This is a genomic window from Nostoc sp. NMS8 (genome assembly GCF_017115045.1).
Classification (GTDB): domain Bacteria; phylum Cyanobacteriota; class Cyanobacteriia; order Cyanobacteriales; family Nostocaceae; genus Nostoc.
This window is the reverse complement of record NZ_JABXKK010000046.1, coordinates 57,672-98,506: the sequence shown is the minus strand read 5'-3', so window position 1 is coordinate 98,506 and position 40,835 is coordinate 57,672. Positions and strand designations below refer to the sequence as shown.

The following is a 40,835-nucleotide window of genomic DNA, read 5'->3' as shown; positions in this document are numbered from 1 at the left end:
ATCAAAACCTACGCTCTTATGGCGTTATTGCTGCTTAATTTTGTCCGAAGTATTGCACAATTAACTTCACTGATTTTCACAAAAGCATTTCCACTAATAACGTTATTGGCAAAGGGCCTATCTAATGGGATGCGATGGCTGCGGCGGGCAAAGCCATCGCAGTACTATCAAGTCATCTCATAAAAAACTGATACTTTTACTGCTAAATAGTGAAAATTAATTGCGACAGATACAAGCGCAATAGTAAATTGAGCAAGACTTTTAAAAAAATTATGATTATTGGGTTAACAAACCAGAAGGGGGGCGCTGGTAAAACTACTGTATCTGGTCATCTGGCGTATTGGTTAAGCCAACGCGGAACAGTGATGATTGTGGATGCAGATGCACAGCAGAGTAGTACTAACTGGATGAAAGACCTGCAACTGCCGTGTAAAACAATGATAGACCCGGATGATTTATTTGATGAACTGCCGACTTTAGCAGAACAATATGATGCTGTAGTTGTAGACGGGCCAGGTAGCCTAAGTGAAACAACCAAGGCAATTTTATCTAGATGTGACCTAGCCCTAGTACCCTGTAAACCAGCAAGTCTAGATATGCACAGTACATCAAAAATGGTAAGAATTTTGCGGCAGGCAAGAGAACTGCGAGGTGGTATGCCCCATGTTGGTTTATTTTTAAATCACGCAAAAAAAGGAACTGTATTACTCAAAGATGCCCAAAGAGCATTATCAGAAAAAAACACAGGGTTTCCTTTACTAAAAACAATGGTGTATGACTTACAGGTAATTGCTGATGCACCAGGGCAAGGCACGACGGTTTGGGGACTACCAGGAGCAACAGCTAAACGCGCCGCCAAAGATTTTGAGGCACTTTTTACCGAAGCCTTGGGAGTAACCAATGGCAAGAGATAGAAGAATGGTAGAAGAGTTTATCTTTAGGGATGATGCTAACCAGACTAAGGCGACTATGCCCCTAAGTTTGATTGTGCTGCCTAAAGCAGAACTGCGGTACTACATCGACCCAGAAGAGGTAGACAAAATTGTTGCTACTGCCAGAAAAAACGGCATTCTAGAACCACTTTTAGTCCGTCTTATCCCTTTAAACAGGTTGGGGTTTTTCATTGCTTTTTAGATTTTGCAGTCTGAAGGCACTACCAAATATAAAACTCATTAAAAATTTTCATAGAGCAATTATCAAAAAAAACACCGCACCAGAGCCACCACAACAAAATACTATTTAGGCGTATTCTAGAAATACCCCCTCTTTAACACACGGATAAAACAACGGCTAATGCTTGATTATTTGACGGCGGGTATTGCATTTTGGATGACTTTGTTTGGAGTACAAGAGTCGTTGTTAAAATTTCGCCTGGGTTATCTCGGTCGTTACTGGTTTCTTGCGATTAGCGCTAGCCTACTCCTGAGCTTTTTGCTCTCTGCTCCGATTATTATCACCCTAATCATTAAATTTGCAGTAGATCCATTCACTTGGACAGGTAATGTTATTCTTTGTGCGTAGCTTGCCGCCTTCGGCATCGCTGCGGTAATCTTTGGTGTGATTCTCAGTCTGGCGCAATGGCTGATACTTCGTCAAACCGAGATGACACCAAGAGTTTTTGCACTGATCAATACACGACCCCTTGCAGATATCTTAAAGCGATCGCCCATCTTTAAGTTAGTAGTTATTGGTTGCTCCTTTCTTACATATTGGGACAAGTTGGCATATCATCTCCAACGAGTAGCCTTGCAAGACTGGGCAATGCCTCACCGTAAGTTGGGTGAATGTGAACCGATTGTTCGAGTACCTGCCACGTTGCTTTAGCTTCCATCAGCGACAAAAAGACATGCACCAGTTCAGCCGTTTCGTACCCAACCAGCGTTGCTCCTAAAATCAAATTCGTCTCGGTGTCGATGACCATGCGGTAGAAACCCAGATCGTGCCCCCACTCAATGCTACGGGCAATGTGAGCCATTGGCAGGGTGACTTCGCTCGCAGTAATGCCCTGTTTGTGAGCCTGCTCTAACGTCATACCCACTCGACCCACTTGTGGCTCAGTGTAGACGGCATAGCCTAATACCCGATCGTTGCGTGTCCGGTGTTCGCCACACAGAATGGCTTTCAAGCGACGATAGTCTTCCCAAGAAACATGGGTAAAAGCAGGCTGTTTGGCAGCGTCTCCGATCGCATAAATCCCAGCGCAAGTCGTCTGAAATTGCTCGTCGATTTTAATAAAACCCTGTGCATCTAATTCAACGCTTGTCACCGCAGAATTTAATGCCTGAGTATTTGGTTTGCGCCCAGTCGCAATCAGCAATGCTTCTCCATCTAGTACTTCACCATTGTTCAGCGTTAGGGTAAACACACCGTTAGTGTAAGCAACCTGCTGAACCGTCACATTGAAATGCAGTCCAATTCCGTCTTGCTCAAAAGCATCAGCAAGCACAGCACTGACATCGGATTCTTCTTGAGCCAGCAAGCGATCGCCCCGCACAATCAATTCGGATTGGCTCCCTAAACGTGCCATTCCCTGCCCTAACTCCAGAGCAATATAGCCACCACCGACCACGAGCAACCGAGGCGGAATCTGCTGCAAATCAAAGAAATTTCGGTTGGTCAGATAAGGCGTTACAGCTAAACCGGGAAAGTCAGGAAGAGTAGAGGATGTCCCTGTATTGATAACAATGAGCGGAGCCTGCACAGTCACACCTCCTCCACTCACAGCTCGCTCTCCGGTGAAAGCAGCTTCAGCGCAGATGACTCTAACCCCTGCACTGTCTAGTCGCCGTTTGACACCCTGGTTAAACTGGCTGCGAATACTACGCACACGCTCCATCACCGCAGAAAAATCGACCTCGACCTGCGCGTGTATGCCTAGCTTCGCGGCTTGTCGAGCGCGACCTGCGGCATGGGCAGAGGCTAGAAAGGCTTTAGAAGGTGTACAACCATAGTTTATGCAACTGCCTCCCAATGCATCGCGCTCAAATAGAACGACGTTTCGACCTGATGATGCAAAGTCAGCTGCAAGTGGAATTCCGCCCTGACCACTTCCAATCACAATCACATCTGCTGTTTCCATTGTTACCTCTGTTGATAGTTGGTCATCATACTTTGTCAAGTCCGACTTCTTATCTTTTTTTATAAATGCCCTGCACCTTAAGTTCAATACTATAATCCTGATCTTCACTGGAAAAAACTTTTCTCTCATGAGAGTTTATATGTAATTATTTATTCCCTCACTGCGAAATAGTCAAAACCTTGATTTTTCGTTTTGAAGAAGCATAGTATCAAATATTACTTTTGTTTGAGAGAAAGAATCAATTTTCAGCTTGCTAAAAAATGAAAAGTACACGAGTAGAGCAAAGAAAGCTCCGCAGCTTGGTATGAGAATCATTCTTTGTCTAGTGTTTTAACAACTACTTAAAAGAACCACACGGAGAATAATTTTTTAATGCTGAATTCTGGCGACTAACGAGTGTATCCTATTTTGATAAGTTCCCAATTGATGTTCCCAATTAATGACTGCTAACTTACCTAGAAAAATTCCTGCTCTGGGACTATTTATATTGCTTAATAGTATAGTTTACAAACCATTAAAAGCACAGGTTCCAGCACGTCCTTCTACAATCCCTCAAGTTATCCCTAGAGATATCCAACCACCTTCGGCTGCCCCTCTGCCAACGCCACAACCACAGCAATTACCTCTACCTCAACAAATACTTGCACCCTCTAACTTAAGTCCTAATCTTGAAGAACAGTTTCCTGACACAACTAAAGAAACTTTCACTGTGAAACGATTTGAAGTTCTTGGTGGCACAGTTTTTAGTCAACAAGAGTTAGATAAAGTTCTTAAAGAATTCATCAATCGCCCAATTACACTCGATGATTTGTATCAGGCACGACAGAAAATTACTGACCTATATATTGACAAAGACTACATTTCATGTGGTGCCTATATTCCACCTCAAAAAATCTGGTCTGGTATCGTTAAAATTCAAATAGTTGAAACTAAGCTCAGGGATATTGAAATCGAAGGTACACGACGCTTAAACAAGAGTTATATACGTAGTCGTATAGCAGCAGGAAATAACGGGCCTCTCAATCAAAAGCGTTTGCTAAAGTCATTGCAGCTGCTAAAACTCAATCCTTTGATTCAAAACTTATCTGCTAATTTACAACCGGGGAATATTCCTGGGCAGATTAAGCTAGTTGTAGAAGTTGTTGAGGCGAGAACTTTTAATGCCCAAATGATTCTTGACAATACACGATCGCCTAGCATTGGAAGTTTCCAACGCCGAATACAAGTAAATGAAGCTAACTTACTGGGACTGGGAGATAATTTAAGCCTCGGTTACAGCAATACTGATGCTAGCAACTTTTTTTATGGCAGTTACACACTGCCCCTCAATTCCAAAAACGGAACCCTCTCTTTTAACTATGGAACTGGTAACAGCGGTGTTATCGAACATCCTTTCGATACCTTAAATATCAAATCTGCTTCCCGATATTATGAACTAACATTCCGCCAACCAATATTTCAATCCCCTACTGAAGAATTGACTTTGGGTTTAACTGCCTCTCGACGAGAAAGCGAAGCCAATTATGCTCCACTAGGAGAACAAATTCCTTTTCCTCAATTAGGATCTAACGACCAAGGAAAGACCAGAGTATCCGCATTACGATTTTTTCAAGAATGGATTACTCGTGGCAGTACTCAAGTCCTTGCAGTGCGATCGCAATTTAACTTGGGGCTAGATGTATTTAATGCCACAGTTAGTCAAGATGCTCCTGATAGTCGTTTTTTTTCTTGGCAAGGGCAAGCTCAGTGGTTACGATTACTAGCTCCTGACACCTTACTATTATTTGGTTTCAATACTCAATTAGCGACTAGATCCCTTTTACCTCTAGAACAGTTTAGTCTGGGCGGAATTGAAAGTGTACGTGGCTATCGTCAAGATTTACTGCTGGCTGATAATGGTATTTTTGCTTCGGCTGAGGTACAAGTTCCTATACTTCGCATATCTAAGATAAATGGAATATTGCAACTTATTCCATTTACTGATTTGGGTGTGGTCTGGAATAATTCAGGAAGCACAATTGCTAACACAAACAGCCCTAATATTCTCGCTTCCATTGGACTGGGATTGCGATGGTCGCAGAATGCTAACTTTAGCGCTCGTCTTGACTACGGCATTCCTGTTGTATCTGTTGACCAGCCAAATCAAACATGGCAGGAAAATGGACTGTATTTTTATTTGCAATACAGTAATTTTTAAGCTTAATCTGCCCACATACCTTAAGTTATCTAGAATTAATCTTGGCTAAAGTCACGATTTTTAATCAAACCTATTGATTTACTTCTCCATCTGGAATAAAACACAACAGTAACCTTCATATAGGACTCCGATTTGATTTCTGAAAACATACTGAGACTGAAAAGCCTGTTTTATAAGAGTTTTATCTGAAATCTTGTTCAAAAATCAGATATGAGTCCTATAGCTATTTTAAAGACCTTAAAAGGTTACATCTTGATTTAGTTGAATGCATAAATATAAATATTCATAAAGAAATAAATTTAGATTCTATTAGCGCACTCCAGTTACTACCATTTCAAAATTACTAGGAGGTACCATAAGAATTCCACGTCGAATAGGCTTAATAGGACAGGTCGTAATTAATCTTAATTTCAAACGTGACAGTATAGTTGCCAATACAAGTTTAATCTCAAGCTGCGCTAAAGCTGCGCCAACACATCGGCGATTGCCGCCACCAAAAGGCAAGTATTCGTAAGGAGAAAATTGACGCTCCAAAAAGCGTTCGGGATTAAAGCGTTTGGGTTCTGGATATACTTCTTTTCTTTGATGAGCTAAGTAAATTGAAACATTCACAATTGTTTGAGGTTCAAGCTGATAACCTTCAATCTCCATAGGCTTTTGTACAACCCGTGTAAAGGCATTTAAGGCAATTGGATAAAGACGCAATGTTTCAGAGCAAACTGCGCTGAGATAAGGTAGCCGAGAAATTTCGCTCTTATCTTTAGTAAAGGTGAAACAGTTAAGTTCAGATAAAAGGCTTTTTTGAACCTCTGGCAAGTAGTGACTCCAATATAATGCCCAAGAAATAGCAGATGCAGTAGTTTCGTATCCAGCGAATATTAATGTTAATAAAGAATCACGAAGCTCAATGTCTGTCATTGATTTACCAAACTCGTCCTGTGCCTCCATAAGCATACTCAGAATGTCTTTAGAGGGAGAATTAGTTTGTCTTGTCCGTTCAGCAATCAGAGTATACATCACTTGATCTAACTGCTCTATTTGATGCATTAAATTTGCCTGTGGACTCCAGATTCCCCAATCGTTTTGAAATCTAGAGAACAATAGCATAAAGATAGAACTCAAAGGATTATCAAAAATTTCAAACAGCGAGTTAAGCATCTGTCGCAGTTTATTGTAATATTTACCCGTTTGCAATCCAAACACAACATTAAGGATGACACGCAAAGAAATTTCCTTCATGACTGAGTGAACTACAAAAAACTTTCCGGTAGCTAACTGGCTTATTACTTCTTCAGTAATTTCACAAATAACCTGACTATACAGGCGCATTCGTTCTGTGTGAAAAGGAGGCAACAACATTCGTCTTTGATGTCGATGGCGTTCATTGTCAAGAAAAATAATAGAATTTTCTCCTAATAATAGTTTCACAAAATCACTATTTTGAATAGAACTAAGATCCTCTGGAGAGGATGTAAAAATTTTTTGAATGGCTTCTGGACTGCTAAAGTAAATAAGAGCAGGAAGCTCATTTCCTCTAAGTCTAAAAACACTACCGTAGTCCTCAGACCAAGCATCTAAAGTTTCTAATGGGCGAAGTAAAAACTGAATGCTCTGTAATAAAGGTGAGGTTTTTGGGCCATCAGGTAGATACATAAATTTATATTTTTAATTACTAAAATAAATATTATCATATAATTAGTAGCTTTATATGCTAGCTTTTCATCATTGTGTTTAATAGATTTTAAACTTGATTATGAATATTTTTTCTATCCGCGCCTTAATGGTATCTATTTTGATATCTAATCCTTTTTGTTTACCTATTTCTTGTGTTTTCGCCCAAATAATTCCAGACAAAACATTACCTTTTCCTTCGCTTGTTACCCCTCAAGGAACAAACAATATAATCGAAGGAGGAAGTCAGGCAGGAAGCAATTTATACCACAGTTTTGACCAGTTTTCTGTTCTTACTGGAGACACTGCTTTTTTCAATAATCCTATAAATATTAAAAACATTATTACTCGTGTAACAGGTGGTTCAACCTCGAAAATTGATGGATTAATTAAGGCTAATGGTAGTGCAAATTTATTCTTTCTTAATCCCAACGGGATTTTATTTGGTCACAATGCACATCTAATTATTGGTGGTTCTTTCATAGCAAGTACTGCCAACAGCATCAATTTTCCTAATAACATTCAATTTAGCGCTAAAACTCCTGAGAACACTCCCCTATTAAGCGTGAATGTTCCTATAGGGTTAGAGTATGGTGGTAATTCATCAGGATCAATTAATGTACAGGGTAGTGGACACAGCCAGATTATATATGGGAATCAGGTAGCTGCTTCAATTACCTTATTAGGAGCAGGAGAAAGTCAAAATGGTCTGCGTTCACAACCTAGTAAAACTTTAGCTCTAATAGGAGGTGATGTTTTATTTGATGGTGGGCTAGTAACTGCTCCTTCTGGGCAAGTTGAGATAGGTGCTGTTGACGCTGGTATAGTTAATTTCACTTTTAATAATTCAGGCTTAAGTTTAGATTATAAAGAAATAAATAACTTTAAAAACATTAGTTTTATTAAGCAATCTTTGTTGGACGCTAGTGGTTTTATGCCAGGATATATTTCTGTACAAGGTAAAAATATAAATTTTACAGATGGCTCATTAGCTTTGATTGCAAATCAGGGAGTTTTTAATTCGGGAGCTATACGTATAACGGCAACTGATACTTTAGATTTAACAGGAATAACATCTTTTAATATACAACCTTTTCTCAGTGCGACAAGAATTAATCGAGGTATTATCACTTCAACTAATTCTGGCAGAGGAGCGGATATTATCATTTCAGCATCAAAAATGATTGCTCAAGAATCAGAAATAGTTACTCCTTTAAGTTTTGGTAATGGTGATAGTGGAAATTTAACTATAGATGCTTCAGAAAAAATAGTAATCCGTAGTGTAGCAGTTAACGAAAGTTCTGGAGTTGCTTCTGTTTTGGGGACTATAACTTACGGTTCTGGTAACGCAGGTGATGTAACATTGTCGACCAAAGAATTATTAATTGAAGATGGAGGAACCTTAGAATCTTTGACTCTTGGTGATGGTAGAGGAGGTAGAGTAACTGTAAGTACTTCTGAGCTTTTAAAAATTTCAGGTGGTCATGCTAATTTCGTATTGCTAGCTTTCGGAACACCACCTATTCCTACTTTTTCGGCCAGCAATATAACCTCTCTGTCTGTTTCTGCTGGCAATGCTGGTGATCTAAGTATTAATACAAAACAGCTGATTGTTGAAAACGGAGGTGTAATTGCAGCATCGGGACTAAAAACTGGTAATTCTGGTACTGTAAATATTAATGCCCTTGAATCTGTTAATATTAATGGTTCAAGTTCAGTTAATCCTTCTTTGAACCCTAGCAGAATAAGCTCTTCTGTAGGTACTAACGACCCTTTTGTAAGCTATATATACAATCTCAAGCAACCATCTGATGCTTTATCTGGAAATATTTTTATCAAAACAGGAAACTTAAGTTTAGAAAATGATGCTCAAATTGGAGTTAGGAATGATAGTACAAAAGATGCTGGGATAGTAAGAATTATTGCAAATTCTATTAATTTATATAATAAAGCGGGGGTAACTGCTTCAACTAAAAATGGTCAAGGTGGTAACATCAATTTGCAAACTAAAGTTTTGAATTTATCTGACAACACTTTTATTTCTGCAAGCGCAGGTGGCGATGGTAATGGAGGCAACATTACTACCAATGCAGATATTATAAATGTTTTGGCAAACAGTCGGATCACAGCTGATGCTTATAAGGGACGTGGTGGTAACATTCAGATTAATTCTCAAGGATTTTTTGCTTCTCGTGACAGCCAATTTACAGCCAGTTCCGAGTTAGGAATTAATGGCAATGTCCAATTTAACATTTTAAACGATAATATTGTACCTCCTAAAGCAGTAGCAGAAACAATTCAATTACCTCCTGAGATTACTTCAACTTGCCAAGGAAATTCCCGCAACGCAGCTAGTAAGTTTGTAATTATTGGAACTGGTAATCTCCCACGTAGTTATAAAACCCAAGTATCTAACAATAGTGGATGGCACGCTAATTCTGCTGCTATAGCCCCAACTTCTAACAATTTAGACAAACAAAGCTTACTAAATAATGAAATTAAACCAATTGTAGAAGCACAATCAGTGTTGATAGAACCATCAGGAGAAGTCAATTTATTAGCGTCTAGCAATCAGGTTGGTGCTGTTGCTTCACAGTTGCCTAAAAATGCTTGCTTTGCTACAAGTTCTACATCCAAATTATTTCCATAAACCAGAGCGATAAGTGAAAATTACTAGACGTAGATATTTATTTTACGGTATTGCAGGTTTCCTTATGGCGGTCGGCAAACCATCCCGAATCATGGCTCAAAGTGTCAACAAAATCACACAAAAAGCGGAATTTTTGACTGAAAAAGGACATGAGCTATTAAATCAAGGTCAGTATTTGGAGGCGCTGGAGGCATGGAAAGAAGCAACTAAAATTTATCGTCAACTCCACTTAGATGAAAACGTTGCTGGAAATTTAATCAACCAGAATCTTGCTCTACAAGGGTTAGGCTTGTATCTTAATGCTTGCGATCTGCTTTTATCAGCTTTAAAAATAGATACTTGGAGCTATTTTCCAACACTTAATGCGCCTGATAAATCTAGCAAAAAAGCACTTTATACTGCAATCTATCAAGTTAAACCAACCCCAGTAAATTTGTTAGGATTACAAAACTTGGGAGATATTTTACGTTTACTGGGTAAGTTAGGTGAATCAGAAATAGTTTTAAAAGAAACTTTGTCAATGGCTCAAAAGATGACACTCAATGCAGATATTAGTTCAATTCTTCTCTCTTTGGGAGATACTAAACAGTCTATGTATGAACGTTCGAGCGTAGAGTATAGGTGGATAGGAGAACTATTGTTCCAAAAAGACACTGTTACTGAAATTCACCAAAATGCGTTAATATCGCTTGACTATTACCAACAGATAAATAACACAACAAACGCTCCAATATCTATAAAACTACAAGCTCAACTACACAGTTTAACTTTATTATTAGATTTTGATAAATGGCTGAAAAAGGAATTATTATCAGGTAATAGCAGATTAACGACTACTAAAACTAATATTCATCGACAGATTCAGCCTTTAATCGACTTAATTATCAAAAACTCTTCTTTATTTAATGAATTACCTGTTAGCCAATCTGCTTATGCCAAACTCAACTTTGCTGACAGTTTAAATAAAACTTCAAATAAACAGTTACAGTCTCTAGCTATAAATTACACAAAATCTGCATTGCAAACTGCTGAAAGCATTAATAATCAACTTCTACAATCATTCTGTTGGGGGATTCTAGGCAAATTAAATCCCGATGAATCACATGTGTGCTTTAAGCAAGCTCTATTGTTTGCTCAATCAATTCGGGCATCGGATATCGTCTATGAATGGCAGCAGCAATTAGCTGATTTATACAGCCAACAAGGAAAATCTAAAGAAGCTTCCTATTTTTACGAGGCAGCTATTAATAGCTTAATCCAAGTTCGTGCTAACCTTTTAGGTAGTAATCCAGATAGTCAGTTCTTTTTCTACGAAAAAGTAGAGCCTCTTTACCGGAATTATATAAGATTATTAGCAGCAGATCCTTCGCAAAATTTAGAAAAAATAATTCAAGTAAACGCACATCTGCAACTAGAACAGTTAAAAAACTTTCTTCAATGTGGCAGACTCAATCTTATACCTTTGAATAATCTTCAGGAGTTGCCTAGCAGCACTGCAATAATCCACATTATTGATTTAGATAGCACTATAGAAGTAATTGTTCAATCCCCTGACCGCTCTCTTCACCACAATTCTGTTGATGCTAAACTAATTAAAAATCATCTCAATAATTTATTAGATATTGTCCAGTCTTTCAAATTCTACTCTGATAATAAAAGTGAAATTATCTTACATTCTCAAAGGCTTTACGACCTACTAATTAAACCTCTTAAAACATATTTTTATTCATCAGGAACACTTGTATTTGCTTTAGATACATCTTTTCAAAGTCTCCCAATGGACTTACTTCATGATGGAAAAGAGTTTTTAACACAGCAATACAGTTTTGCACAAACTGTAGGTTATAAAATTCAACCACCTAAATCCTTATCTAAAAATCAGCCAACAGCTTTAATCGCTGGTTTGAGCAAGAAATCTCCTAGTTTTAATGACGAAAATGCTCCAAAAGGTTTGAAACCTCTGCCTGGAGTAGCAGTAGAAGTGGCAGATATTAAAACACAGATTATTGACTCAAAAGTGTTGTTAGATGAAAAATTCACCAGTTTGCAGTTTCATAAAGAGCTAAGTAAAAATAATTTTCCAATCATTCACATTAGTACTCATGGACAATTTAGTTCTAATGCTGAAAAGACTGTCATTTTGGCATACGATAAAGTCATTAATATTTTAGATTTTAATAATTTTATAAAAGCTCAAGCTCAGTTTAATGAAAATCCAATTGAGTTATTAGTCTTGAGTGCTTGTCAAACAGCGAAAGGAAATAAAAGATCAGCATTGGGGATGGCTGGCGTGGCAGCCCAAGCAGGCGCACAAAGTATAATCTCTAGCTTATGGTTAGTAGATGAAAGTTCCACTGCTATACTTATGCAAGAGTTCTACAAAGGCTTGAAAAATGGGTTGACTAAAGCAGAGGCACTACGTCAAGCAAAATTGAGTTTATCATCCAATCCTAAATACGAACACCCCTATTTTTGGTCAGGCTTTGTGCTAGTTGGCGGATGGTTATAAAGTTCTACTATTTTTAAACCTTCCTGTACATGAGCTAGTTCATCTAAGTTATTAGTGTTTTTTGCCAGTTGTGCTGCTTTACTATATTCACGAAGTGCCTCCTTTGGTAGCCATGCTTCTAGATACCGATCTGCCAATAATCGGTAGATAGTAGGGTTTTGACTTCCTGCTCTTACTCTTGCTTTCAATGACTCAATCGTTTCATTCAAAAGATTTCTCGACATAAATACACCATCTAAATCCCATATCGCAGCTTCATCTGGAGGTAAATTTAACTCATTAATTTTCTTCACCTTTGCTGCGAAAGCATCTTGTTCTTCTTGTCTCAAAACACTAACTACTGACGTTTCAGAGGAACTAATGGGAGTATCACCTACATTAGCAAGTACAGTAAATTTATAAGTATTAAAAAATTGTAATTCTTTTTCTTCTTTTGGATAGGGTAGTGCAGTAATACTTTTATCTACTGTCTTCTCCCAGTAAAACTCATAACCGCTAACAACTACTGTGTAACTAGTAGCTTGAGGTACAGCATACCAAGAAATTACAGGTCTGGTACTCAACATTGAACTGCCATAGGGACTAATCAGCATCGGCACATTTGTTGGACCTTTAATGCCGTCACATTCAGTTGGGTTCAACCCCGTACATAGCCTTACTCTGTCGTGCGGTAGCCTACATTTATCTTCAACATCGAAAATGCTACTTTGTTTAAAATCTAGAAATTCTCCGTTCAAGTAACATAAAGTATTAACTGTTCGTCCATTCATTGGAGTAATGCGATCTCCTGAACACAATAAGCTATTTACTCGCCAGCGAAGATCACTCACGCTAGTAACTCGACCAATAACCTTACACCTACGTTTTGCTTCTGGCTTTACCTGACCCCACGCATTGCTCCAACCTAAAAGAAGTATCGTTGATGCAACTACTAAAATTTGGCAGATGTAGACTTTTCTCCCAATTTTGCTCTTTTGCCTGTGTGTACTCAGCATCAAAAGTTTTATATAGTTATATGCAAGTTAATAGCATACAAGAATTAGAGAGATAAAAAAAGTGCTTATGATTGTAAATTGTAATAATAATTTGTTACTTTTGAGAGGCTATTAAATTCAAGAAGCTTAATCTTGAATTAAATTAGGAGCTTTTTGTCTAATTCTTTCTATTATTTCGGCTCGCCAGATGAAAACTTCTGGTTCTCTAGATTCAGTTAGCAAACAGGCTTCCCAGGAAAGCCAAGAGTTATCAAAATCACCTAAAATTCCCTGCACTTTTGCTAACAAACAGTGGGTAGATGTTCTTTGAATATCTAATTCTTTTGCTTTCTCTAAATATCGCTTTGCCTCGCTATATTTCTTCTGCTCAAATTTTGCCCAACCTAAATTTTTATACAAAACTGCTTGCCATCTGGAATTTGTAGTTTTTTGTAGTCCTTCTTGGGCGAGAGAAATTGCTGTATTATAATCTCCTTGTAGAATTTTTACTCTAGATAAATTATTGATAGCAATTATCGCTTGTCTATTAATTTTTATGGCTAACTGGTATTGTTGCTCCGCTAAATCATATTTCATTCGTTCATCGTAGTAAGTTCCCAATCCATAATGTCCTTCCCAATTATCAGAGTTTAACTTAAAAGCCTTTTCATAGCTATCAATTACACATGGAGAATCATGTAATTGTTTACACACGACACCTAAATTATTATATGATTCTACATTTGTGTCATTATATTTAATTGATAATTCATAGTATCTTTTAGCTAATTCTAGACTCTTCGTACTGCGAAGTCCTTTTTCAAAATAAAATTTGGAAATTGTGTATCTGGCTTGAGAATTAATTTTTATAGCTGAGTCAAAAAACTCTTGGGCGATCTGAAAATTATTTGCTGCCTCAGCTTTCTCCCCCTGAGACACTAAATATTTAGCTCTTAGTGGTAATAATACTTTGAAAGTCCCAAAGACTGTCAAAATCATAAATACAATTACTGCACTGATTCTGAACGTTTTAGACCTCGTTAATCTATAAATTTTACTTTGCTGAGGAAGTAATTTTAATCGTTGCAGGATAACTTCAGTACTTTGCGGACGTTGCCCTGGTAAAGGAGCCGTCAACTCATCAATAAAATCACCAAAAGGTTTGTCAATTTGCGGTGCTTTGTTTCTCCATATTAATCTTCCTGTCTGTTTATCCGTAGGTAAATCGATTAGTTGAATTGCAGTAAGTAGATGGACAAAAGTACGACCCAAAGCATAAAAATCTGATTGCGGTACTGCCTGTCCATCAGTTTGTTCTGGCGGAGAGTAACGAGGTGTGCCAACAGATGTAATTTCATATTTTCCTCCTCTAGACGTGCTGTCTCCTCCACTTCCGCTTATTTTAGCTAAATAAGTACTAGTTACTCGCCGTGCTACACCAAAATCAACTAACGCTAATTGACCACTTGACTGGAGAATTATATTAGAAGGTTTAATATCTCTATGAAAAAAATTAGCACGGTGTACTGCGGCAATAATTTCAACTAATTCTTTTAGCCATTCTAATGCTTGAGATTGCAAAATACGCCCATTAGATTCTATCCATTGCTCTAAATTCTGTCCCTCGATTTTATCCATAACCAAGCAATGTAAGGTTAAAGAAGTATTGACAGGAACAAAAGTGAAAAAGTCATCTAAGGTACTTTTGGGAATATTTGGATGATGGATTAGTCGTAAACTAAGAGATTCCCGCTCGATTAATTCAACCAGTTTCGGCGAGTTCAATTTCAGAACTTTCATAACTCGCTGCTTGCGGACGGGATTCCATTGAGTACCAGCGTCCTCCACTTCAAAAACTTCAGTATAGCTGAATGGATTTTCATTCACCGGTCTTAATGGCTTAATCAAGCGGATGCGGTTATTAATTAGCAGCGAAGTACCACAAAAAAGACATTCTTCAATGTCTTTAGGATTTTGACGTTGCTCGCATAGGGGATTTATACAGTAACTCACATTCGCAGGAGGATAGCCAGATATAAACTACCTACCCCAAATCTAGTCTTTCTTCCCATCAACGATAATGTAAGTGAAGATTTAAAATTTTGAGTAGTCATTTTCGATAAATCAAGTATATTTTATAACTTCAAAATAAAGAATAACTAGGAAAGTTGTTAATATTTGTGTATCGATGGTAGTTTAACAGCAGCATTTAAAGTAATCAAATTGATAACTGTTACTGTGATCTAGTGACGGCAGTAGTTTTATTAACTACTTTTTCAAGATGTACGTAAGTAATGATTCTACTCTATCTTTCGTCCCCTTTGCATAATTGGTGACTTGAGTTATTATTTGTTTGGAGCAAACAGCTATTAAGTAGAGAAATCAAGTATCACTGAGTTATATTGGAAACTATAATTGGCGGTTGCACTGGTAAAAAGCGTATGGGGTTGGTCGCTCGAACAACAGAATGAGTATAACTATGGATTCTAATGCTGTCCAAATACTAAAATCACCAGTCTATTCTCCCCTTGCTTCAAAGAAACAAGAGCTTTTAGGGCAAAAACACTCTTCTGTGACAGTAAATTTTGATGAAACTTTAGTAATAGTCAATGATTTAGTGCTTGCCAAAAGAGGTAGATACTTATCTCAACCAGAGATACTTATTATGAAGGGAGCGTGGCATAACCGTGAGTTTGTAGAGATAGCAGAAAATTCAGCTTACAGTGTCAATTACTTACAACGAGGCGTAGCTACTCGGTTATGGGATATACTCACAAAAACAATTGGAAATGGCAAGCGAGTTACTAAAAAGAATGTACGGAATTTTTTAGAGCAACTTGCACAAGAGTATTATCCTCAATCTGCTTTTACTAGTGAAGAAAAAAGCTTTCCTGTCAAAAATTGGATACAAATTATAGGAAGTAAGCCTCCTGACATCTCAAGTTTTTATGGACGCGCAGGAGAACTATCTTGCTTAAAAGAATTAATAATAAAGCAACGCTGCGTATCGTTAGTAGGGGTAGCAGGCATTGGTAAGACTGCATTAGCTGCAAAGCTAATACAAGAGATTAGTGTAGAATCAAAACCAAAATTTGATTGCATAATTTGGAAATCAGTTGCCCATGCACCACTGTTTCAAGACTTTATAGCCGAGCTAATAGAGCTAATCCAACCTTTAGAGCCTAAGCTAGACTCACCTAAATTTACTCAAGCAATGGTTTCAGCACTGATCAAGCAGATGCAATCGTGCCGATGTCTTTTGGTATTGGATGAATCTGATTCCTTGCTTGAAACAACTAATTTAGAGCAACACTTAGAGTACAAACTATTTTTTCGCAGATTAATAGAGGAAATGGATCAAAGCTGCTTGCTCTTAACTAATCGAGTCTTTCCTGATGAATTTGAGGATCTTATAATAGCAGGACGTCCTATTCAATATCTAAAAATAAAAGGTTTAGAGACTAATCCTGCAATGCAACTTCTTTTTGATCAAGGATTGGATGACGAAGAGAAATGCAACGAATTAATTAAAATTTACTACGGTAATCCTTTAGAGCTAAAGACGGTAGTTACCAGAATTCACCACTTTTTTGGAGGAAGTGTTCAAAAGTTTTTTGAAAATAGAACTACGCTTTTTAGTAGCCAATTTCAGGCAATGCTTGATAAAGCCTTTGGTTACTTATTAAGTAAAATTCAACAAGAAATTATGATTTATATAGCAGAAGAGTTAACTTTAAACTCAAAACCTGTTAAGTTTACTAGTTTATTAAATGGCTTGAATCAAAAAGAATCAATATCGTTATCAATATCAGATTTAATTACAGCATTAGAAGGGTTGGAAAAGCAGTTTTTAATTGAAACTATTAAAGATTCTGCTTCTGAAGAAAGTAGTTTTACTCTTCAACCTATAGTCAAAAAATATATTAGAAAAAATATACCAGGACTGGTGCATACATCTAATGCTTCACCAGAATTAGCGCTCACATTTTAATAGAGGTAGCTATGATTGCAGGCAAACTAGAAATCACAATTAAAATCAATGAACTGCCACAATCTAAGGACATAGAGTGCGGTTGGCAGCATTTTGACTTAGACTGCGACAGACAAATCATTTCAGCCACAGTTAAAGTAAAGATTTGGAAGAAACTGACCGATGCTGCAAGTAATTATTCTCAATGGGTAGGAGCAATTGTAGGTAAACTTGGACAGCAAGCAGAACAGGGTTTCGTGTTAAAGAAATCCAATATACAAGTTTTCGAGCGCAAGCCCAAGGCAGAAACGACCTCTGCATTAGGTGCTACTTCTTGAAAAAGCGATTACCCAATCAGGGTAAGCTGGAATAAACGCTGGTAAATATGGAGGAGTCAAAAAAAAAATCAGAATCTCGCTAGATACGGAAAGACCATAAGTTGTGTAAAATCAAGCTGAATAGTTACGTAAAGAAGATAGAGGTGAAGAATTTACAACAATACCCGTATTTAACGCACAAAGCGCCACTAGGGAGTCGCGCTTTGTACGAATCTTAAATTTCATATAACCTCAGAGCGGGGTTGATCTCGAAGGAACAAAATAAGTGGTTGTTAAAGTTTGGCGACTAAGATTACCACAAAAATTGTCCGACTGAGTTAAATCCGCGCTGCTTTCCCTATTATACAGGGGTTGTCACCAGATCGTCGAATTTTTGGTGGCGGATTTTTGGCTGTTAAAATTCTTTAAGTAGTGAAATGTTAAATTTAGTTAAGAAAAAACTCCGAATTTTGTAGCTAAAAGATGTAGCAGCGCGAATAACAGTTATCAATTACCAGTTATCAATTGGAATTTACAGTCCTTGATAACTGTCAACTGTTGACTGTTAACTGATGCAGCCCCCTCTGAGCTTGTCAACCAAGTTATCAGGGGAAAATATCGTGATAAATAGAGAACGCTCCAAGAGCGCAGTAGTAGAGCGCATGGGGTCGAGTGCAGCTTTCGCACGGCAACTTTGTGCTGTAGCGTCGGGCAATTTTAGGAATATCCAGGCTAGAGCAAGGGTTTCGCAGCTTGAAAGAGTTCTCCCCAAGAAATTCCTTGGAGAGAACCGATGAATGCCTCTCCAACTGAATATCCAAACAATCTCACGGCAGCGGAATACCATGAGTTGTTAGCTGGTAGCGCCATTCATCCGGCGTTGATTAAGCGCAACTTTTTCCATGTAGAGGGAGAATCAGTTTATGATTTCCTGTTCATATCTGATAAAATCCCACGTAAGAATGCGGGTCGGGTAACAGATGGATACATAAAAATGTATCAGCACCTATTACTAGGTGGGACGTGGATTCAGTCACTTGACCCATTCAAGAACTGGCAACCAATGGAGTGGGGGCGGATTAAGCCGAACTTCCCTCGCATTGATTGGGAAAAAGGCAAGCCAGTTAAGTACGAATCACCCCCCAAAACCCCCAACCGCGTTACCTACTTTGATGTCGCTAACCCCATCCAGGACTTAGTTGCAAAGCGTTATTTAATTAAGCGCTATCATTCACTTTTAGCATTGCGCTTACTGGATCAACTTAATCCACTAATATTTTGGGAGTGGGTGAAACAGCATCCAGAGATTCCGATTATCTTATGCGAGGGTGAGAAGAAAGCCGCTTGCTTGCTAAGTCTGGGATTTGTAGCGATCGCACTGCCTGGAATTTGGAACGGGCGCGTGGGCAAACAGGATTTTGATGAACGATTGCATCCTGACTTAGTACCGATGGCTCAGGCGGGGCGCAAGTTCATTATTTTATTCGACTACGAAACTTCTTCTAAAACCAGATGGTCAGTTTACCAAGCCACTGTTCGCACTGCAAAAGCAATCGAATCGGCAGGTTCTGAATGTGAAGTTGCGCTGTTACCAGGCCCAGAGAAAGGTGTTGATGATTTTGTTGTGGCGCGGGGCGAAGATGCTAACGCTTTACTGACCGCAATCATCGATGATGCTAAATCACTTGCTGATTACAAGCGCTCGTATCGGGCTAAGAAATGGGGACTTAGCAAATACAAACCAGATGTCACTGTTAATGTCAAGTATCTCTCTGAGGCTTTGTGCATTCCTGAACTTGAAGAAAAATGCAATTTGCCTGAGCTTTATGATCTTGAAAAGGAACAACTTTTCACGCCATCTATAAAAGGACATCAAACAAAGAAGAAGTCTACGGATTCTGGCGGAGTTGATTCAGACAAATCGAAGAAATCCCCTAGCTTCAATTTCCCAAAATCAGGACTAGTCGTACTGTGGAGCGACATGGGTACTGGCAAAACTGAACTTATGCGCTGGTGGCGTGACCAAAATCCTAACGCACGGTTCCTCAACAATGGACATCGGGTTAACTTGTTGAAAAATCTTGCCGAACGTTTGCGGACGGCGATGTATTCCGACTTGGGTTACACAGGTTTAGCCCAGGCCCAAGCCCTTAGTATTACTATTGACAGCTTGCATAAACTCAATACCCAGTCTCTCACCTACGGTTGCATATTTATAGATGAAGCCTGCCAATACCTTACCCACCTGCTGCACAGTAATACTTGCAAACAACATCGCGCCGCCATTTTGGAGGTACTGGAATATATAGTATACAACGCGCCACTGGTCGTCATCGCTGATGCACACATGGATGATTTAACGGTAAACTTCTTTCTTGCAATGCGACCAAAAGAGGAAGTTCCGTACATTATCAAAAACGAGTGGCGAAACGGTTCACGCACAATTTATTGGTACGAGGGGGATAATGAGAGCGCCATAGTCGCCCAAATCTCGGCAGCGCTGATGCTTGGAGAAAAAGTTATGGTTGCCAGCGACAGTAAGCGTTTCATCAAAAAACTCGACAAATCCTTTACTATCAAATACGAAAAGGCAGGAGAAGGGGTGCATGGTAAAGGGGAAGGGGTAAAGGAAGAATTAACAGATTCCTCCTCCCTTTCCCCCTTACCCCTTACCCCTTGCCCAGTCCGTAGGGCTTCATGGCGTATCTGGTCGGTTCACTCTGACAATTCTGGCAGTGATGAGAATGTTGCTTTCATCAAAGATATCACCAACGCCGTCAAAAACTTTGATGCCTTGTTCACCTCTCCCAGTCTCGGTACTGGTGTCGATATTTCCCAGTATCATTTTGATTTAGTGTTTGGTGTGTTTCACGGCGTTTCCCAAACTGCTACTGAATGCGCCCAACAATTGTACCGTTATCGTCCAAAAGTCCCGTTTCATATTTGGGTGGCCCCGCGTCCTCCCTTTGGTTACAAGGATACAAACGCCTCCAAGATTAAAGAGCGCTTGCTCCAAACCAATGAAATGACCGCTTTTCTGTTGCGGATTGACAGAGAAACGGGTAAGCGGGGCGCAGAGAAAGAGTGGGCGCTTGAGGCTTACTGCCAAATTATGGCTAACCGCCACTATTCTCTGAATAATCTGCGTGATGATTTGCGTGAGCTCCTCACCGAAATGGGCAATACATTTATATATGTGGGCAGTGATTCAGATCCTCAATCTCTTGAAAGTCTTAAAGCAGCAGCACAAGCTTTGGATCGTGCCCACAATTCGGCTGTTGCCAAGGCGAACAATATTACTTTGAGTGAGTACCGTGCCCGTCAGAGCAAAGATTACCTTGACCCTAGCGAAATTTTTGAATGTGAAAAGTTTCGCATTTCTGATTCTTACGGCATCGAAGTAACCGAATCACTCGTAGAAATGGATAAAGGTGGCCGCTTAATTAGAGCAATTGCTGGACTTGAGGCAATTTTAGCCCCGCCCGAAGAATCGTTTACTGACCCCAAAACTGGGCAAAGTTATCCTACCCCACCAACAATTGTCACCCAAAAAGACCGCACCGAGCGCGACAATCTACCTTTGTGCATCGACTGGGGCAATTACTCGGCACGGTGGCTGGCTAGATTTAACCTGGGACTGCATCAGATTCTTAAGCGCCTAGTGAAAGGTGATGAAGTTACCGCCTCGGATACTCAATTAGTTAATATGACAGCGATCGCTATACATTGTGCTGCTCACGTCAAAGCAATTCTTGGGTTTACTATCCCGCCTGACTGTAAGCCTATTTGGTTGCTGGCCACAATAGTAGAGCAGCTGGGGCTAAAGTTAACCTTCCGCAAACAGGGTAAGCGCGGTGAACAGGTTAAACTTTTCTCTTTATCTAAAAAGGAATTGGAATTTGCTCAAGAGGTAATTGCTCATCGTGTGGCAAAACGCGCCTATTACGCTGCCCAAACCCCTGCTGTGTATAGCGTAAACCCTCTTCATCCGCCCGTATCCGCCCCCCCCCTTAATGCTATAGGGAACCCCCATGAAGGAGGGGAGGATACTACCGAAATTGAACCGCCTCCGACCGATCGCACTACTTTACTTCATTGCGTGGAAATACTTCGATCTGGTATTTCTCGTGGAGTGGACGCGATTAAAGGCATTCTCAAGCGATGGACTGGGGATTTGCGCTGGGAGACGGTGCTGGAACTTGAAGCGATCGCGGCAAATGAACTGCGACTTGTCGAAGCTCAAGTTCCTGAATTTTACAGCTTGCTAAGTGAAGAGGTATTGCCGATGGAGGGATAAAGCCTACGCCGCAAATGAGCTACGTAACCTAAAGCAATCTGTGCCTCATTTTTATCAATGGCTTTCGGAAGATGTGTTGCAGATGGAATTGTAAATGACTTTTTGGGAAAATCGTTATAGACCTTAACTGGCATTATTCCTGTCTAGATCAACTAACATATATTTCCTGATCTATCACTACGTTGATAACTTCGTGTTATCCGCATTTTGCATGTCTTGATTGTTGCTGCTCATCGATGGCGGTGATAACATCGACAACGCCGCGATCGCACCCCGGACTTGGGATGGTTCCACCTCCAGATAATTTTGCAGTTGCTCTAAGCTGCGATGTCCACTGATTTCTTGGATGACTCTCAGAGGAATTCGGGCATTGCTCATTAATGTCAGGGCAGTTCTGCGGCAACTGTGTGTGCTTGCTCCTTCGATGTCCGCACGTTCGCAAGCTTGTCGGAAGATTAGGCTTGCATATTCTGAGTGCAAGTGACCGCGCCCCCATCTACCAGGAAACAAAAAACCGTCACGGGAGTTTGTCGGTTTGTAAGTAGCTAAGAAGTTCCTTAGTTCTGACAAAATTGGAATGCTGCGGGTAGCTAACTTTCCCTTTGTATTCCCTTTACGGATGATCAGCTCTGCTCTGATCCGTCCCTTACTGTTATAAACATCTTTAATTTTTAGGGTAACTGCTTCATTGACGCGGCAACCCGTGTACAGCATCACGCCTATTAGGGTTCTGTCTCGTTCTGTGGTTAACCCCGAAGTGAATAGACGCTGAATTTCTTCTGGCGACAAAACCTTTGCCTTTCCGTGACGGTCAATTTTCACCCCAGATGCTACCCCCGATAGTTAATCATCCTATCAGCGAACTGAACAAATAGGTTTAAGTTTTGGAGTGATGTACATGCCCCTTTGGGGTCTTTAACCCGTATAATTATTGCTTTTTTACTCAGTACTCAGCACTGTTTCGGTGAACTACAAGAAATGGAATTGAGCGATTATGCAAATGAGCAGTATAAGTATTTTCAGCAATTAGCGTCATCACTGAGAATATTTAATACTAAATTTCTGGCGAAGATGGTTGATGCTGGAATTGCTACGGGGTGATGTCTATATTTATTTGCAATCGCCAATGGTAGCTGTCGGCAGTAGCATCTCTTCATAAAAGGCATCGGATGAAGAATGCGCTGACACATTTGGCGATGATAGCATCAAGGTAATTCATCATGATGAATTACACGATTTAATAAGCGTGGACAGTCCAAGTTTACCTAGATGATATGCGAACATGAGCAATACAGGGCGTACAAAAAAACTAGCATCTTTCAACTGTGACCAAAGGATTTGGGAGCAGTTTATCGACCGATGCAAATCGAAAGGGACGACCGCAACAGCCACGCTGCTCGAATTTATCGAACTCTACTTAGACGATTCTCAAGATAAGGTTGATGCAATCAGTAATAATTTAGACAAACGCTTAGATTGTCAAATTAAGGCAAGTGTTGAGAAATACTTAGCTCTTGGTAACAAGAGTAACACCGCTCCTCCGAATGAAACGATATTAGCTATTTGCGAAAGACTTGATAAGCTGGAGTCACAAATTTCAAGTGAATCTAATAGCAACGAAACCACAGCAATTGATAATCTCACCAATTTAGAACAAAAAATTGAAAAGATGACAGCCCGAATGACAGAGTTGGCTGAGGCGATCATTAAAATTCAAGACTATCTCAACAGCCAACAAAAGCGGGGACAAAAATCGTACTACAGTAATTCATCCTTCCAAGGGCATACTCCCCGAATGCAACCGTTAACTGAAGAAGGTTTAGCCAAGAGGCTTGGTGTAAGTGAGGAAACTGTACGCAAGGAGCGAATTAAACTTCCCCCACCGCTTTTTGTCGCATGGTGTAAGGGCAAAGATAGAGCAGGTTTAGGGTGGGAATTTAACGAAAATACGGGATTATATCAGCCAGCAAGTTAGTATAAGGTGCGACCACCTGGGTGCTGAATTCTTACTTAAAATATTGCTTTTTATTTTGGTATTTCTCTTTAGCGTCAGCTTTTGTTGAGGCTTTTTATTGTTGAGAGAGAGGGTGCCATTGGTTGCTCAACAATATTTAGGATAATCAATCGTTTCTTACGATTGCCCTATCTCTAACTCTGCTGCCGGAATAGCCATAGATATTAAAAGTGTAAGGGGAGCAGTAGTCTGGTTGGATACGATAGCTCAAGCGCTGTTTAGAAGTTAGGCACGGGTTTGATTAAGTACATCAGTTAGGATTGCCGTCACTGGAGTTAGGGAGCAGATTAATCTCTTAGCATCCCAATGTTTTTTCAATGTATATTGACAAGTATTTTTGGTGTGTGGTTAATGAAGTACCAGGGATTTGCAGAGATTATGCTCGTGTTAGTAGTTTGAAAAAATTTGCTTACTACTAATAAAACCCTCACTTTCTTAGGAGGGTTGTAGTAGAGCTACAAGTGAGAAGAGAGCAATCAGTTAGAGGTTCTGCACTGAGCAATAATTTCCATAGCTCTTCTTTGATGTTCAGGGATGGAGTTGAGGGCAGATATAAGTAATTCCCGCAGAATTTCAGACTGATTTCTTCCAACCACCTGTGAATAGAGCTTCAAATCACTCACATATTTTGGTTCTACGCGAAGTGTGACACTGGCAGAATTATGTTTATTTGACTTGGAACGCATAATTTGACTCCCCTTATAATATGCTCCTACAAGTATGGGTGTAATCGCATAACCTGAGAATAAAGTAATATTGTAATCATATCATAAAAACATTATAGAAGTCAGAATATTCAGCTTAAAAATCGAGAAATTAGCATAATATGTCAAAAGCGAGAGACAAGTTATCTATGAAAAATTCCAAAAAGAAAAAAGCTTCTCTACCAGTTTATCTAGATGAGTTTGAACGTGAAAGGTTAGAGAAAATCGCCTCTGATTGGGGTACAAGTTTATCAACCACAATCAAAAGGCTGATTAGAGAGAGAGAAATTAATTATTGAGTAATGTCATCAATAAAAAACTGAATAAAGTCGGATGATAATATTTGAATTTTGTCTTACATTCTGTGAAAAAAGTTCACATAAAAGCTTGTTAAGTTTGGCTCAAGCTTTATTTTATGTGATAGTATGATGCAGTTACTAACAGTAGAAACAAAAGTAATAATTCAGCACCCAGAAGTCAGAATATATAAGAACTTTATTGAAACTAGGATATTTATCAAGTCTTTATTTGATTTTTTAAGTATTCTGACTTCTGACTTCTGACTCCTGAATTATTACAAGCAAAATAAATATGGTGAATATTTATGTCAAACAAATTCTGCTTTAGTGTTGCAACTTGGCACTGCTATTTTTTGGCAATCGTTAATATTGAGTAGCGCTCATAGATGCGTAATGTCAAAAGGTGCGTGTACGGAGTCAGCCTCCGCCCAGACTTTCCACTGAATCGCCATACCCTTGATTCTGACGAATGTATTCTTCTCTTAAGTTTCGAGGTAACACAATTAGACTTATCTGACTATTTATGACAAACAAAGGAGCGATTGTTTTGGTAAGTAATAGAAACGAACACGGGTCACGCCAAAGAGCTAAAACTAAGAATCAGTTAATTGCCAAGCTGATTGGCAGAGTAGGTTTGAAATACCAATATCAGATATATGCAGTTGGGACAACGTTGATTGTGGCTTTTCAAACAATGCCAGCCCATGCGTTTGGACTATTTGACCCAGCACAAATTGCATTGACGTGTATGTTTGGAACAGCAGCAGCTACAGGGAATGCCTCTATTAACGCCTTACCCGCAGTAATAAACGCTGCAATAACAGTAATGTTATTCGTTTATTTCGTAGCGTCTGGGGTGAAGGTGGCTAATGCACTGGGAGACGGACAAGAAGTAACGCAAATGGTGCAACAACCTATAGGCATATTTTTTGTGACTCTGGTGTTATTCATCGCCCAAAACATTCTTTTTGCTGGTGTCACAGCAGCTTGTTAATTAAAAGGGAACTCTTAAGAGGGAACTCTTAACACACTTAATGAACGTCTTTTTAAAAGAGCAGGGTCAGAAAATGTTTTCCAGCCTTCCCATTCCTCCTTTTTGGTCCCGGATTTCTCATCCTTAATTCTGTTCCCTATTGCCCGTTCTCTATTCCCTATTTTATGAAACAACAACCACAAATTAAACAAGTTAATCAATCTTTAGGTCAAAATGCCTCAATAGGGATTTTGACGGGTTTTCAGTTTGCGATTTCTTTAGTTTCATTTGGGGTAGGTTTTTTCATAGCATTCTTATTTGGCATAGGAATGATATGGAGCATATTAATAGGTGTTTGGGTAAGTGCTACAGCTTTAGTTTTATCAGGGAAACGACCTTATTTATTTTGGTCTAGAGTGTTCCCAGGTGTTCCAATATGGTCTAGAGGATACGTCAGATACTCTTCTCCTCAAAATAAGAAAAGAGCAGGCTCTAAAAAAATTCCTAAATCATGGTGATAAGAGGAGGAAAGGGGAAGGGGGAAAGGGGAAAGGGGAAAGGCTTATTACTTTATTGATTGGTTAATGGATTGAATTTGATTAGATAGCATCCGGCTTAATTCCATAACTTGACTATAAAGCTGTGTATAAGATGATTGGTTTAAATATCCAACTTCCAATGCCACTCTTAGAAGACTACGAACTTCTCCCGCAGAGCCTTTGGCAATATTTAAAAAGTTCAAATACTCTTTGCGAGAATGTCTTTCAAACCCCTCTGCAATGTTAGTAGGCACTGACACTGAAGCGCGTCTTAACTGATCTCTCAAGCCAAAATCTCTACTCAGTTCACCTTATTTAGTAATTAAGTAAATGTCTAAAACCCAATTCAATCCCTTTCTGCCATACTCTTAAATCCTCGAAAGTTTCAATTTTCTTCTTTTCCATTATTTTCCTTTCCCCTCGCCCCTTATCCCCAGAGGGGGCCCCACCTTCCCCTTTAACCTTTCCCCCTATTCTAAGATATTGATCAAATCATGGTGAAAATTAAGAATTCCCCAAATGTCAAAAAAGTATCGGCTTTTGAAGATTTTTTGGATTTGACCACAATAATTAGATTAAAAAAAGGCAGCTATACTGTTGGGGCATATTTGTTAAGTAAAAAGCAAGTAAGTGACACGAATAATACTTTACAGTTAGTATTTGGATATAGCTGTACAGGGTTTCATCCGTTGTTTAATTCGGATGAACAAGTAGAAGCGATAGCGAAAGCTTTTGAGAATGGTTGCAAAGAAATTCCCCAGGGAGAAAAATTTACTTTTCGCTGGTCTTCTTTATGTGATGAATCAGAAGTATTTGAAGCTTATCGAGAGAGATTGACAAATCCAGTATCTCCTGAAAGTGAGTTTTTGGATTGGGGGCAAGTAGCAAGAATGCAAGAACTGTCGCGCCGACGGCAGCGTAAAAATATAAAATTGAACATTTACACAACTTTCACTATTAAACCAGGAGGGACAGAGGGAGGTGATGCTGTAGATAGAGCGATAGTGAAACTAGCGAATTTTTTACAGCGTCGGTTTACACCAACGGGAGCAACTGAACTGACAAAGAAAAATTTAATCCAGATTCTGGAAAAAGCAATAAATGTGTCATTGAGACATCAACAGATATTATCTGAAATGAAATTATTCCCATCACCGAAAACAGAAAAGGAGCTATGGAATGATTTAAGTTATTGCCTGGGAGCGAAAAATGTAAAAGTACCACATACATTAGTATTTGATGAATCGGGGTTAAGGGAAGAAATTAACGAAGCGCCACCATTAAAATCACAATATATTGACCAATTACACGCGACTTCAGTACTTTTAAACAATGGGATTCCCTACGCTGATAGGCAATGGGTATGCTTACCAAGTAAAAATAAAGAGAAAAAATATGTAGGAGTGATGACCCTGGCTCAAAAACCAGAAGCATTTGCTTCTACAAGGGATCAGGTGCGCTTTTTATGGAATGTGTTTTCGCGTGAAGTGATTTATGATGTTGAAATCATCACAGAAATCAGCCCAGCCGATCAAAAACTGACTAGGCTAACTCAACAGTTAATAACTAGGCGTTCGCGTCATGCGGAAATTAGTGCCAGCAAAAAAACTATCGACGTAGCATCACAGATTAATACTGAATGGTCGGTAAATGCCCAAAAGCAGTTATACACAGGTGATGTGCCAGAAAATCTAGCATTAATTGTTCTTGTATACCGCAACTCCTTAGAAGAAATTGATGATGCTTGCAGACTGATTTCAGGTTATATAAACCAGCCAACGGAGTTAATACGTGAAAGCCAGTATGCATGGTCTATCTGGTTAGATACTTTACTGATAAAACAAAAACCCCAACTAACCAGCCCTTACAACAGACGGACAACATTTTTCACGAGCGAGATAATCGGATTAACGCCAGTAATACAGAATATGAAAGCCGATGAAAAAGGCTTTGAATTGATTGCAGATGAAGGGCACTCATCAGTTTGGATAGATTTCTCAAAAACGAAAAATGTAATGATTATTGGGACTACAGGGAGTGGGAAATCAGTATTAGTATCGTCAATTATTGCGGAGTGCTTGGCAAAAGATATGTCGGTATTAATTATAGATTTGCCAAACGATGACGGTTCAGGAACCTTCGGAGATTTTACGCCATACTACAACGGATTCTACTTTGATATCTCCAGACAATCAAATAATATTGTTCAGCCGCTAGATTTATCAAAAATCCCATTATCACAAAGAGAAGACAGGGTAAAAGCACATCGCAATGATGTAAATCTAATAGTGTTGCAGTTGGTTCTGGGTTCACAGCAGTTTGAGGGGTTCCTTGCTCAAACAATAGAATCGTTGATACCTTTAGGGACAAAAGCTTTTTACGAGAATCCAGATATTGAACGACGTTTTGAGTTGGCACACTCAGCAGGAATCGGAACCCCAGAGTGGGATAACACGCCGACTCTAGTTGATATGGAACAGTTTTTTTGTGCCGATTGTATTGATTTAGGCTATGAGGATGAGAATGTTGATAAGGCGCTCAATTATATACGCTTACGACTACAGTACTGGCAAGCAAGCTCAATAGGAAATGCAATTTGTAAACCTTCAACTTTCCAAACAGACAGCAAGCTAATTACGTTTGCATTAACGAATCTGCAATCAGATAGAGAAGCAGAGGTGTTCGGGATGTCAGCGTATATTGCGGCATCGAGACAATCACTATCATCGACAAACAGTATGTTTTTCATGGATGAGGCGAGTGTATTGCTACGGTTCCCGTCGTTATCTCGGTTAGTAGGCCGTAAATGTGCTACGGCTCGGAAATCAGGATGTCGCATTGCTCTAGCTGCTCAAGATGTGATTTCGATTGCCAAATCAGAAGCAGGGGAACAAATATTACAAAATATGCCTTGTCGATTAATCGGGCGAATTGTCCCAGGGGCAGCGAGAAGTTTTTCGGAATTGCTTGGTATGCCGAGAGAAATTATAGATGTAAATGAAACTTTCATGCCAAACATCCAACAGCTATATACGTTATGGCTGTTGGACTACAACAATAAATATATAAGATGCCGTTATTATCCTTCATCTCCCCTTTTGGGTTTGGTTGTGAATGGTAGGGAGGAGCAAGAATCACGAGACAAGTTTAAAAAAATTTACAATGATAAGTTCACTTGGGTGGCAGAATTTTCAAAGTATTATGTTGAGTGCATTAAGCAAGGGAAACCATTATGAAAATTCTTGCATTATTAATTCAAAACAAGATTTTATTGGCAATATTGGCAGGTGTAGTATCAATTGGAAGTTTTCAAGTATGGAAAGACAATCAAGTGAAATATGAGAAGTTTATTGCTAGTCAAGAAAATAATTGTAAAGTGTATATGAAAATGGGAGAGGATGCAGTTAAACGGAGTCCGAGTTTGAGAAACCTCAAATACAATAATATAGTGACTCCCGGACTAAAGCAGCCTGGAATAAATTCTCAATACGAAGTAGACAGTAGATATCTTTTACTTTACAACAAGCCTGTTTCTACTCTTCCACCAAATACTGTGGTTTATGAGAATGGCTTTTTTAAAAGTTTATTATCAAAGGCTAATTATCCTCCTGATTCATTGCTGGTTAAAGCTGTTTCTTTTGATGTGAAAAATCAACAAGCAACTGTTAGTTCGTATTGTGCAAAAACCCCTTTTGTAGTTCGTTTGGAGAATTTATATGAAGAATTTCAACCAGTTGATCGTGATCTCAGGGGTAGTAGTTCAAATTTATTTTTCTAGTATTCCAGCCAATGCAGCTAATGTCGAATCTAGCAATAATTCAAATCAATCTTTTTTGCTGCAATTTCAAGAAATTTACAATAGCTTACAAACTTACATAAATAGCTATCAAAAAGAATTTACTAAAGCTGTAGGAAAGCTGGAAGCGGAATTAAATCAAGCAATTCAATCTAGTGTAGGTGATTTAGGAATTCCCGATCCTTTAAAAGCTGGCAAGAATATTGAGGAAGTTTTACAACAGCAAGAAACTGAATTACTAGTATTAGACCCTCGGATTCAAGCCCAGGATGCTATTAAAGAATGGAACCAGCAATACACTCGCGGTCAATCTCAATCAGTATTAGGTGGAGAGGGTCAAAGAGTACAAGCTCAAGAAGCCCAAATAACCAATGATGCGATTTCGCAATCTTCAGATAACGCTGATGCTGCCCAGCAGGATGTTATCACCCAAGACATCTTAAAAAAGATGGCTGTCCAAAATTTACAAACGGCTGTGGTTAGCAAATCAATTCATGCAGAAGCTCAGAAACAATCCCGTTCATTAGCTGCTGCAAATATTAATCTTGCTGATATTTCTAGCCGTATGGATGAACAAGCAAGACTTGAGCAGCAAGAATCTAATGCAGCAGCTAGACAAATATTGCATTCTGCTGCTGTCAATGATGCTTTTTGGGAAAATCAATAAAGAGGGGGAAGGGGGAAATGGCACGCTTGTTAAGCGCAAAGCCGTGATTTAACTGGCTTTTGAGTGTGGGGAGAGGGGGGAGTGTGGGGAGTGTGGGGAGTGTGGGGGGTAAGACTTCTTCCTCATCCTCCCACACTCCCATACCTCCCTCAGACAAAGGTTTCAGGTTTTCTTAGTGCCATTCGCCCCTTCCCCTTTTTAATAAAATAGCTGATTAAATAAAATGCTTTTAACTATCCTTTTTGCTCAATCAACAGGTCAGCAACCTGGATAAAATACGGGTACTACTAATTCAGGTGAGATCGTTGATGGTGCTATTGATGGGGCAGATTTGATTGTCAAATCTTTTGCTAATGATTGGGCAGAGCTAGCATCTGGGACAAGTTCTATTTATATAGCTGTTGTGGCTGTATCAATGTTGGTTGCAGTAGTTTTAGTCAGCTTTGCCTCCTTGGGTTGGTATAGAAAGTTCGCTGAAGAAGGATTTTCTTACAATTTTGTAAGTGAGATGGTTTTTCCGTTGTTAGTAATTATAATGCTGACTAACAATGGTTTTTTATTGGCTAATACCACAATCGCTCTCAAGGATGTGTCGGCTAATCTAAACAGGAGTATCCTAAGTATTACTAGAAACGGTGTAAAGCTGAAAGATGCTATAAGGAATGTGAATGCAGATCAGAGTTTCATTTTAGCTACACAGACAGCTTTGAGTGAATGCGAAAAACTTGAAACTTCTCAAACGGATAGTAAGGGCAACACAACAAATCCTAGACAAACTTGCATCAAAGAGAGTATAGAAAAAGCTCAATCAGACGCGCGCGAAGCCAGAGAGAAAAGGGGAACTGGTTCAGGTACGGGAAGCTGGAACCCTTTGGATATTGGTGGTGAACTTGTTAATAGTGCAATTCAAGGTCTTGTTTATGTGATCCTGAGTGGTTTATCCGCAGGTTTCCAATATATAGTGCAATTATCCTTTTTGTTAGTTGCTTACGTTGCACCTATATTCTTGGCATTATCTTTACTGCCTTTTGAAAGCAAGCCTCTTTATGCCTGGTTGTCCGGTTGGCTAGGTTTGACACTAATACTAATTTCATACTCGATAATAGTAGGTATAGTTGCGAGTGCGATAGTTGACAAACCTTCAAGCAATCCATTGTTGATGCAACTAATACAAGCAATTTTTTCGCCATTACTTGCAGTAGCCATTGGCACAGGAGGGGGGATGTCAGTATTCACAGCTTTTACTAGTGGAATTAAATTCTCTGTGGGATTAAGAAAATGAGGCTATTAGAAAAAAAAGAATTAAATTTCACTCCAATATTTTTGATAGGGAATGCAGTATTACTGAGCCTACTACTGTTAATAGAAATCATAAATTTTGCGAGAGTCGGAACTATAGCTAACTCGAAAGCACCGACATTAGTAGAATTAAATGATGGAGAATCTATAAGAGTTAGCGCGATACATAGTGAGGAGAGATCGCCTCAAGCCATCAGGTATTTTGTCGGGCAGACAATGACAGGGTTACTGAGTTGGAATGCATTACCAAAAGTGACTGGTGACTACGATGCAGACTCTACGAAAAAATTAAAGCTTGATGTGGGTGTGCAAACAGGGAATAGCAAAATTACAACGAATGTATGGGCTACAGGGTTTGCGTTATCAGAAGATTTCCGTGCTGAGTTTTTAAAAGAAATAGGAAATCTCACACCACCAGATGTATTTAATGGTACGACTCAATCAATTTTAAAAATCAGTTTACTTAGCGAACCCAAAAAAGTAAAACCAGGAAAGTTTCAAGTAGATATGGTAGGGGAAGTAATAGTTTTTCAGGGTAATAACCTGGTTGGAGAACCAATAGGGTTTAACAAAAGTGTTTTTGTCAAAGTGATAGACACACCGACATTGCCGCAGATTTCATCTGAGTTTCAACAAACAGCTTATCGTGTCCGCAAAGCAGGTTTAGAAATATATAAAATTCAAGATTTGAATTTATGACACAAACGCAAGAATCTCCAGCAGTAAATGAAAGAAACGTTCACCCCCTAGAGGATGAAGCAGAATTTTTAGCAAAAGAACAGTCAGACAAGAGAGTAGAGAATGACCTAGCTAACCCAGGTTCTTTGGATAAGAAAGATAAAGATTTCGCTGCGATGAATGGGGTAAGTATTCAGCTTGAATCCTTAGCTGATACAGAAGCCCCTGAACCAGAAGAAATCACAACTACTCGTACAATCCCGCAAAACCCGCTTTTAAAGATGGGTGTTATCGGTGGGATAATATTGATTTTTATAATGATTGTTGGCGGACTAATTAATGGTTCTATGAATGCCCTGAACTTTTCTACTACAAAAATAGAATCACCAAAAATAAGTCTTGAAACAACAGAAGAACCAGTCAAAGATGAGACAGGACAAAATAAAACAGCTTTAGCTTTGACTAGCCAGAATGTGGAATTTAAGAAAATCCGCGATCAAAAGGCAGAAGCAACAGCAACACCTAGTCCCACATTCACACCTGTGACGGTAGCTCCACCACCGACAAGAACAATACCTCAGCGTACACAACCAGTAACAGTTTCTAGAAATCCCTCTCCACCGAGAATTAATACACCGACTAGACGCTCGTTGCCAGTTATTCAACCTCAACCTCAACCAAAACAAGTAGCACGAGTAATCCCCAATGCAAGTTCGGCTGTAAAAATTCAACCTCTAGACCCGATGCAACAATGGCTTTCTGTTGCAAACATTGGTAGTTTCAGTAGTTCAGTCAACTCTGATGATGAACAATTAAACCCCAGTGGGATAAAAGGGGGAATAGGGTCAAGTACAGAAGTTAAAAATCAAACTACTGCACAAACAACTGATTATAATACAAAGCGTATTTTAGTTGGTAGTACTACAGAAGGACGACTAGAGACACCAATATTTTGGGGGGCTAATGATGATATCGGTCAAAATTACCTGATTAAAATATCCCTTCCATTGAAAGCATCAGATGGTAGTGAAGTGTTGCCTACGGGTTCTTATCTAGTAGCTCAATTGACTAATTCAAATGGCTCAGGATTTGCCCAATTGCGCGGGGTTTCAGTTTTAATTAATTCCGAAGGGAACACGCAAGAAAAGAAACTGCCAGAAAACGCTGTTTTAATTATGTCGAAGAACGGCAGTTTTCTCAAAGCCGAATCTCGCAAAGGTAGTAATTTAGGAGGTGATTTGATGTCGGTCGTAATTGCCGGTGTTGCCAAGGCTGCTGAGATCCAGAATCGCCCAAGAAGTCAGACCAACATAGATTCTAATGGATTTTCTAGTACTACAACTACTAATGATGATAAAAATATAATCTCTGCTTTTGGTGAAGGTGCATTTAACAATGTTCTCGAAGGTATTAAAGCATCTAATCAAAGCCGCTCTGGGCAATTAAATAGCCAAGAAAAAGTGTTCGTGATTGATGCTGGTCAGACAGTACAGGTATTCGTTAATCAAACGATTTCGTTATGAAAAAGATTCTAGCCCTAGCTGCAACATTATTGTTAATTAACTCTCATCAGGTTTTAGCTGGAAGTGTTAGAACTGTTTACTCTCAAGATGTTGATTCTAATTTTCTGGAACTGAAAATTTGGAAAGGTTATGGACTGACTATTAATTTGATGTCTACAGGTGAAACAATCAAACAAGTTTGGATTGGCGACCCCTCTAGAATTACTTTTACTTCAAACGGTGGTTTATGCCCAAAGCAGTCCGACGATTCTGAATGTGTAGGAGGTAAAGCGACTGTAATCTTTCTTCGCCAGATTGACCCGATCAAGTTTCCTGTTACCTCTAGCAGCAATGGAAGCACTCAAATTACATTACTTACTAATGAAAAGCAATATCAATTCAAGATAGTTCCCGCTAGTGGCAACCCAGCTTACACGAGTTTGGTGATTAAATCTGACTCAGATCGCCCATTGCCAATTAGCCCGGAACTATCGCCACTTCCCCTAACAGTTGAAAAACCGCAATCAGTGCCGTCAGACTTCTCGCAGCCCTCGCCTCAACCTGTTGCCGTTTTACGCCCCAATCCTGGGACTACGCTAAACGGCGCAATTCAAAGGAACGATGCTAATGCCCTCGCTTTTGGGCTAGCAGAGGCTGGGCGGAAAGGTCAAGTTAAACCCGGATCTACCACCTGGAACAAGGTACAAGATGCAATTAAATTGTTACGGCGTGGCAAGACTAGAGATGAGGCGATTTCGCTTTCTCAAGTCGATAAACCCACTTTTAATCAATTACTTGAATGGGGACGATTGTGAACCATTTTTCTAAATGTTCATCTACGCGGCGTAAATCAAGAACAATGTCCCGATTACTTTAACAAAAATCATGAAATCTAAGCCTTTTTTACTGGCTGCTTTCGCTTCTCTGCTTCCCCTTTCCGCCTCAGTCGCGCAGACACCGACAATTGAGTATTCTCAAGGCTTGTACAAAACGGCTGCCCCCGACTGGTCGAAAATCACATGGGAAACCTTGCCGCCCGTTCAGCAGCCAGGATTTTTAACAATCCCTAAAAACCTGATTTCAGTTTTTGGATACGACCCCTCGCGCTCGTGGACAGCAGGGCAAAAAGTAGATTCTGTTGTGATGCTGGGTGATGCGGATGATGCCTTTAAGATGTCTGCCTTGAGCTTAAAGTCCATTGGCACGGTGGCTTTGCCGACTACAGTTACAACCACCAAACCCACCCTCAAAGACTTTGGGTTAATGCAATGGCAAACGCCAAAAACATTAGTTAAAGCGATGCCCGAACTGGGCAGGGTTAACCTATCTAAGGTTCCCCCACTAGCCGCTCTATTCTCTAAGAATCGCGGACTGGGTAGCAGCACTGTTTCTCAAGCCATAGCCTCAAATCCTCAAGCCGCAGATTTGACATTAGATAAGATTGATCTAAGTAAGTATTCTCTTGATTCAATTCCTGGGTTGGACAAAGCTCAATTAGGGAAATTTAAATCATGGCAGCAAGCTTATGTAAATCAAGTTCCTAATTTAAATCAAGTGCCCTTCGATAAGATGCCTCAACCAATTAATTCTGGTGTTGGTGTTGTGGGTATCGCATCCGTTGTACTTGGCACGGCAGAGAAGGGCAACGCTTGGGCAGGGAATGATTACTTTGTATCCGGCAGGGTTGTCAGAGGTGATCGCACTGAAGAGGTAGCCTGTCCTCCCAGCATTGAATGCTCATACTTAGAAATGGGGGATTTTGCTGGCAGTCAGGGTGGCTTGTATGGTAAGCGTTGGGCATCGGGTTCATCTCAGCAAGTTAAGGGCGGTTATGGAATTCTTGCCGCCGTTAATGGAGGCAAGGAACCCACGGGGCGGCTAGTGTATGGTAGTGGGTTCAAGGTGGCGCTAACTGGAGTTAATGAATCCAAGGGGACTGCCGACTTTGGCTTATTCTTTCGGATCTGTGCGCGACCGCCATTCCAGCAGAAAACTTGCACCCCTTACTTCATTGGGCCCGTGCCCTGGTTGCCCGTGAGCGAGAATGATTTGGTTATTGTGGGGAGCGGACAATGACAACAACGACCAACACGCAAGTCAATGCTAACCAATTCATTCCACCAGGACTTGAGTCTGCACTAATTTCACCTGCTGGACTTGGATTACTAGCCTGTGGTGCAGTAATTGTGGTGGCTAAATATATTGATGCTAAAGGAGGTATTGCCAAGCTAGCGACTGCAAGATGGGGCGGGGCAGCAGAGAAGACAGCAGCCCGTAAACTAGCGTGTAAACAAATAAATAAACGTAAACATAATCGTGTGTCGTTGTACGTCGGTACTCCCAAGAATACAACAAGCGTTGTTGTCAATGGTGTCAGAAAAACGCGCATTCCCGAAGATCCAGCAACACTTTACCTACCAGACGCGCAAAGGGGGATTTTCGTTTGTGGTGGACCAGGTTGTGGAAAGTCATTTTCAATGATTGTGCGATTCGTTGATTAGTGAATCACGGTGTAAGTCCGTACATAATTAATCCAACCCGACAGCAGATTACTGTCATTAAAGGTTGAACTCTCGGTTGGATGTAGGTGTAAGTCCTACCATTCAGACTCAGAATTGACTCCTTACCTGCCCACACTGAGTAGACTCGGTTTCTACAGGGTGAAGCTGGGAACAGGGCGTAATTAGACAGCCGTTGCGGGCTGACACTAGCGCTAATAGGGAGTTCCCATGATGAAACAGAGCCTATAAAAGCAACTTAGAGAAAAGCAGGGCGCAACATAAAACCCTTGACTTCACTGGAGATAACCCCGCCGTGGAAGATCATAACAACGGTAAGAGTCCTGGGGTTCTAGTAGTTGAATTGGCTACATCTAAAGGAACTATCAATCATACCGAGGGAACGAATAAAAACGATTTGTGAGTCTTGGGGAAGTCGAACCCCAGGTAAGCCAGACGAGCGGACGAACTCTCACAAGTCGGGTAGGACAGTCCGTAATTGGACTGAGGTGTTCAGAATACATTAACTAGAGAAGAGAAAATGATTAGGCACAGTGTCAAAACTAGTGAATCTTGGAAAGCTCTACCGTGGAAGAAATTCCGTAGGAACCTTTTCCGCCTTCAAAAGCGCGTGTACAAAGCTGTTCAAGTTGGAGACAAGCGGAAAGCTATATCACTCCAGAGGCTTATTCTAAAATCAACCTCGGCTCGATTTCTTGCAATAAGACAAGTATCTCAGTTAAACGCTGGTAAAAAGACGGCGGGTATTGATGGCAAAAAATCTCTAACTTTTAGCGAACGCTTCTATCTAGAAGAATGGTTAAGAGTTAATAGCGGAGATTGGAAGCATCAAGGCTTACGGGAAATCCCCATCCCCAAAAAGGACGGGACAACCAGAATGCTTAAGATACCAACTATCGCGGATAGAGCTTGGCAATGTCTAGCTAAATACGCTCTGGAAGCCGCACATGAAGCAACTTTCCACGCTAGGAGTTACGGGTTTAGACCTGGGCGCTCTGCCCACGATGCACAACAGAGCATCTTTAATAACCTAAACTCAAGCAGCAACGGAATAGAAAAACGAGTAATAGAACTCGATATCGAAAAATGCTTCGATAGGATTAATCACTCAACGATTATGGATGAACTCATTGCCCCTAAAGGCTTAAAACTCGGAATATACCGATGCCTCAAGGCTGGAGTTAACCCACAATTCCCCGAACAGGGTACGCCTCAAGGGGGAGTAGTTAGCCCATTACTAGCTAATATTGCTCTCAACGGGATTGAAAATATCCACAGATACCACTATGGATACAAAGAAGGAAAGATAATAACGGAAAAAACACCGGGAAAATCGATTAGTGAGCCATCAATCCGCTATGCGGATGACATGGTTATTATACTCCGCCCCGAAGATGATGCAGAAGAGATACTTGAAAGAATCGCCGAATTCCTCCGCATTCGCGGAATGAATGTAAGCCAAAAGAAAACCAAAGTCACCGCCGCGACAGACGGGTTTGATTTCCTCGGCTGGAACTTTAAAGTCCAGAAAAACGGAAAGTTCAGAAGTACTCCCTCAGTGGATAACTTTAAAGCATTCCGTAAGAAAGTAAAACACGTTGTCAACAACTCGAATTATGGTTCTATCGTCAAGGCTGAGAAATTAGCACCGATAGTTAGAGGTTGGAGAAACTACCACAAGTTCTGTAAGATGGATGGTTCAAAGCATTCGCTTTGGTTCTTGTCCAGCAGAGCATACACGGTATTTAACAAGGAAACAAAGCAAAACCGCTATTCGAGCGAAAAGCTCATAAAGAAAGCATTTCCAACGATTCCTTACTCCGAAAATAAACACGTCATGGTTCAGGGTACAAAATCCCCCTATGACGGAGATACAGCCTATTGGAGTAAACGTAACAGTAAACTCTACGACGGCGAAACTTCTATTGCTCTTAAAAAGCAAAACCATAGATGTGCTTCCTGCGGCTTAAAATTCATTGATGATGAGCGCATTAACTTGCACCACATCGACGGAAATCACGCCAACTGGAAAAAGAACAATCTAGAGGCAATCCACGAAAGTTGTCACGATTATAAGCACATGAGCAAAAGCGCAAGCTGAGAACATCGGGAGCCGTGTACACAGAAATGGGTACGCACGGATCTAACTGAGAGGTGCGGGGAATAATATCCCCCATCGACTCAACCAATCCGTTGATTCGTTCAGCAATAGATCAGGGGTTCCCTTTAGCACTTTATGATTTTAAGTATGCACAGCAAGAATCAGTCACAGATGCACCTAAAGGACAAGCACCAATACTAGCAGGATACGCCCTAAAACGTGGTTATCAAGTCACCATTTTAGCTCCAGGTTTTGCAGAGTCGGCAGTTGCTAACCCAATAGACTTTCTTCGTAGTAATGAAGATTCGGAAATGGCGCGGCAGTTGGCAATCACACTTAACCGCAATTTCCAACTCGGTGATAAAGATTCTGGAAATGGCTTCTTTACCAACGCTGGCGATCAGTTAGTCCAAGCCGTCTTTATGCTGGCAAAGGGCACAGAGTATCCAGATATCATGATGTGCCAAGCGATACTAGGGTTGCCAAAGTTAGTTAAGCGCATAGAGCAAGCAGAAAATCTGAATTTCATGGTTAGAGAGGCTTTCGCACAGTTTGTATCTGTAGCTGGTAGCCCAGAAACAGCAGCTAGCATAGTGGGAACAGCTAGCGGATTGTTCAGCCGATTTATGGTTCCGGCAGCATTGGCAGCTTTCTGCGGAAAAACCAATATTCCACTGGACTTGAAAGGACGGCAGATGGTGATATTTGGAATGAACAAAGAAAAGCGTGATGTAATTGCACCGTTGCTTGTCTCCATTCTGCATTTAATAATAAGTAGAAATGTCGCCTATAAACGCACTTGTCCTTTGGTGCTTGGGATTGATGAATTACCAACATTATATTTACCAGCCCTAGTAGATTGGTTGAACCAAAACCGCGAGGATGGACTAATTTCTATCTTAGGTTTACAAAATCTCTCAATGCTGATTGAATCCTATGGTGAAAACACAACTAATGCCATCTTTGGTGGTTGTGCTACCAAAGCATTCTTTAATCCTCAAGACGATGTGGCGGCAGAACGTTTTAGTAAGTTCTTAGGTGATGAAGAGATTAAATACAAGCAACGTTCTCGTTCATCAGGAGGCAAGGGTGGTGCAAGTATTTCTAATTCTGACCAAAACAGTACTCGCAAGTTATTTGATATCAACCAATTTAATACATTACCAGAAGGGAAAGCTGTAATTATTAGTCCAGGGTTTCGTTCTCGCGGACAGATAAGTATACCAATTTTGCAAAATATTCATATTCCTCAACATGAGATTAATTCGGAAGCGGCGAGTGTAAAAGCTTGGTATAAATTCCAAAAGTCATTAGCCAGGAAGTCTATTTTGAAACCTCCAGCAGATGAAGAAATGAGAATTCGTCGGGCAGAGGCATTAAAATTGTTGCCTTTGATAGAAACTCAAGAGCAGTTATCAGAATATGCTAGCTTGATTTAGGCAAGAAAAAGGGAACTCTTAACGGGGAACTCTTAAGAGGGGAAGAGGGAACTCTTAACTCTTAAGAGGGAACAGGAAAACTCATGTTTTTAAACATGACATTGAAATAATGACACTGTTTTTTTCGTGCTACGCATTTCAAAAAACATCTTTTTTTGACTGAGCTTTAAACTCTGAAATTTTAGTGTCTTGTCTATTCCCTATTCCCTATTCCCTGTTCCCTGTTCCCTGTTCCCTGTTCTCTGGAGAAAATTCATGTCGCCAAGTAAGTTTTACCCGTTCTCTGATTATGATAGAAAACAAATTGCAAAACTCCCTCCTGATATAGCAGCCCTAGCAGATAAATATCCAAGCGAAATTTTAAACACTGCTGAGAGTTGGGATAACTTGCCTTTTGATGCTAACTATCTTCCTGAGTGCCTTGAAGTCTATAGTAGCGATGCAGATGATGCCAATATTTTTGTGTTAAATGGTGTCCTGAAAGATTATGTCCCATCTCGCGCTGAAAAAAATACATCATCGATAACAGTGATGATTGATGGAGAATTTGCTTACATTGAAGTTGAAGGAAGACAGGTTCTTAATAAACTCGGTGGGATAGTTTTGCCAGAAGTAGCGATTAATCCTGAACTGTTAATTCA

At 39.9% G+C, this 40,835-nt stretch carries 33 protein-coding genes (1 of these 33 only partly in view); 26 read left to right on the top strand and 7 right to left on the bottom strand.

Annotation, left to right across the window (positions count from 1 at the left end; all coding sequences use genetic code 11):
- The 4 genes from HWQ39_RS08090 to HWQ39_RS08075 form a co-directional block, all read left to right on the top strand.
- The coding region (locus tag HWQ39_RS08090) for a hypothetical protein (RefSeq protein WP_292843361.1) at nt 1-183 on the top strand (183 nt) is incomplete at its 5' end.
- A gap of 89 nt (nt 184-272) precedes the next feature.
- The gene (locus HWQ39_RS08085; RefSeq protein WP_292843359.1) at nt 273-914 is read left to right on the top strand and encodes a ParA family protein; all 642 of its coding nucleotides are present in this window, start codon (nt 273-275) and stop codon (nt 912-914) included.
- Nucleotides 901-1,134, top strand: a complete 234-nt coding sequence (locus HWQ39_RS08080) for a hypothetical protein (protein WP_292843357.1) — start codon at nt 901-903, stop codon at nt 1,132-1,134. The genes HWQ39_RS08085 and HWQ39_RS08080 overlap by 14 nt, the downstream gene beginning before the upstream one ends.
- 159 nt (nt 1,135-1,293) lie before the next feature.
- The gene (locus HWQ39_RS08075; RefSeq protein ID WP_292843355.1) at nt 1,294-1,521 is read left to right on the top strand and encodes a hypothetical protein; all 228 of its coding nucleotides are present in this window, start codon (nt 1,294-1,296) and stop codon (nt 1,519-1,521) included.
- A 181-nt stretch (nt 1,522-1,702) separates the two neighbouring features.
- On the opposite strand, the gene HWQ39_RS08070 is transcribed toward HWQ39_RS08075, so the two are convergent.
- Complete coding sequence (locus HWQ39_RS08070; protein ID WP_366932235.1) at nt 1,703-3,079, bottom strand: FAD-dependent oxidoreductase; 1,377 nt, start codon at nt 3,077-3,079, stop codon at nt 1,703-1,705.
- Nucleotides 3,080-3,518: 439 nt separating this feature from the next.
- Here HWQ39_RS08070 and HWQ39_RS08065 point away from each other — a divergent pair, with 439 nt between their 5' ends.
- On the top strand, nt 3,519-5,276 hold the full coding sequence (locus HWQ39_RS08065; protein ID WP_292843351.1) for a ShlB/FhaC/HecB family hemolysin secretion/activation protein: 1,758 nt from the start codon (nt 3,519-3,521) through the stop codon (nt 5,274-5,276).
- A 309-nt stretch (nt 5,277-5,585) separates the two neighbouring features.
- Here the strand turns inward: HWQ39_RS08065 and HWQ39_RS08060 are convergent, their stop codons facing one another.
- A complete protein-coding gene (locus tag HWQ39_RS08060) occupies nt 5,586-6,929 on the bottom strand; it encodes a cytochrome P450 (protein WP_292843349.1) in 1,344 nt (447 codons plus the stop codon).
- Between the two features lie 100 nt (nt 6,930-7,029).
- Between HWQ39_RS08060 and HWQ39_RS08055 the strand changes: the two genes are divergently transcribed.
- On the top strand, nt 7,030-9,597 hold the full coding sequence (locus HWQ39_RS08055) for a filamentous hemagglutinin N-terminal domain-containing protein (RefSeq protein ID WP_292843347.1): 2,568 nt from the start codon (nt 7,030-7,032) through the stop codon (nt 9,595-9,597).
- A 13-nt stretch (nt 9,598-9,610) separates the two neighbouring features.
- Entirely contained in the window at nt 9,611-12,106 is a 2,496-nt protein-coding gene (locus HWQ39_RS08050; protein WP_292843345.1) for a CHAT domain-containing protein, read from the top strand.
- Here the strand turns inward: HWQ39_RS08050 and HWQ39_RS08045 are convergent.
- Nucleotides 12,064-12,936 carry a hypothetical protein gene (locus tag HWQ39_RS08045; RefSeq protein WP_292843343.1) on the bottom strand — a complete coding sequence of 291 codons (873 nt, stop codon included), beginning with the start codon at nt 12,934-12,936 and terminating at the stop codon, nt 12,064-12,066. The genes HWQ39_RS08050 and HWQ39_RS08045 overlap by 43 nt on opposite strands.
- 291 nt (nt 12,937-13,227) lie before the next feature.
- On the bottom strand, nt 13,228-15,093 hold the full coding sequence (locus HWQ39_RS08040; protein WP_292843341.1) for a tetratricopeptide repeat protein: 1,866 nt from the start codon (nt 15,091-15,093) through the stop codon (nt 13,228-13,230).
- Between the two features lie 466 nt (nt 15,094-15,559).
- On the opposite strand from HWQ39_RS08040, the gene HWQ39_RS08035 reads away from it, so the two are divergent.
- The 3 genes from HWQ39_RS08035 (at nt 15,560) to HWQ39_RS08025 (ending at nt 21,664) form a co-directional block, all read left to right on the top strand.
- Complete coding sequence (locus HWQ39_RS08035; RefSeq protein WP_292843339.1) at nt 15,560-17,071, top strand: ATP-binding protein; 1,512 nt, start codon at nt 15,560-15,562, stop codon at nt 17,069-17,071.
- 11 nt (nt 17,072-17,082) lie between these two features.
- Entirely contained in the window at nt 17,083-17,388 is a 306-nt protein-coding gene (locus tag HWQ39_RS08030; RefSeq protein WP_292843337.1) for a fertility inhibition FinO-like protein, read from the top strand.
- A gap of 772 nt (nt 17,389-18,160) precedes the next feature.
- The gene (locus HWQ39_RS08025) at nt 18,161-21,664 is read left to right on the top strand and encodes a plasmid replication protein, CyRepA1 family (protein ID WP_292843335.1); all 3,504 of its coding nucleotides are present in this window, start codon (nt 18,161-18,163) and stop codon (nt 21,662-21,664) included.
- A gap of 177 nt (nt 21,665-21,841) precedes the next feature.
- Here HWQ39_RS08025 and HWQ39_RS08020 read toward each other — a convergent pair whose 3' ends face one another.
- The gene (locus tag HWQ39_RS08020) at nt 21,842-22,486 is read right to left on the bottom strand and encodes a site-specific integrase (RefSeq protein WP_292843333.1); all 645 of its coding nucleotides are present in this window, start codon (nt 22,484-22,486) and stop codon (nt 21,842-21,844) included.
- A 460-nt stretch (nt 22,487-22,946) separates the two neighbouring features.
- Here HWQ39_RS08020 and HWQ39_RS08015 point away from each other — a divergent pair, with 460 nt between their 5' ends.
- Nucleotides 22,947-23,639 carry a hypothetical protein gene (locus HWQ39_RS08015; RefSeq protein WP_292843331.1) on the top strand — a complete coding sequence of 231 codons (693 nt, stop codon included), beginning with the start codon at nt 22,947-22,949 and terminating at the stop codon, nt 23,637-23,639.
- A 515-nt stretch (nt 23,640-24,154) separates the two neighbouring features.
- Here HWQ39_RS08015 and HWQ39_RS08010 read toward each other — a convergent pair.
- Nucleotides 24,155-24,364, bottom strand: a complete 210-nt coding sequence (locus HWQ39_RS08010; protein ID WP_147262545.1) for a hypothetical protein — start codon at nt 24,362-24,364, stop codon at nt 24,155-24,157.
- 167 nt (nt 24,365-24,531) lie between these two features.
- Between HWQ39_RS08010 and HWQ39_RS08005 the strand changes: the two genes are divergently transcribed.
- From HWQ39_RS08005 to HWQ39_RS07995, 3 genes are all read left to right on the top strand, one after another.
- Complete coding sequence (locus HWQ39_RS08005; RefSeq protein WP_114083956.1) at nt 24,532-24,681, top strand: ribbon-helix-helix protein, CopG family; 150 nt, start codon at nt 24,532-24,534, stop codon at nt 24,679-24,681.
- Between the two features lie 523 nt (nt 24,682-25,204).
- On the top strand, nt 25,205-25,675 hold the full coding sequence (locus HWQ39_RS08000; RefSeq protein ID WP_292843326.1) for a hypothetical protein: 471 nt from the start codon (nt 25,205-25,207) through the stop codon (nt 25,673-25,675).
- A gap of 164 nt (nt 25,676-25,839) precedes the next feature.
- Entirely contained in the window at nt 25,840-26,172 is a 333-nt protein-coding gene (locus HWQ39_RS07995; RefSeq protein ID WP_292843324.1) for a hypothetical protein, read from the top strand.
- Nucleotides 26,173-26,219: 47 nt separating this feature from the next.
- Here HWQ39_RS07995 and HWQ39_RS07990 read toward each other — a convergent pair whose 3' ends face one another.
- Nucleotides 26,220-26,480 carry a four helix bundle protein gene (locus HWQ39_RS07990; RefSeq protein WP_292843322.1) on the bottom strand — a complete coding sequence of 87 codons (261 nt, stop codon included), beginning with the start codon at nt 26,478-26,480 and terminating at the stop codon, nt 26,220-26,222.
- A gap of 207 nt (nt 26,481-26,687) precedes the next feature.
- On the opposite strand from HWQ39_RS07990, the gene HWQ39_RS07985 reads away from it, so the two are divergent.
- The 12 genes from HWQ39_RS07985 to HWQ39_RS07930 all read left to right on the top strand — a co-directional run.
- Nucleotides 26,688-29,429, top strand: coding sequence for a DUF87 domain-containing protein (locus HWQ39_RS07985; protein ID WP_292843320.1), 2,742 nt, complete (start codon nt 26,688-26,690; stop codon nt 29,427-29,429).
- Nucleotides 29,426-29,971: a hypothetical protein gene (locus HWQ39_RS07980; protein WP_292843318.1), complete on the top strand. Its 546-nt coding sequence runs from the start codon at nt 29,426-29,428 to the stop codon at nt 29,969-29,971. Before HWQ39_RS07985 ends, HWQ39_RS07980 begins: the two co-directional genes overlap by 4 nt.
- Complete coding sequence (locus tag HWQ39_RS07975; protein ID WP_292843316.1) at nt 29,910-30,656, top strand: hypothetical protein; 747 nt, start codon at nt 29,910-29,912, stop codon at nt 30,654-30,656. Before HWQ39_RS07980 ends, HWQ39_RS07975 begins: the two co-directional genes overlap by 62 nt.
- Nucleotides 30,657-30,987: 331 nt before the next feature.
- On the top strand, nt 30,988-31,938 hold the full coding sequence (locus HWQ39_RS07970) for a hypothetical protein (RefSeq protein ID WP_292843314.1): 951 nt from the start codon (nt 30,988-30,990) through the stop codon (nt 31,936-31,938).
- Nucleotides 31,935-32,654: a hypothetical protein gene (locus tag HWQ39_RS07965; RefSeq protein WP_292843312.1), complete on the top strand. Its 720-nt coding sequence runs from the start codon at nt 31,935-31,937 to the stop codon at nt 32,652-32,654. The genes HWQ39_RS07970 and HWQ39_RS07965 overlap by 4 nt, the downstream gene beginning before the upstream one ends.
- Complete coding sequence (locus tag HWQ39_RS07960; RefSeq protein ID WP_292843310.1) at nt 32,651-34,156, top strand: hypothetical protein; 1,506 nt, start codon at nt 32,651-32,653, stop codon at nt 34,154-34,156. The genes HWQ39_RS07965 and HWQ39_RS07960 overlap by 4 nt, the downstream gene beginning before the upstream one ends.
- The gene (locus HWQ39_RS07955; protein ID WP_292843308.1) at nt 34,153-34,950 is read left to right on the top strand and encodes a hypothetical protein; all 798 of its coding nucleotides are present in this window, start codon (nt 34,153-34,155) and stop codon (nt 34,948-34,950) included. The genes HWQ39_RS07960 and HWQ39_RS07955 overlap by 4 nt, the downstream gene beginning before the upstream one ends.
- Nucleotides 34,951-35,020: 70 nt before the next feature.
- Nucleotides 35,021-36,211, top strand: coding sequence for a hypothetical protein (locus HWQ39_RS07950; RefSeq protein ID WP_292843306.1), 1,191 nt, complete (start codon nt 35,021-35,023; stop codon nt 36,209-36,211).
- A complete protein-coding gene (locus HWQ39_RS07945) occupies nt 36,208-36,636 on the top strand; it encodes a hypothetical protein (protein WP_292843304.1) in 429 nt (142 codons plus the stop codon). The genes HWQ39_RS07950 and HWQ39_RS07945 overlap by 4 nt, the downstream gene beginning before the upstream one ends.
- Before the next feature lie 538 nt (nt 36,637-37,174).
- Nucleotides 37,175-38,755: a reverse transcriptase domain-containing protein gene (locus HWQ39_RS07940; protein WP_292843302.1), complete on the top strand. Its 1,581-nt coding sequence runs from the start codon at nt 37,175-37,177 to the stop codon at nt 38,753-38,755.
- Nucleotides 38,756-38,808: 53 nt separating this feature from the next.
- Nucleotides 38,809-40,194, top strand: coding sequence for a TraM recognition domain-containing protein (locus HWQ39_RS07935; RefSeq protein WP_292843300.1), 1,386 nt, complete (start codon nt 38,809-38,811; stop codon nt 40,192-40,194).
- 255 nt (nt 40,195-40,449) lie between these two features.
- Nucleotides 40,450-40,835 carry the 5' portion of a hypothetical protein gene (locus HWQ39_RS07930; protein WP_292843298.1) on the top strand. Its footprint extends 31 nt past the window's final position, so only the first 386 of its 417 coding nucleotides appear in the window; its start codon is at nt 40,450-40,452; its stop codon lies off the right edge, out of view.

Excerpts from the sequence above, each read along its gene's own strand:
- HWQ39_RS07980 (WP_292843318.1), top strand. The coding sequence starts at position 29,426 with ATGAAAATTCTTGCATTATTAATTCAAAACAAGATTTTATTGGCAATA.
- HWQ39_RS08080 (WP_292843357.1), top strand. The coding sequence starts at position 901 with ATGGCAAGAGATAGAAGAATGGTAGAAGAGTTTATCTTTAGGGATGAT.
- HWQ39_RS07985 (WP_292843320.1), top strand. The coding sequence starts at position 26,688 with ATGGTGAAAATTAAGAATTCCCCAAATGTCAAAAAAGTATCGGCTTTT.
- HWQ39_RS07975 (WP_292843316.1), top strand. The coding sequence starts at position 29,910 with ATGAAGAATTTCAACCAGTTGATCGTGATCTCAGGGGTAGTAGTTCAA.
- HWQ39_RS07965 (WP_292843312.1), top strand. The coding sequence starts at position 31,935 with ATGAGGCTATTAGAAAAAAAAGAATTAAATTTCACTCCAATATTTTTG.
- HWQ39_RS08000 (WP_292843326.1), top strand. The coding sequence starts at position 25,205 with ATGACAAACAAAGGAGCGATTGTTTTGGTAAGTAATAGAAACGAACAC.
- HWQ39_RS07950 (WP_292843306.1), top strand. The coding sequence starts at position 35,021 with ATGAAATCTAAGCCTTTTTTACTGGCTGCTTTCGCTTCTCTGCTTCCC.
- HWQ39_RS08005 (WP_114083956.1), top strand. The coding sequence starts at position 24,532 with ATGAAAAATTCCAAAAAGAAAAAAGCTTCTCTACCAGTTTATCTAGAT.
- HWQ39_RS08075 (WP_292843355.1), top strand. The coding sequence starts at position 1,294 with ATGCTTGATTATTTGACGGCGGGTATTGCATTTTGGATGACTTTGTTT.
- HWQ39_RS07940 (WP_292843302.1), top strand. The coding sequence starts at position 37,175 with ATGATTAGGCACAGTGTCAAAACTAGTGAATCTTGGAAAGCTCTACCG.
- HWQ39_RS08010 (WP_147262545.1), bottom strand. The coding sequence starts at position 24,364 with ATGCGTTCCAAGTCAAATAAACATAATTCTGCCAGTGTCACACTTCGC.
- HWQ39_RS08030 (WP_292843337.1), top strand. The coding sequence starts at position 17,083 with ATGATTGCAGGCAAACTAGAAATCACAATTAAAATCAATGAACTGCCA.
- HWQ39_RS07960 (WP_292843310.1), top strand. The coding sequence starts at position 32,651 with ATGACACAAACGCAAGAATCTCCAGCAGTAAATGAAAGAAACGTTCAC.
- HWQ39_RS08035 (WP_292843339.1), top strand. The coding sequence starts at position 15,560 with ATGGATTCTAATGCTGTCCAAATACTAAAATCACCAGTCTATTCTCCC.
- HWQ39_RS07945 (WP_292843304.1), top strand. The coding sequence starts at position 36,208 with ATGACAACAACGACCAACACGCAAGTCAATGCTAACCAATTCATTCCA.
- HWQ39_RS08070 (WP_366932235.1), bottom strand. The coding sequence starts at position 3,079 with ATGGAAACAGCAGATGTGATTGTGATTGGAAGTGGTCAGGGCGGAATT.
- HWQ39_RS07955 (WP_292843308.1), top strand. The coding sequence starts at position 34,153 with ATGAAAAAGATTCTAGCCCTAGCTGCAACATTATTGTTAATTAACTCT.
- HWQ39_RS08065 (WP_292843351.1), top strand. The coding sequence starts at position 3,519 with ATGACTGCTAACTTACCTAGAAAAATTCCTGCTCTGGGACTATTTATA.
- HWQ39_RS08085 (WP_292843359.1), top strand. The coding sequence starts at position 273 with ATGATTATTGGGTTAACAAACCAGAAGGGGGGCGCTGGTAAAACTACT.
- HWQ39_RS08025 (WP_292843335.1), top strand. The coding sequence starts at position 18,161 with ATGAATGCCTCTCCAACTGAATATCCAAACAATCTCACGGCAGCGGAA.
- HWQ39_RS07995 (WP_292843324.1), top strand. The coding sequence starts at position 25,840 with ATGAAACAACAACCACAAATTAAACAAGTTAATCAATCTTTAGGTCAA.
- HWQ39_RS08060 (WP_292843349.1), bottom strand. The coding sequence starts at position 6,929 with ATGTATCTACCTGATGGCCCAAAAACCTCACCTTTATTACAGAGCATT.
- HWQ39_RS08055 (WP_292843347.1), top strand. The coding sequence starts at position 7,030 with ATGAATATTTTTTCTATCCGCGCCTTAATGGTATCTATTTTGATATCT.
- HWQ39_RS08015 (WP_292843331.1), top strand. The coding sequence starts at position 22,947 with ATGAGCAATACAGGGCGTACAAAAAAACTAGCATCTTTCAACTGTGAC.